Origin of the sequence: Suilimivivens sp. (assembly GCF_037359455.1) — a bacterium.
GTDB classification, from domain to species: domain Bacteria; phylum Bacillota; class Clostridia; order Lachnospirales; family Lachnospiraceae; genus Suilimivivens; species Suilimivivens aceti.
Map to the genome: position 1 here is coordinate 1 of NZ_JAXXXI010000044.1, position 57,671 is coordinate 57,671.

Here is a 57,671-nt window from a genome sequence, read left to right on the forward strand (position 1 = left end):
AGCACGAAGCAATCCGTAGGTATCAAAGTCGGGGGCTTTTGACCCCGACATCATTTTATTCTTCTACAATGGCAATTCCGTCTTTTACGGTCACCCTGCCATGTGCGATCAGATCAATTGTCCTTGGAAGGATCTGCCACTCTGCCTCTTCCATTACCCTGTGCTGCAGTACCTCCGGTGTATCACCGTTCTGTACATACACAGCCTTCTGCATGATGATGGCACCATGGTCATAAACCTCATCCACAAAATGAACCGTAGCACCTGTCACCTTGACACCGCTCTTAAGCACTGCCTCGTGAGGCTTCAGTCCATAAAATCCCTTTCCACAGAAGGCCGGGATCAGTGCTGGATGTACATTGATGATCCTGTTATGATATTTCCTTACAAGCTCTGCAGGCATCATGATCATCATGCCTGCCAGTACGATCAGATCCGGGTTCTCCGCATCGATCGTTTCGCTCAGCTTCTGATTAAAGTCTTCCCTGTCTGCAAAGGACTTCATGTCTACAACAATATCCTTGATCCCATGCGCCCTTGCACGCTCCAGTGCCCTGACACCAGGCTTGTTGCTCAGTACAAAGGAAAGCTCCACATCAGTGATCTTCCCACTCTCCACTGCATCAATGATGGCCTGCAGATTGGTACCACCGCCTGCGGCAAGGATTCCTACTCTCAGCATAAATCTACACCCTTCTCACCGGCAATGACCTTTCCTACCACATAGCCCTTTTCACCGGCTGCTTCAATAGCGGAAAGAACCTTATCCTTATCTGCCGGATCAATGGCAAGTACCATGCCAAGTCCCATATTAAATGTATTATACATCATTTTCTCTGCAATGTTTCCTGTTTTCTGCAGCAGTTTAAAGATAGGAAGAACCGGATAGCTGTCCTTCTCTACCACTGCACGCACCCCTTCCGGAAGCATACGGGGAATATTTTCATAAAAGCCGCCGCCGGTAATATGACTGCAGCCCTTAACGGTCACACCGGCTTTCTTAATGGCCTGTAATGTCTTTACATAAATCTTGGTCGGAGCGATCAGTGCCTCGCCAAGTGTTGTTCCAAGTTCAACATAATAAGTATCAAGAGATTCCTTCGTCATCTCGAACACCTTACGTACCAGGGAAAATCCATTGCTGTGAACGCCTGAGGAAGCAATACCGACCAGCATATCGCCATCCTTGATATGTTCTCCGGTGATCAGATCCTTTCTGTCCACCACGCCAACTGCAAAGCCTGCAAGATCATATTCATCCTCCGGCATCAGTCCTGGGTGCTCTGCTGTCTCTCCTCCGACAAGGGCTGCCCCTGCCTGCTTACAGCCCTCTGCAACACCCTTTACGATCGTTGCGATCTTCTCCGGATAGTTCTTGCCACAGGCAATATAATCAAGGAAAAATAAAGACTCTCCACCGGCACAGGCTACATCATTGACACACATGGCTACCGCATCAATACCGATCGTATCATGCTTATCCATCAAAAATGCCAGCTTCACCTTCGTCCCACAGCCGTCTGTTCCGGACAGCAGCACCGGATCCTCCATGTCCTTAATGTTCTTTAAGGAAAATGCTCCTGAGAAACCACCGATCCCGCCAAGAACCTCTGGTCTCATAGTCTCTTTCACATACTTCTTCATTAACTCCACAGATTCATAACCTGCTTCAATATCCACACCGGCCGTCTTATAGTCCATTTCTTTCTCCTTTTCTCTTTGCTTATCGTATTCTTACTGATTCAGGTAATTCTCATATCCAATCTGCTGCAGCTTTTGATCCTTTGCCTCTACCTGCTCCTTCAGATTCTCCGTGTAAGCTTCCAACCTTGCCAGCAGCTTGTCATCGCCGGTTGCCAGCATCTTTGCTGCAAGGATTGCTGCATTCTTTGCCCCGTCAATGGCAACTGTTGCAACAGGAACTCCGGGCGGCATCTGCATAATGGAGAACACTGCATCCATGCCATCCAGCTTCTTCCCGGAAAGAGGAACCCCTATAACAGGCAGGGAAAAGAGTGCTGCGCACATTCCAGGCAGTGCTGCTGCCATTCCTGCTCCTGCAATGATCACCTTTAATCCGCGCTCCTTCGCCGATCTGGTCCATTCGATCAGAAGATCCGGCTCTCTGTGTGCGGAAATAATTCTCATCTCATAATCAATTCCCAGTTCCTTCAGCATCGCTGCAGCACCGCTCATCACCTTAAGATCTGAGTCACTGCCCATGACGATTCCTACCTTTGGCATAATTCTCTCCTCCTGTTTGCGTAGTCCCGAACATTTACATCATACTATATCCAACTTCTTGATTGCAACTCCAAATATAACAATTTATTGTTTCTTAAGGGAAACAAGCAATGGCTCATTCAATTCTTCACAGCCGGGCAGCACAAACATTCCGTCTTCGATCACTGTAATCACCTGTTCCTCTTCCGTTACCACACTGATCTCTCCCAGTTCATCAAAAGGGATCGTGATATCCGTATGGCAGTTAAAATAGGCTTTCTCCGGCTCCGTCCTGCGAAGGAGCGAGCACTCGTTATCTCTGGCAATGATCTCTTTTCCGTCCGGGTTATAAACAGCAACATCCTCCGCATGGGAATAGCAGGTATCTCCCACTGCAAAATGCGGTCCTGTCTTTTCTGCGATCAAAATCGGCAGCTTATCTTCGATCTGATACTTTCTGGCCACCACATAAGCTGTGGTATTGGTGCCAATAGCAAATTCTCCGATTGGCAGCATATCATGATGGAACAGAATATTGTCCCGGATATATTTCCTGTTCTTTTCTTCTTCCTCAAAATTGCTGCAGGTATAATCCTTTACCTTTCCATCTTCAAACTGCAGGGAAAGATCCCTGAATTCCAGTCCGTTTAAAAAAACTCTCGTCACATGAAGTATTCCTTCAGTACCGGTCAGTACAGGAGAAGTAAATACCTCCCCCACCGGAATATTCACATCTGCCACACAGTTTTCAAAGTTCGTCTGATGTGCTGTATCTGTCAGATGGTGCAGCATGATCTTCATGCCTGTCCTGTTCTCTCCTCTGCCCTTTACGATCACATATTTTCCAAGGTCAAGGGTATCTATGATCTTCTGCTGGATCTTCTGATATTTCTGATAATTCAGGGTATTGATCCGGATCACCTCATCGAAGATCTCCGGATAGTTCTCACCGATCTCCGGTGTCGGGAAAGCAATGATGGTAAAGCTTCTTTCTTCTCCCTTAATATAACGGTTCTGAATTTCACCGGCCTGTGTCATATACTCTACAGTAAGCTTCTGCTGGCTTTCTGATAAGTGTACCGCTTCTTCCTTTTCTTTCAGATCCTCCGGTGCTTCCCCGAAAACCTCTACCACTGCAGGTCCTCCAAAATAACCGGCCTGCTCCTTAAACTCTTCAAAGCATTCCTGCCATGCCTCCAGTCTGATCTGTACAAGACGCTTGTCCAGAAACAGCCCGATATCATCCTTATGATCAAAATCATACTGCTTATTGGGGATCGCCCCAAAATAGCCATTCCGGTTCAGGCTCTTCCCCATCAGAAGACTTGCCGGTGCCCTGTAGATCACAGGCTCAAGTCCCATGGCCTCAAAATTCCTGATAGCCTTCAGGATCATTCTTTCAAAGCCAAGCGTGTATCTGATATTTACGATCTTTTTCTTACCGATATCCTTGTTTCCCATCAGGAAACCGATCCGGTACCCCTCTGTATAGGTATCTGCCATCAGATCTATTGTTTCCTGCGGCAGCTCCTTCAGATGCTCCCATGTCCTTAACTCATTTTCTGTAATATATTCTCCAAAAGCGTACAGGTATGCCGGTGTATCAAGGCTGTTTTCCCGTAGTATTTTCCAAGCAAAATCCTGTTCCGGAAGGAACATGCCCTCTAACTTTTTCCTGAAGGAATCTCTGGTATAATCACTGACGAAATAGTAAATATCCTCCCGGACAGACTCGTAGGATGGAAGCTTCTCTTCCTCCAGCAGGCTTCCCTCAAAAGCACTGTATACCTGCAAAAAAAGCTCCAGCCTGATCAGGATTTCTTCCTCCTGCCGTTCATGGCAGAAGGGGATCAGACTTCGCATCTCCGCATACAAAAAGGAAAGCAGCCTGCCATACTCTTCTCCCAGTCTCTTCACACAGTATGCTGGATTTCCATAGCTTTCCTCATAATGTGCCGGCAGGATATCCTCATACAGGCTGTGATTTCTTCTCTGCAGTTCGGAAAGCTCTGCCTTTTGCAGGCCTCCCTCTTCCACAAAGTTCTCATGCTCCAGTACCAGCTTCAGAAACTCTGCCACCTTCCGGAAATAATCTGCAAATACCTCCGGCATATCTGCCGACATATCTTTTCCTTCTGCAATTTCATAAATTCTGGTCTTCGCCAGCAAAAATCTCTCTTCCATCAACTCACATACGCTCCTGCATATAGAATTAAACTCAACGCAAAAAAGGCAAGTACATTGACAATCATGCCAAGTACCGGAAACAGTTTAAAGGTTTCCTTTTCACGTAAGGACATGATCCCAAGGATCAGTCCGACTGTCATGAAAACACTGGCCAGAACACCAGCCGCCCCATATCTTGCCGATGATACCCCTTTTCCCTGATAGGACAGATAAACTGCCATGATATAGGTTCCAAGGGAAAGGATCCCCAGGATAAAGGACATGATCCCCTTTTCCGGGTGTTTTTTATTTGTAAAAATGTAACCTCGAAATCCCATATGTGTTCCTTTCTGCAGCATCAGTTCCTCATGGGTGTCCTGCGACAAAAGGCATTCCTGCCATCAGGAATGCCCTCTCTTGTTAAAATAATATTTTGGATTTTCCAAGAAGGAGCTTTGCTCCGCTTACAATCATCAGGATGCCGCAGACAAGTCCGGTTACCAGTGTAACTACTCCAACAGCAATACTTGTAGCTCCGCTGCCACTCATAATCTTATACGTTTTTTCTTCCATGCTAAGTCCTCGCCTTTCTACATCAGTTTACTGCTTTGCTCCATAAACAGCATAATAATCATCAATCTGTTTCTTACGTTCCTCATCAATATAAACAGTTCCCTTGTATTCCTTCTGATAGAGATATTCTACCACATCTGCCATCGTTACGATAGCGTTGGCATCAAATCCGTATTTCTCCTTGATCTCACAGAGGGCACTCTTTTCTCCCTGACCCTTTTCCATACGGTTTAAGGATACCATCAGTCCCTTGATCTCCACATCGGCCTGTGCCTTAATGATCGGGAAGGTCTCTTCAATAGACTTGCCGGAGGTTGTCACATCCTCGATGATAACGACTCTGTCCCCGTCCTTCAGCTTGCTGCCAAGAAGGATTCCAGTGTCACCGTGATCCTTGACTTCCTTTCTGTTGGAACAATAGCGGACATCCTTTCCATATAATTCACTGATCGCCATAGTTGTTGCTACGGAAAGCGGGATTCCCTTATAGGCAGGTCCAAAGAGGACGTCAAAGTCAAGTCCATAGTGGTCATGGATCGCCTTCGCATAATACTCACCAAGCCTTCTGAGCTGGGTACCTGTCACATAAGCCCCTGCGTTCATAAAAAAGGGGGATTTCCGTCCGCTCTTCAAAGTAAAGTCGCCAAATTTCAAAACCTGGCTGTCTATCATAAACTCAATGAATTCCTGCTTGTACTGTTCCATCTTATTATTTTCTCCTTATTTTAAGCCATCTTCCTTACGCTGGCTTATGCCCTTTCCTGGCTCTTTGCCATTTAATGATTTACCCATGTATATCAATCCTTTCTGATTTGTTTAGCAAACCAAAAAGTCAAGCATAGATATACTTGTCCAGTATATCATTTCATGCTTGTTTTTTCAACTAACAAATCATCTCATTCAAGCTCATTAAGGGCTGGGGAAATCTGGATGATGAAGATAAAAAGACAAATGAAGAAGCGTTGAAATATCCAGATGATTTATATGTAATGGGTACTTATGATATCTCAAAGGGAAAATATGGATCATCACAAATAGAATTTCTGAAAAGGCAGAGGGCAAGGAACGCAAAGAAACAGGATAGTTAAATTAAAAAGGGTACTTGATTTCTCAAGCACCCCATTGTATAATCTACTTAGAAAGTGAATCGGATGTGATTCCGATTTGCCCTCAGTAGTATAAAATGTATTGAAATAGCATCTTACTTTCTCAGGGTAGGGATGCTATTTCTTTTTATTATGATCGTCTATATATGACAGAGCCGCAAAAATTACTAGCACTAAGGTTAAAACTTCAAGCGTGTCCATAGGGCATCACCCTCCTTTGTAAACTAGAGGGCATCTAATAATCGGAAAATCACATCCTACTTTCTTTTCAATTACACAATAACAGTATAACATAAAGGGAACAGATGTTCAAACAAAAAAGAGGTAAATCTACTATAGCTGTTGCAAGTCAGATCAGGGTAGCAGACGGAAAAGGCGAAAAATGATTCACACCAGCCATTCCTTTGTCATTATCCTCTGAAATCAATATGCTGTCCGATCTGTTTCTCTTCCTCGGACTGCATGGAATACATTCTTTCATTCTGCGAATAATCATCGATCTTCTGCAGCAGTTCTTCAAGACTGGATGCCGAGATCATAACTGTTTCTTCCTCATCCCCTGATGCTTTATCTGTTCTGCTTTCCTTCAGCTTTTCTTCCTTTTGCTTCTTTTCTGCTTTCTTTTCTGCAGCCTTCTTCTCTGACTTTGTTTTCTCCTTCTGCTTATCGATCCTTGTCTTCTGATCTGCCGAAGACTTCTTCAGCACTGCAAAGAAGCTTGTCAGTCCACCGTCATTCACCTGCATGCCATAGCCTTTGACCTGTGCACCGGAAGCTGTCAGGGAACTCTTCATCTGTAACAGCTTACTGCCTGCTCCGCTGATCACGCCTTCATACTGCTTTCTGTAGGCTTCATCCTCTGCCATACGCTCGATCTTGGCTTCATCGATCAGAACAACCATCCTACTGGCATTGGCATAGCTTGCTGCCTGTGCCTTAGCTGCCTCCTTCTGATCCTCACTGACAAGAATGAAATCCATGTTAGAAAACTTTTTCTTAAGCTGCTCATAATACCTGGCTGCTTTTTCACTGAGCTTTGGATTTCCAATGGTCTTTCCACTGACCTCTTTTTTCTCCGCCGCTGTACTGGTATAATCCGCTGCAGCTGCTGCAGCTTCTGTAGCTGCTCCATAGCCTGATACTGTATTGCTCATTATGATCTCCTCCGTGATTGTCTTGCGCCAGAATCCGTTCCGGCTCGTTTCCAGGTTTCTATTATGTATATCGTCAGAAATATCCCTGACTTTAACCATCACCCCAGGATCACTTTCCAGCTCTGAAGCAGTCTTTCCATCTGATATGCTGCATTCGCCGGACTGGTAGAGGGAAGCCTGCCCGCCTCCATTCCTGTTTTTTCATACGAATATTTCATGTACAGGTCATAGGCCTTATTTCCGTTTGCAAAGATCTTCCTGACCGGTGCCTGTTTCAGGATTACAGACAGATCCGTTGGGACAACATTTCTGATCGTGCTGTCACTTGACCCTGCAATATCACATTCAGCGATCACATCAAAAAGAGCTATATGATGTCTCAGCAGGATTTTCTTCTTTTCCTCTATGGTAACAGGAACCGCTTCTCCATAAAGCGTTGCTATCACTTTCCAGAATCTGTTCTGCTTGTGCCCATAATAAAAGCGCTGCTCCCGTGATTTCACAGAGGGCAGCGTTCCCAGGATCAATATTTCACTGTTCCGGTCAAATACCGGATCAAATTCATGTCGTATGTGCTGGTATTCCATCAAAAACTCTTTCTGATCGTCAGACAGTTCTGACCATCTTTATATTCATATTTCATGTCATCCATTGTTTTACGGACAAGAAAGATTCCAAGTCCGCCCTCTTTCCGCTCTTCGATCTCTGCAGAAATATCCGGATCCTGCCTTTTCAGCGGGTCATAGGGGAATCCGCTATCCAGAAACATCAGCTGTACGCCATTTTCTTCCTGAAGTGCCTCTATCCTTACTGTAACCGTTCCCGTTTTTTCCCCATAGGCATAATAGGCAATATTACTTACTATTTCATCAATAGCAATATCAAGCTGTATCCGTGCCTTCATAGGACAATCCAGTTTTTCCAGCTCTGCATTGGCAAATTCCGTCACAGTTTCTATCTGCTCAACTATAGCCTCCACTGTTAATTCTTTCATCTACTGTTTTGTTCCTTTCCTTCCTGCATACAATCTGCCTGTCAGCATACAGGAAAAAACCGCACACAATGTTCCGATACAGATTCCTGCAAGTACATCTGTAGGAAAATGTACAAACAGATAGAGCCTGGAAAAAGCAACCAAAAAGGCAAGTATCAATGCTGCGATCCCCGCTTTTCTGTAATAAAAAAGGATGGATACCGCCGCTGCAAAGCTGCACACACTATGACCGGAAGGAAATGAACGCAACAGCTCCCTTTCCTTCATTTCTATCAGCAGTCTGATATGATTCCCGTCCATATATTCCGTATAATAATAAGGTCTTGGTCTCGCGCAGATTCCCTTTAAGGTCAGATCTGTGATCAGTGTTCCAAAGAGCATAGCCAATAATACAGAAATTCCGCACTTTCTCGTTTTGGGTATAATCGTCAGGATCAGACCTGTCAGGATCCAGAATTCTCCATGATTATTAATCCATGAAAGGAAAACCAGCACAGGTGTCAAAAGCTGTGTATGAAGCTCCTGTATCACGCGCAAAAGTTCCATTTCCCATCCAAAATATGTCATACGCATCTCCATGAATTTTCCTGCACTGTCAAAAAAGGGAACCGACGGTTCCCCTTTCTTTATCTGTTATTTAATGCCTGTTCAATATCTGCCTTCATATCTTCGACAGCTTTTCTGGAAGCTTCCGCAAAGTTTGCTTCCCCATATGCTTCATACTTTTCCTGCTGATAAGCCGCAATGATACCTCTTGAGGAATTAATAATCGCCCCAAGACCGTCCTCATTAAAGAAGTGCACCAGATCAGCCCCTTTTCCTCCCTGTGCTCCATAACCTGGCACAAGGATATAGCTCTTAGGCATGATCTTCCGCAGAGTCTTCCCCATTTCAGGGTAAGTTGCTCCGACGACTGCCCCGATATAGCTGTAGTCATCTCCCATATGCTCTTCTCCCCATCTGGCTACCTGCTCTCCAACGATCTCATATAGCGGCCTGTTATCTGCATCTGCAAGCTTTCTGTCCTGAAACTCTCCACTGCTTGGATTAGACGTCTTGACCAGAATGAAAAGGCCTTTCTTTTCTTCCTGACATACTTTGATAAAAGGCTTGATACCATCTGATCCAAGATAGGGATTGACTGTTGCAAAATCCTCATCAAATCCATAATAGGAATGACTGCCTACCTGTACCTTCCCTAGATGTCCTACTGCATAGGCTTCTGACGTGGAGCCGATATCGCCTCTCTTCACATCTCCGATCACAACCAGTCCCTTTTCCTTACAGTAATCTACTGTCCTTTTGAAAGCCACAAGTCCCGGGATTCCAAACTGTTCATACATGGCGATCTGTGGCTTTACAGCCGGAACCAGATCGTAAATATGGTCTACGATCTCTTTATTATACTGGAATACTGCTTCTGCGGCGCCTTCCAGTGTTTCCCCATATTCTGCAAAAGCCTTTTTCTTAATCTGCTCAGGGATATACTTCATCATGGGATCCAGTCCTACCACAATAGGAGCCCCGGTTTCTTTAATTTTTGCTATCAGTTTATTGATCATTGTCATCCTCCTATATATGCTCTGGCTGCTTCCTCATAACCAGCCTGCAAAAGTACTCTTCTTACACTTTCCTGGATATCTGATGCCAGAACCCCTTCCTCTGTAATCCGCTCCTGGAAATCTGCTGTTACCCTGAGTGCCAGAAGATCTGCTTCATCATGTCCATCTCTTCTGTCAGTTGCCAGAAAAGCCCTCATAATCGCATCACTGATCTTTGTCAGCGTAAAATCTGTTATTTCCCCATCTCTCTGAATTACCTGGATCATTGCTGCTACACCCCGTTTTTTGATATCTTTTGCAGGAAAATACGTTCATTCTTCCTGCCTGTCCTGATAGAAAAAGTGTATCATCGCACCTGTAAAAAGTCAACAGGATACACAAGATATTGGGTGTACGAAAATAGTCTCTCAAAGATATTGTATTCTGTCAATTATCGGGTTTTCAGAAATTCATATTCCCTTTTGGCTGTCTCGTCATCCGGGTAAGACTTCAAATAACTGCTCATAAGGGTGGCCGCCTGTTTATACTGCAAAAGCCTTTCATATGCCACAATTTCGTTCATCTTCAGTGTCTGCATCATGCCATTATCTTCAATGTTCATGGCCTGCTGAAAAGCCGTAAGAGCACCTTCATAATCCTTCATCTGCAGCTTGCACAGCCCCATCTGGTTCAGGATCTCCGGACTCTGCTCGCCGCTTTCTGTCAGGAAGGTATTATAAACACTGACCGCATAGTTATAATCACCAAGAACCTCATGCGTCTTCCCAAGGAACAGCACCGCATCACTGCCTTCCTCTTCCTTCGCCTTGTCAAGGTAGGTTCTGGCATTCTCATAGTCCTCCAGATAATAGCTGATCCTTCCCTTTTCAAAGTTGGTCATATATCTGGTACCGCTTTCCATTGCATTCTGAAGGTAAGTCTTTCCGGACTCTCCATATCCGTTCGTGTTCAATACACAATAAATATCGATCAGTCTGTCATAATCCCTTTCATTTAAAGAGATCGTTCTGTCAAAGTCAGCAAGAGCTGCATCAGTTTTTCCTGTTTCTGTCTCAATCACACCTCTGAGGTAATAAGCGTCCCTCTCCTCCGGTTTCATGGCAATGATCGCATTATACACTCCAAGAGCTTCCTCTGCCATTCCCTGCTTATAGTAGGCAGTGGCCAGATAATAGTTCATATCATAATCCATACTGCCAACTCTGCCATCACTTAAGGAAAGTGCTGTCACAAAGGAGTTTATTGCAGCCTCATATTCCGTCTTCCCCATATAGGCGATCCCTTCGCCTCTTACAAGAAGCCTTTCATCCTCGCCCGCTTCTCTTGCCGCAGCAAAGCTTTCAAGCGCGCCGTCATAGTCTAGTGCTTCTATGGCTGTCATGCCGGCTTTTATATTTTCATTCTTATCCTGCAGTCCGCAGCCCGAAAGCATAAGCATAACGGGGAGGACTGCTGTCAGAAATCGTATGCTTTTTTTCATTTATCCCCCTATTTCAAACATATTTACCAGTTTTTGCGAAGCCCCTTGGGATAATGATTCTTCATGATCCCGTTTGCATTTTTCCCAAATCCGAGGCTGTAGCCTTCTATCGTGATCAGATTCCAGGAAGGTGCTCCTTTCGTCTCAAAGGTTTCTCCCCGCAGATACTTTTCTGCAAGTCCTTCTCCAACTGTAAGATCAAAGACCGGTTCAAATTCATCCTTCTTCAGGGAAAGTGCCAGTGCATGTCCCGGTTCGAACCGGTTCTTCTTCAGTGTTCCCAGATGCAGTCCTGCCCGGAGAACCCGAAGCCCCTTAAGTGCCGGTGCCCCTTTCGGGAGCAGATAAAGCTGATCCCCAAACAATACCGGGATTCCCTCTCTGTTTCTGCGAAGATGTTCCTTCTGAAAGGCCAGATATGCTTCATAATCCTTCTCCCTTGCAGGAGTGGCATATCCATACCGGGAAGGACGCTCTTCTTTTTCATTATACCCTTCTTTTTGGAGGACAGCAAGAAAATGTCCTTCTCCCATAAGCTTGTGCGGCCAGAGTCTTATCGTTTTTGAAAGCTCATCACTGCCGCCTTCTGCCCATTCTTTTCTGCCTGGCTCCATGCCCTCCGGCACTTTTACGGAAAGCAGGGAAAATTCCGGATGTCTGTCAAGGAAACGCTGTACACTGCCCTCATCCTCTGCCGGTGCAAAGGTACAGGTAGAATATACAAGCCTTCCTCCGTCATGAAGCATGATGGCCGCCTGATCCAGGATCTCATCCTGTCTCTCTGCACAAAGCTCCACATTTTCAGGACTCCATTCCGTCACTGCTTCTTCATTCTTCCGGAACATCCCTTCTCCTGAGCATGGTGCATCTACAAGGATCCTGTCAAAATATCCAGGGAACAGCTCTGACAACTGCGCCGAATCATGGTTTACTACAATGGCATTTGCCACACCCATCCGCTCTATGTTCTCAGCAAGGATCTCTGCACGCTTTCTGTTGTATTCATTGCAGACCAGAATTCCTTCGCCCTGCATTGCTGCTGCGATCTGGGTACTCTTACCACCAGGCGCCGCACACAGATCCAGGATCCTCTCCCCCGGCTTTGCTGCAAGAAACGGTACCGGTGCCATGGCACTTGCCTCCTGGATATAATAAACTCCTGCCTCATGGAAAGGATGTTTACCAGGTCTGTCTTCGCTGTCAAAATAGTAACCATTTTCTTCCCATGGAACCCTTGTCAGGGAAAAGGGGCATAACTCCAAAAAGCGCCCGCTATCCCCCTTCAGGGGGTTTAGCCGCAGCGCCTGTTTTTTTGGTTCTCCATAGCTTTTCAGAAATGCCTGATATTCTTCTGCCGAAAGCATTTCCTGCATCCGGTCTGTAAATGCCTCTGGCAGCATAGATTATACCTCTTTTTCAGGAATATCGATCTTGATATGCACATCCCTAAGCTGTTTTTCATCTACTTCGGAAGGTGCACCCATCATAACATCCTGTGCTGTCTTGTTCATCGGGAATGGAATGATCTCACGGATACTCTCTTCTCCTGCGATCAGCATTACCATACGGTCTACACCGGGTGCGATTCCGGCATGCGGAGGTGCTCCGTAGCAGAATGCATTGTACATGGCAGGGAATTTGGCCTTTACATGCTCCTCATCCAGTCCCACAATCTGGAATGCCTTCACCATGATCTCCGGATCATGATTTCTGACTGCACCGGAAGAAAGCTCCACACCATTGCAGACAAGGTCATACTGGTATGCGTAAATATCCAGCGGATCCTTGGTCATCAGCGCTTCCATGCCGCCCTGAGGCATAGAGAAGGGATTATGGCAGAATTCCAGCTCTCCACTCTCTTCACCGATCTCATACATCGGAAAATCCACAATCCAGCAGAATTCATAGCAGTCTGTCTTTCTGTGCTTCTCACTGGCGATGCCGAGGAATTTACGAAGGACTCCGGCTGTCTTCTGGGCATCCAGAAGCTTACCTGCAGTAAGTCCTACAAAGTCACCAGGTTTTAAGGAAAGGGCTTCCATCACCTTTTCCTTCCGATCCTGCAGGAATTTGGCAATACCGCCTGCCAGCTCTCCGCTCTCATCCACCTTAAACCAGTATGCTTTATTTCCACTCTGTACTTCCACATCCGCACAGATCTTGTCGATCACCTTTCTGGTGGCTGTAAAATCATCTACTACGATTGCCTTGATCTTCTGTCCTTCAAAAGGTCCAAATCCACAGTCTGCCATCACATCTGTAACATCCTGCAGTTCAAGATCAATCCTGAGATCTGGCTTGTCCGAGCCATACCTTTCCATGGCATCCTTATAGGAAATTCTCTTAAACGGTGCTTTGGAAGCTGTCTTATAAGTTCCATATTTGGCGAAAACAGGAGGCAGTACATCTTCGATGACAGAGAAAACATCTTCCTGGGTTGCAAACGCCATTTCCATATCAAGCTGATAGAACTCTCCGGGAGATCTGTCTGCTCTTGCATCCTCATCACGGAAGCAGGGTGCGATCTGGAAATATCTGTCAAATCCTGAGGTCATCAGAAGCTGCTTGAACTGCTGCGGTGCCTGAGGCAGTGCATAAAACTTGCCTGGATGGTTTCTGGACGGTACCAGATAGTCTCTTGCACCCTCCGGAGAAGAACAGGTCAGGATCGGTGTTGTGATCTCCAGAAAATCATGCTCTGTCATTCTGCTTCTCAGTTCAGAAACGATCTTGCTTCTTAAAACGATCCTGCTCTTTACTTCCGGATTTCTCAGATCCAGATATCTGTATTTCAGTCTGGTTGCCTCATCAGCTTCCTTAGAGCGGTTGATCTCGAAAGGAAGTTCATTATAAATACATTTACCAAGAACCTTGATCTCTTCCGGTACTACTTCAATTTCTCCGGTAGGAAGGGAAGCATTCTTGCTTGAACGTTCTCTCACTATACCGGTGATAGAAAGAGTTGATTCATTATTGACTCCATTTAACTTCGCCATCATTTCCTCTGTCTCGATGACGATCTGGGTTACTCCATAAAAATCACGCAGGATCAGAAATCCCAGATTCCTGCTGACCTTACGCATATTGTCATAAAATCCGACCAGTGTTACCTTTTCTCCTACTTCTGAGATTCTGAGCTGGCCGCAGTTATGTGTTCTTGACTGTATCATAACAAGCTCCTTTTGTTTTTAATCAATATCTGCACAGTATTATACATTTTTTAGTATCGGTGTGCAAGTGCTCCCATGCAACCGTTTCTTTTTTCTGTATATCTTTCACCTGCTTTCACAGGATCTCTCCTCCCGAAATTTCTTTTTCTGCTGATAGGCTGCGATCTTTACATACACAGGCACCGGAAGAAATCTGCCAAGTGTCATGGCTGTCTGCATCAGATGAGTGGGCACGATCACTACCTGTCTCCTTTCCATCTGCTTCAGCGCATAGTCCACACATTTTTCTGCGCTGATCCCCGGCAGTGCGAATTTCACATTGGCTCTTTCGTTGAACTCCGTATTTACAGGTCCGGGACAGAGACATCCCACGTAAACCCGGCTCTTTTTCTCTGAAAGCTCCTCTGCAACCGCTCTTGTAAGGCTGGTTACATAGGCCTTGGAGGCGTAATAGGTCGCCATATAAGGTCCCCCCGGCATCAGACCTGCGCTTGAAGCCACATTCAGGATATACCCGTGATGCTCCTTTTCCATCTTCTGCAGCATCAGCTTCATCAGGATATGAACCGCCTTCACATTGACCCGGATCATATCAAGATCCTTCTGGAGTCTTGTTTCCTCAAACAGGCCGCAGTCACCAAAGCCTGCATTATTGATAAGGAAAGCCACCGGCTTTTCCTTCAGTTCATAGAATACCCGGTAGCATTCCTCCTCCCTGGACAGATCTGCCACAATAATCTCACAATCTGTCCGAAGCTCACCGGCAAGACTTCTCAGCCTCTCTTCCCTTCTGGCGATCAATACCAGTGGGTACCCTTTTCTTGCAAATCTTCTGGCAAACTCCATACCGATCCCGGAGCTTGCCCCTGTGATCACAACGTATTTCTTTCTCTGCAGCTTCCGCATTCCGAAATCCCCCTTTTCCCTATACTACATATCTGTTAAAGAAAGCACATTCCTCATCATTGCACTGATCTGCTTCCGGCAGACGGCAGTTCACATGAAAGACATGACCTACTTCTTCTTTTTCCTTGCTTCCATAAATATGAACTTCACTGTCAATCCCAAGAGACTGCAGCTTTTCATACATGGGCTGCGCATTTTTCAGAATATAATCATGAACAGCACTGGTCACAAATGCCGGTGGGAAATCCCCTGTCATGTATTTCAGGGTATTCAGTTCCTCTCTCATGTTTCTGGCTTTTTCTGTATCTTCCAGTATCTCTTTACCCGTATATTCCAGAAAAACATCATTCGGACTTGTATGCTCCGGATCACTGGTATCATAAACGCCGCAGTTCAGTCCCACTGCCCGTACCTTTATACCTGATGGGATAAAGGTAAAGTGCTTCGCATATTCCGGATTGGTACAGATGATCAGATACTGGGTAGCAAGCTGTGCCCCGGCAGAATCCCCCACCACAAAAATATTATTGGTATCAATAGCATATTCCTCTGCATGATCCCTGATAAAAAGGAATACCTGGTTGATGTCCTCAAGAGCCGTCGGGTATTTATACTCAGGAGCCAGTCTGTAGTTGAAATTGACAAAGGTAAATCCACGCTGTGCAAGGCGCATGCCGTAGAACTGATACTGCTCCTTGCTTCCATAAACCCAGCCGCCTCCATGGATACTGATGATCGTCTTCTGTGGCTTCGTTACCTTTTTCTGATGATAAATATCGAGCAGATTGGCATCTCCGTATGGTCCATAGGAAATATTATCAAATCTTATGATATCCTCCGGTGTTGTCAGGCCCTCATCTCTTTTGTCATCACTGATCTTCCAGTTTATCCTGATATCTCTTACTACTTCACTAATCATGTTTTTCCTCCAGTATAGATGTGCAGTGTGCACATTTTGTCGCATCAATGGGAATCTCGCTCTTACAGTAAGGACAGAGCTTTGTCGTCGGTGCTGCCGGCTCTTCCTTTTTCTTTCCAAAGCTCATCAGTTTATTGATAGCTTTCACCAGACAGAACAGAATAAATGCCATGATGATAAAATTCACAACAGAAGAAAGAAAGGCTGATACAAATCCAAGAACCTCTGTTTTCGTATACACAGCATTTCCCGTAAGTTCATTCAGGATAGGATTGATAAAATTATCTGTCAGGGAAGTTACAATTCCGGAGAATGCACCACCAATGATAATACCAACTGCCATATCCATCACATTGCCTCTTAAGGCAAACTCTTTAAATTCCTTCAAAAACCTTTTCATTCTGTACCTCTTCTCCTTATCCGCCGCTTTACTGGGTGCTCTGCAGATAATCAACAAACTGCTGGGCTGTTCTGCCGGAAATGCCGCCATGGCTCAGCTCCCACTTGTTGGCTTCCCTCGTCAGCTCTTCTTCAGACATGGTGATGCCGGCACGTTTTGCCAGATTGACCACGATATTGAAATACTCCTTCTGATTCGGCTTTTCATAGCTGATAGTCACACCGAAGCGGTTTACCAGTGACAGCTTTTCTTCTACAGTATCAGAATGATGCTTGTCATTATTGTTATCCTGGTCATTTCTGTCATTCCAATTTTCCTTGATCAGATGGCGCCTGTTGGATGTCGCATAGATCAGGATATTGTCCGGTCTTGTTTCCACACCGCCCTCAATCACAGCCTTCAGATATTTGTACTCAATTTCAAATTCCTCAAAGGAAAGGTCATCCATATAAATGATAAACTTATAGTTTCGGTTCTTGATATCTGCGATCACCGTAGAAAGATACTGGAACTGGTGCTTGTAAATCTCGATCATGCGAAGGCCGTCATCATAATACTGATTGACGATCGCTTTGATACTGGTAGACTTGCCGGTACCGCTGTCACCAAAGAGCAGCACATTGTTGGCTCTTTTTCCCTTTACAAAGGCTTCGGTATTCTCCACAAGCTTCTTTTTCTGGATCTCATAGCCCACAAGATCAGAAAGCATGACCGTATCCATATTGTTGATCGGACGGAAAAGAATACCGCCCTGCGGCTTTTCCTCAATACGGAATGCCTTGTTCAGACCAAACATGCCAACTCCATAATCCTTATAAAAGCCGGTGATCACATCGAAAAATTCCTTCTCATCACTGGTCTGCTCCAGCTTCCTGCTTAGGGAACGTACCTTTTCACTGACATTTTTGTTGTACATCAACTCCTTCTTATGTACTGCCTGATAGTGGGAAAGCCTGGAAAAGCACTGTATCCCAAGATCCCTTTCAATGGGATCGAAATCATAGTCAAAAAGAGCCCTGAAAATACGGAAATCATTTTCAACCAGCTCGTTGACAGTTCCTTCATTGGCCCCCACCTTTTCACAGGTAAGACTGAAAGGATTCTCGCTCATCATCAGAAAAAAAGTCAGATAATTGTGCCAGAGGTTATCGTCAAAGCCATAGTCTGTTGCCACCTTCAGGATGTGCTTTACCTGGGTATTGATATCCCTCACAAGCTCCATCCGGTCATAGACGCCCTTCTCATAACGTCCAAACAGCTCTCCAAGCTGATACAGTATCCCCTCCCTGTCCAGATCTCCATACATTAATAACTGTGAAACTTCCTGATACATATTTTTCTCCTGTCTAATCCTGTTTTTCATGGTCATAGATGATCAGCGCCATGACCTGAAGCTCATCCTCCTCCAGATTGGTCAGGCTGTGTCCCTTGCCGGAGGGGGTAAAATAATGCTCTCCCGGCTTTAAGGTCAGAGTTCTTTCATGGTTGTCATCTATGGTTGCGGTGCCTTTAAGCACATAATAGTCTTCCCCGTCTCCCTGATGCACATGATAACCTACGGAGCATCCCTTCTGCAGTGTCACCTTTGCATATACACGGTTCATGCCGTGCATTTCGTCTGCCTCCAGTATATGGTCAAAATGGACCGTTCCCTGTCCGCCTAAAAATTCCTTCTGATCTACACTTTTCATCCTGTTGTCCATACCTTTCCTTCATTAATTGCAGTCCTGTCCTGCTTACTGATATATTTTACTCTATTATTCAGCTTCTGAAAAGTCAAAAAATCTTTTCAGAAAAGCCATCAGATGTTATACTTTCCCTGGAGCATACTACTGACAGAAAGGACTTTTATTATGTACATTTCAGATGATATTTTTTATATTGGTGTGAATGACCACAGAATCGATCTCTTCGAGGGGCAATATCCGGTTCCTCACGGCATGTCCTACAATTCCTATGTTATCATGGATGAAAAGATTGCCGTCATGGATACCGTAGATGCTGGCTTTACAGAAGAATGGCTGTTAAAGCTCTCTTCTGTACTTTCCGGCAGAAAGCCTGATTATCTGGTCATCCAGCACATGGAGCCTGATCACTCTGCAGGCATTGCTATTTTCATGGAAGCCTATCCGGATACCTGTGTGGTTTCCTCTGCGCCGGCCTTCACCATGATGAAGCAGTTCTTTGGCAGTGATTTTAACACAAACCGTATGGTGATCAAGGAAGGAGATACCTTAGGTCTTGGCAGGCATGAGCTTACCTTTGTGGCAGCTCCCATGGTTCACTGGCCAGAAGTCATGGTGACCTATGATGCCTGCGATCAGATTCTGTTCTCTGCAGATGGCTTTGGTAAATTCGGTGCCCTTGATGAAGAGGAAGCCTGGACAGATGGTGCCCGCCGCTATTACTTTGGTATTGTAGGCCGTTTTGGCATGCAGGTACAGAATCTTCTGAAAAAGGCTTCCGGGCTGACCATCCAGAAGATCTGTCCGCTTCATGGTCCTGTACTTTCTGAAAACCTTGCCTGCTATTTATCCTTATATAATACCTGGTCTTCCTACCAGCCGGAGGAAAAGGGCATCACCATCGCCTATGCCTCTGTTTACGGCAACACGAGAAAAGCTGCTGAGCTTCTTGCCGATATTCTTGAGAAAAAGGGCTGCAAAAATGTTGTCCTGATGGATCTTGCAAGAACAGACCTTTCCTTCTGCCTTGAAAATGCCTTCCGCTATGATAAGCTGGTTCTGGCTTCCATCACCTACAATGCCGGCATCTTCCCTTATATGGACAATTTCCTCCGTCTCTTAAAGGAGCATAATTATCAGAACCGCACCATTGCCTTTATAGAAAATGGATGCTGGGCTCCCACTGCTGCGAAGGGCATGATGGAGGTTCTGAAGGACTGCAAGAATCTGACCTTTGTCGAAAATACGGTGACGATCCGTTCTGCAGTCAATGAAGATACCATGAAGAAGATCGAAGCTTTAGCCGAGGAACTGGCTGAATAGAATAAAAAGATGGCTGTGCATCTCTGAACAGATCAGAAAACACAGCCATCTTATACTGATATCCTCATGGTATTCTCTTCTTTCACTTCTGTGGCAGCTGCGCTCTGGCAGCCTGTACATACCTGTCAGCATTTCCCTTATTATCGGCAATTTCCTCTTCCGTCAGCTTCCGTATGATCTTTGCCGGGTTGCCAAAGGCAAGACTGCCGTCAGGTATGTTACTGTTCTGGGTGACCAGTGCCCCGGCACCAATGATGCAGTTATCTCCGATCACTGCCCCATTCAGAATAATAGCTCCCATTCCAACAAGTGTATTATTTCCAACCGTGCATCCATGGACAATGGCACTGTGGCCGATCGTCACTCCGTTTCCAATGCTGACCGGATAGTTCCGGGAGGTATGGATCACAGCATTGTCCTGTACATTGGTTCTGCTGCCAATCGTAATCTGATCAGAATCTGCCCGTATCGTTGCATGATACCAGATCCCTGCTTCCTCCCCGATCGTCACTTTACCTTTGACTACTGCTTCATCAGCCACATAATATGCCATTTTTTCACGCTTTCTGTTATTGTTTTATGCTTTGTTTGCCATCTGATAGATTCGGATCATATCCTGCAGATCCAGCTTCTTTGCAGAACCTGTAGAACTTCCGCTTGCTTTCAGGCATCCCTCTGCCATTTCCCGGATCTGTTCCTCTGTCGGGTGGATGCCCAGCTCTTTTAAATTAACCGGCATGCCAATACTGTGATAAAACTCCTCCATGGCTTTTATACCAAGAAGTGCTGTTTCTTCATCACTGCCACCTGCCGTAACGCCCATTACATTCTTTGCATATTTCACAAATCGGGGCAGGCAATACTTATAAACATATCTCGCCCAGCTTGGCCAGATGGCTGCCAGTCCGGCGCCATGAGTCACATCAAACATACCACCCAGTTCATGCTCCAACTTATGGGACATAAAGTCACCACCGTCATTGCCACAGCCTGTCAGGTCATTATGTGCCAGGCTTCCAGCCCACATAATCTCCGCACGGGCATCATAGTTATCCGGCTCGGTATGCAGAATTTTTGCATTTTCCATTACGGTACGAAGAAGACCTTCTGCCAGGGCATCTGTGATCTCCATATTGCCACCATTGGTAAAATAACGTTCCATGGTATGCATCATAATATCGGTACATCCGGATTCCGTCTGGTAATCCGGCAGGGTTTTGGTAAATTCCGGATTCATAATCGCAAACTTAGGTCTTGCCAGGTTATCATCATAAGCTCTCTTTTCCAGTGTCTTCTCATTGGTGATCACACTGCTCCTTGAAGTTTCACTTCCTGCTGCGGCGATTGTCAGTACACTGGCAACCGGCAGGCACTTTCTGGCTTTTCTTGTATGCTCATATAATTCCCAGACATCCTTTTCCGGCTCGCCAAGTCCATAAGCGATCGCCTTAGCTGTATCAATAACACTTCCGCCGCCAACGGCCAGCAGGAAATCAATACCCTCATTTTTACCGATCTCAATACCCTCATATACCTTGTCCAGATGAGGATTTGGAACAATTCCACCAAGCTCCTGGAAATAAAGCTCCTCTTCCTTCAGGGATTCCTTTACCAGGTCAAGAAGACCTGAGCGAACCGCACTCTTTCCTCCATACAGAACAAGGACTCTGGATCCCCCGTATTCCCGGATCAGTTTTCCTGTCTGCTTCTCTGTTTCCTTTCCAAAAATAACACGTGTGGGTGAAAAATACTCAAAACTGTTTGCCATATTCTGTGTCCTCCTTTTTCTATACCCGTATATGCCTATTATAAAATAAGTTTGGAAAAATCAAAATATTAAATATTCCGCTTTTTATCAAAAAACATCCTTGATATGATATGAATATCCCTGTCTTATTTCCATAAACACCCTTTTCTTTATGATAAAATTCCCCATCATCAAACACTGATGGGGAACATTTCTTATCCTTCCTGATTCATCCGGGCGAGTTTCGCTGTCTGATCTGCCAAAATGCACCCGTCTATGATTTCTCCGATATCTCCATTCATTATTTTGTCAAGTTTATACAGTGTCAGGCCAATCCGGTGGTCGGTTACTCTTCCCTGTGGGAAGTTGTAGGTTCTGATCTTCTCAGAACGGTCTCCGGTACCGATCTGGCTTCTTCTCATTTCTGCTTCTGCGTCATGACGCTGCTGCTGCTCCAGATCATACAGTTTAGCTTTCAACAGAGCAAATGCCTTGGCCTTATTCTGCAGCTGGGATTTCTCGGTCTGACTGTAAACTACAATACCTGTGGGATAATGGGTCAGACGCACTGCAGAGTCTGTGGTATTAACACATTGCCCACCGTTTCCAGATGCTCTCATCACGTCGATCCTGATATCCTTATCATCAATAACAATATCAATATCATCATCTACCTCCGGCATAACTGCCACGCTGACTGTGGAGGTATGGATACGTCCGCCAGATTCTGTCTCAGGCACACGCTGTACACGGTGTACACCGCTTTCATATTTCAGCTTGGAATATGCACCCTGTCCGGTAATTGTGAAGCTGACTTCCTTCATGCCACCGATTCCGATCTCATCTACATTCAAAAGCTCTGTCTTCCATCGCTGGCTCTCTGCATAATGGACATAAAGCCGGTACATTTCCGCTGCAAACAGGGCAGCTTCATCTCCGCCGGCGCCGGCACGGATTTCCATGATAACATTCTTATCATCATTGGGATCCTTGGGAAGCAGAAGGATCTTCAGTTCCTTTTCCAGCTCCTCGATTCTTTTCTTGGCTGCCGAAAGCTCCTCCTTCAGCATCTCCTTCATATCCTCATCGGACTCAGAATCGAGTAATGCCAGGGAATCCTCCTCATCCTGCTTACATTTCTTATATTCCTTATATGCCTCTACGATCGGTGTCAGATCACTCTGTTCCTTCATCAGCTTACGGAAGCGATCCTGATTGTTTGTCACCGTAGGCTCATTCAGCTCATTCATGATCTCCTCATATCTGGCAAGCAGATCGTCTAATTTATCAAACATGACTATTTCCTCCCGTTAAATGTTCCATACACCACTCTGTCAAGTCCGGCAAGATCCTGACTGACAGTCACCTCTTCGTATCCTTCCTCTTCCATCAGCAGCTTTACTGCTTCTCCCTGATCGTAACCGATCTCAAAGAAAAGCATGCCTCCGGAATAAAGATGTTCTGTCGCTTCCCTGGTAATCTTCCGGTAAAAGTCAAGACCGTCTTCGCCGCCATCCAGTGCGATCAGCGGCTCATGATCCCTCACCTCTTCCATCAGAGTCGGAATCATATCCTTTCGGATGTATGGTGGATTGGATACAATATATTCAAACCTTCCTTCTATGCTTTCAAACAGATCACTCTGGATAAACTGCGCAGATATTCCAAGCTCTTTTGCATTTTGCCCTGCAACAGCAAGTGCTTTTTCCGAAATATCACAGCCAACACCCCTGCAGCCATTAGAATACCGCAGGAGACTTAAAAGAATACATCCACTGCCTGTACACACATCCAGGATCTCCATGCCATCCCTGAGATACCTCATCACTTCTTCTACAAGAGTTTCTGTATCCTGTCTTGGCACCAGTACATCCTCCGTAACAGAAAAACGCAGTCCCATAAACTCCTGCCAGCCTGTAATCTGCTGCAGTGGCTCATGTGTGCTTCTTCTTTCTATGAAAATACGAAACTGTGTTTCTTCTTCCTCTGTTACCGCTCTGTCTCCATGCACCAGCAGCGTATTCCGGTCTGTCCTACAGACCTCCTCCAGCAGAAGCCTCGCATCAAGCGCTGCTTCCTGTATGCCAGCCTTCTCCAGTCTGTCTTTTCCTGTTTCATAAAGCTTCCGGTAATTCATGGATCATTCTTCTTCCTCTCCCGGCTCATCCTGAAGCCAGGAATCATCCACTTCATATCCGAACTCATCTTTCAGATATGATTTCCAGTCAAATACCGCCTCCACAGATCTGATGGCAACCTCTGCCATTTCTCTGTCAGGCTCCTTGGTCGTCAGTTTCTGCAGCCACATACCGGGCGCAGAAATGATCTTTACGAAAATATTGTCACTTCTGCCCGCCAGCCGGATGATCTCATAGGAAATACCCGCGATCACAGGTACCAGTGCAATTCGCAGTACTACACGGAGAGCAGGATTCTGTACCCTGATAAAAAAGAACAGGATGATGCTCACAAAAACTACAAGAAACATAAAGCTCGTCCCACAGCGTTTGTGGATCCTGGAGCTTCTCATTACATTGTGGATAGTCAGAGGTCTTCCGTTCTCCACACAGTTGATGCACTTATGCTCTGCCCCATGATACTGGTACAGTCTGTGAATATCCTTCATCAGACTGATTGCGACAATATAGATCACAAAGATCAGTATCCTGATGATTCCTTCTATGATCGCAAGCAGGGAATCATTTCTGATATACTGTACAAGCAGCGTTGACAGAAAATAGGGAAGCAGCATAAATACAGCAATCGCAATCACAATGGAAGCCACCGTTGTCACTCCCATCAGGATCTTCTCTGCCCGTCCCCCTGACACCTTGTTCAGTGCCTTGTCAAGCTTCGTTTCCTCCGCTTCCTCGTCCTCATAGAAGGACGCTGAATAATTGATGGTCTTCATTCCAAGGATCATGGAATCCAGAAAATTAAAAATGCCTCTGATAAAAGGGATCTTTTTCAAAGCACTGTCATGCAGGATACCCCTGTACACATCTACTTCCACTTCGATCTCACCATTTGGCTTACGGATAGCCACTGCATAATCATCTTTATTTTTCATCATCACGCCTTCCAGAACAGCCTGTCCGCCGATCCCGGAATAGTGCGTTGTTTTTTTCTTTTTACCCATGCAAGATACTCCTGTAATAAAAATAATAAGGTTGAGGATGTAACCCTCAACCTTATTGTACATAACCTAATTGTTTCCAACACCATATTTCTTGTTGAACTTCTCGATACGTCCATCAGCTCTGGCTGCCTTCTGCTGACCAGTGTAGAATGAATGGCACTTGGAACAAACTTCAACGTGAATATCCTTCTTGGTTGATCCGGTCACAAATGTGTTTCCACAGTTGCAGGTAACGGTTGCCTGATAGTACTCAGGATGAATTCCTTCTTTCATGTTTTCACCTCTCTATTTATTAACTATATTACAATTAACGTTCTCATGTTTTTCCCGAAACAGCTTTTTAATTGTAACACAGGTTAATATACTATGCAAGTCCTTTTTCTCAGATCCACTTCATTTTTTTGACCATATTGACAAATTCATTATTATTCCTTGTCTTGGCAAAAAGATCCAGGATCCTGTCTACAGCCTCTTCCGGCTTCAGACCATTTAATGCCTTACGGATAATATTGATCGCTTCCAGTTCATCCTGTGAGAGAAGAAGGTCTTCTCTTCTGGTTCCGGACTTCGGAATATCAATAGCGGGGAATACTCTTTTCTCAGACAGCTTTCTGTCAAGCACCAGCTCCATATTACCGGTTCCCTTGAATTCCTCGTATACTACATCATCCATTTTGCTTCCGGTATCTACCAGCGCGGTTGCAAGAATAGTGAGGGATCCGCCCTCTCTCATATTTCTCGCCGCACCGAAGAATCTCTTTGGCATATGCAAAGCTGCCGGATCAAGACCACCTGACAGGGTACGTCCACTCGGGGGTACTGTCTGATTGTACGCACGTGTCAGTCTGGTAATACTGTCGATCAGGATAATAACGTCCTTCTGATGCTCTACCAGCCTCTTACCTCTCTCGATCACCATTTCTGATACACGCTTGTGATGCTCAGGCAGCTCATCAAAGGTTGAATAGATGACCTCGACATTTGGTCCCTCGATAGCCTCCTTGATATCTGTTACTTCCTCAGGTCTTTCATCGATCAGCAGAATGATCAGATGCACCTCCGGATTATTTTTCTTAACAGATTTGGCTACTTCCTTTAACAGGGTTGTCTTACCTGCCTTCGGAGGGGATACGATCATGCCACGCTGTCCCTTACCAACCGGGCTGATCAGATCCATGATCCTCATTGCCACACTGGCTCCCGGCTTCTCAAGGTGCAGTCTCTCATTTGGGAATATAGGCGTCATATCTTCGAAATTGCGTCTCTTTGCTGCCTCTTCCGGTGTATAACCGTTAATACTCTTTACATATAACAGAGCTGCAAACTTCTCTCCCTGTGTCTTAACTCTGGTATTGCCCTCCAGGATATCACCCGTTTTAAGGCCAAACCGTCTGATCTGACTGGGAGCCACATAAACGTCCCTTTCACCCGGAAGATAATTATCACTTCTGATAAATCCATATCCATCCGGCATTACCTCAAGGATACCATTGACAGCGATCCCACTGTCAAGCTCAGCCGGGAACTTTTCCTCATCGTCTGTCTTATTCTCGTCTGTCTTATTCTCGCTCTCTTCCCTTGCTTCCTGACGATAGCTGCTTTCTCTCAGTTCCTTCTTTTCTGCACTTCTGGCATACATACCCTTACCAGATGTCTTGTCCTTCTCATCCTCGGCAAGCATCAGCTCAATAATCTCGCTCTTCTTCATGGTTGATGTACCCTTTAAGCCCCTTGCCTTTGCAATCGCCTTCAGATCCACAAGCGCAAGAGATTCATATTTTTCTCTCATAAATTCCTCCATTCACTTTTTCTTACAGTCCTGTTGTTTCATTGTCTCTGTGCTTTTTCATACACCTGATCGTGAATAAACCGTTCCTCAAACCTTCACTATCATCTTCTTCAATGGGATTTAAATCTCGACTTGTCATTTGAAATGTCTCTAAATGAACTCTATGGGGATATTATACAACACATTTTCAAAAAGGAAAAGCACTTTTTTATAAAAATAATACAAAAAATACAGCCGGCATGCATGCACTGCTGCCAGCTGTTTCTTTATCAGTTACATCCACTTATACGTTGATCTCTGCTTTCACTCCAAGAAGGTCTTTATTTTCTTCCAGGATCGGTCTGATCACCTTTGAAAGGAAATTATCAACCTGCTCTCTGGATCTTCCAATATATCTGGATGGTTCCATGGATTTCTGCAGATCCTCCAGGGATAACGGAAAAGCCGGGTCTGCTGCGATCAGCTCAAGAAGATTATTATCCTTGCCTTCCACCTTTACAGTCCTTCCTGCCTCCATGGAAAGCTCACGGATCTTCTCATGCAGCTCCTGTCTGTTGCCGCCAAGCTTTACTGCATCCATCATGATATTCTCTGTGGCCATGAAAGGCAGTTCACTCATCAGGTGCTTCTCTATTACCTTCGGATAAACCACAAGACCATCCACTACATTCAGGCACAGATCCAAAATACCATCAATAGCCAGAAACCCTTCAGGGATAGAAAGACGCTTGTTTGCAGAATCATCCAGTGTTCTCTCAAACCACTGTGTGGCAGAGGTGATCGCCGGATTCAGGGCATCGATCATCACATAGCGGGAAAGAGATGCAATTCTCTCACTCCGCATGGGATTTCTCTTGTATGCCATGGCAGAAGATCCGATCTGGGTCTTCTCAAAAGGCTCCTCCACTTCCTTCAGATGCTGGAGAAGTCTGATGTCATTACTCATCTTGTGAGCACTTGCTGCGATACCGGCCAGTACATTGGCTACCCTGGTATCCACCTTACGGGAATAGGTCTGTCCGGATACCGGATAGCATTCCTTAAAGCCCATTTTAGCTGCGATCATAGGATCGATCTTATCAATCGTTTCCTGATCCCCGTCAAACAGTTCAAGGAAAGAAGCCTGTGTACCTGTCGTTCCCTTGGATCCAAGCAGCTTCATACCGGACAGCACATGCTCAAGATCCTCCAAATCCAGACAGAATTCCTGCATCCAGAGTGTTGCCCTTTTTCCTACGGTAGTAGGCTGTGCCGGCTGAAAATGGGTAAAGGCAAGGGTCGGCTGAGCCTTGTATTTATCAGCGAAGGCTGAAAGCTCCGAGAGAACATTGACCAGCTTTTTCTTTACTAATTTCAGTGCCTCTGTCATCACGATAATATCGGTATTATCACCTACATAGCAGCTTGTAGCACCAAGATGGATAATACCGGCTGCCTTCGGGCACTGCTGTCCATAGGCATATACATGACTCATGACATCATGACGGACTACCTTTTCCCTGGCCTTCGCCACATCATAGTTGATATCTTCTGCATGAGCCTTCAGCTCATCGATCTGCTCCTGTGAGATAACAGGTTTCCCATTTTGGGATAATCCCAGCTCCATCTCTGTCTCTGCAAGTGCGATCCAGAGCTTTCTCCACGTCCGGAACTTCATGTCCGGAGAAAAGATATATTGCATTTCCTTACTGGCATAGCGCTCCGATAACGGGCTTACATATCTGTCAGTTTCCATAAGTCCTCCCTCTAATGATCAAATTCTCCCCGGATATCATCTTCCGGTGGATCAAGTGGATATTTTCCAGTGAAGCAGCCACTGCAGATTTCTCTTCCTTCTACGATCTGCGACAGTCTCTCTTCCTTCAGATAGCCAAGCGAGTCAGCTCCGATTATCTTACAGATCTCATCCACAGAACGGTTATATGCGATCAGCTGATCTCTCGCCGGTATATCCGTACCAAAATAACAGGGCCATAAGAAGGGAGGAGAGCTTACCCTCATATGCACTTCCTTTGCTCCTGCTTCCCGCAGCATACGGACAATACGGTCAGAAGTGGTTCCTCTTACGATGGAATCATCAATCATGATGACACGCCTGCCTTCCACTGCATCCCGCAGTGCGTTCAGCTTGACCTGTACACTGCTCTCTCTGTTTTTCTGTCCGGGCTTGATAAAGGTTCTTCCTACATAGCTGTTCTTCACAAATGCCTGTCCATAGGGGATCCCTGACTCCATGGCATAACCAAGAGCCGCACAGTTTCCGGACTCCGGTACACCGACTACAAGGTCTGCGTCTACCGGTGAATCTATGGCAAGATATCTTCCTGCCAGGATTCTGGAATTATAAACACTCATGCCGTCCACAAAGCTGTCCGGACGGGCAAAATAAATATACTCAAATACACATCTGGCATGCTGCTCCTTCGGAATACACATGCTCTTGTCGGATTCAATCCCCTTTTCCGGAGAAATGGTTACAATCTCTCCCGGCTCCACATCACGGACAAAGGTTGCTCCGATGGTATCAAGGGCACAGGTCTCGGATGCCAGCACATAGGAATTATCTCTCTTACCGATACAAAGCGGCCTGAAGCCAAAAGGATCTCTTGCACCGATCAGCTTACGGGGAGACATAATGATCAGGGAGTAGGCTCCCTTGATCTTCTTCATGGCACGTCCTACCGCTTCCTCGACCGTTTTGGAATTCAGCCGCTCCCTTGCAATAAAATAAGCGATCACCTCTGAATCGATAGTCGTCTGGAAGATAGCTCCTGTATATTCCAGTTCTTTTCTCAGCTCCGGAGCATTGATCAGATTTCCATTGTGGGCAAGTGCCAGTGTACCCTTCACATAATTTAATACCAGAGGCTGAGCATTTTCTCTGGTAGAGCTGCCTGCTGTAGAATATCTGACATGTCCGACACCAATATCCCCTTTCAGCTTCTTAAGGATCTCCGTGGTAAATGCCTCATTGACAAGTCCCATGTCCTTGGAGCTGAGTACCTTTCCCTTGGGTCCACTGGTATCACTGACTGCGATACCGCAGCTTTCCTGTCCTCTGTGCTGAAGCGCAAGTAAACCGTAATAAATGGTGGAGGCTACATCCCCTCCATCAAAATCATAGATGCCAAATACGCCACATTCCTCTTTAATCATTTCCATACCTCTGTATCTGTTTATGCAAGTCCAAGACGCTTAAATACTTCGTTATAAGCCTCTTCTACATTGCCAAGATCTCTTCTGAAACGATCCTTGTCCAGCTTTTCATTGGTATTTACATCCCACAGACGGCAGGTATCCGGAGATACTTCATCTGCAAGCAGGATCTGACCATGGAAACGTCCAAATTCGATCTTGAAGTCGATCAGCTTGATATCCGCCTGAAGGAAATATGCCTTTAATACTTCATTTACCTTAAATGCATACTTCTTGATGGTATCGATCTCTTCCCAGGTAGCAAGTCCCAGTGCAACCGCAAAATAGCTGTTGATCAGAGGATCACCCAGCTCGTCATTTTTATAGCTGAATTCAATGGTGGGCTCTGCAAAAGGTGTTCCTTCCGGTACACCAAGCCTCTTGGAAAAGCTGCCTGCTGCCACATTTCTGATGATAACCTCAAGTGGCACGATCTGCACCTTTTTAACTGCAGTTTCTCTGTCACTTAATTCTTCGATCAGATGTGTCGGTACTCCCTCTTTCTCCAGAAGCTTGAAAACATGATTGGTCATACGGTTATTGATAGCACCCTTTCCTACGATCGTGCCCTTCTTTTCCCCGTTGAAAGCAGTTGCATCATCCTTGTAATCTACGATAACAACATCAGGATCCTCTGTTGCAAATACCTTCTTTGCTTTTCCTTCGTAAAGCTGTTCCATTTTTTTCATTTTGGTTTCCTTGCCTTTCGTAAAGTTTTAGTAAATAACCTCTATTGTGGAGTATATACTACCTCCTGTCATAAATCAACACGTCTTATGACTGAAACTTTCCAATAAATTCCCTGACACGTTCATTTTCACAGTGGAAAATCTCCTCCGGTGTTCCTTCTGCCTGTATGATCCCCTGCTCCATAAAAATGATCCTGTCCGACAGCTCCCTTGCAAACTGCATCTCGTGAGTGACGATGATCATAGTCATATGTTCCCTTGCCAGTTCCTTGATAACCTTTAACACCTCCCCGGTCAGCTCCGGATCGAGTGCAGAAGTTGGCTCATCAAAAAACAGGATCTTCGGCTGCAGCGCCAGTGCCCTTGCGATCGATACCCTCTGCTGCTGGCCCCCGGAAAGCTGGCACGGATAAGCATCCGCCTTATCAGAAAGGCCAAGCTGTGCAAGAAGCTTTTCCGCCCTCTCTTCTGCTTCCTTCTTTGGAACCTTATCCACCACAACAGGCGCATCTATGATATTTTTCATGACACTGTAATGGGGAAAGAGGTTAAAGTTCTGGAACACCAGTCCAAAATTCTTATGAATCTCCTTCAGCTTTGCCTTTGGTGCATAAATGCATCTGCCATTTTCCTCATATGCCGCTTTTTCAGAAAGATAGGAAAGTGTCCCTCCATCCATGGTCTCCAGCATCGTTGCACACCGGAGCAGTGTTGACTTGCCGGAGCCAGAAGGTCCTATGATGGAGACCACCTCTCCTTCTCTGACAGAAAGAGAAATATCCTTCAGGATCTCCACCCCGTCAAAGCTTTTTTTCATATGCTCTATCTGCAGCAGAATCTTGCCTTCTTCGCTCATTGTCTTCCTCCATCTCTTACTTATAGTAATTCAGACTCTTCTCGATCCGTTCCATCACCGTTGCCACGATCAGGTTGAACAGATAATAAAACACGCCTGCGATCATGAGCGGCATGATACTTGTCTCCTTGGCTGCGATCTGCTTTGCCATAGTAAACATTTCTGCCTGAGCCAGCACAAAGGCAAGTGAAGTATCCTTTACAAGCGTGATCGTTTCATTCGTTACCGGTGGCAGGATCCTCTTGATCACCTGTGGAAGAATGATCCTTACAAAGGTCTGGATCCTGCTGTAGCCAAGAACTTTGGCCGCTTCATATTGTCCAACCGGCATGGATTCAATGCCTGCCCTGTATATCTCTGCAAAATATGCCGCATAATTCAGCGCAAATGCTATGATGATAGCCGGGAATCTGTAATTGCCGACCTTCAGGTGAAACACATAAAAGGGGGCAAAATACACCACGATGAGCTGGAGCATAAGCGGTGTTCCCCTCAGCACAGAAATATAGATCTTACTGATCATCCGGATAATGCCATTCTTTGACATCCGTCCAAAGGCTACCAGTAAACCAAGAGGCAAAGAAAAAAGAAGCGTCAGAAAAAAGATTTCTGCCGTCACTCCCATGCCTTTCATAAGCTGTAACAATATGATCGATAATGTCATGTATACCCTCACATTCTGCCTGTTTCTGACAGTGGGAGAGATGATACTGTCATCTCTCCCGTCTTATCCAGTGCAACTTTTTTTATTTACCAAGACATACGCTGTCTGATAAGCCATACTTTTCTGCAATCTTTCCAAAGGTACCGTCATCTGCCATTTCAAGCAGTGTCTTTTCTACCTGATCCTTCAGTTCCACATTGCCAAGCTTAAAGCCTATTCCATACTGTTCGCTTGCCAGATTCTCGGAAAGCTTGACAAAGCCCTCTCCCCTGGATGCGATCTGATAATCAGCAACGCCCACATCGATTGCAAGTGCATCAATCGCACCCTGCTCCAGATCCATGAATGCTGTATTATAATCAGAATACTGTGTCAGATTACCAAAGGTTGCCGCAAGCTCAGCTGCATCACCCTCGAGAGCTGCCAGTGCGGAGGAATCCTTCTGCACACCCACATTCTTGCCTGCAAGATCATCAAAGACTGTAATACCGGAATCAGCGGCTACTACAAATACCTGACTGTTATCTACATAGGGAACACTGAAGGTATAAGCATCTTCACGTCCGTTCATGGTAAAGCCATTCCAGATACAGTCAATAGCTCCTGAGGATAATTCCATATCCTTGGAATCCCAGTCAATAGGCTGCTTTACAAGCTCCCAGCCGTTCCTGTCACATACCTCCTGTGCCAGCTCCAGATCAAATCCGGTGTACTCTCCATTTTCATCCATATAGCCGTAGGGTGGAAATTCTGCATCAAATCCAACAGTAAAGGTTGTTCTCTCTGCAGTATCCTCCGATGCCGCATCAGCTGTACCGGCTGTCTCTTCGTCAGCAGCTTCTGTTTCTGTTTCCTGTGTTGTTTCCTGTGCTGACGCATCTGTTGTTTCTGCACTCTGTCCGCATCCGGCCAGCATGCTTACCGTAAATGCGGCTGTTACTGCCATTGCCAATAATTTTTTCATAATGTTCTCCTCTTCCAATTTAGTGATTTATTAGTTTATTAGACTAAAGTATTTGTTCGATAATCACTCTATCATGCAGGAGTAGATTCGTCAAGAAAAATCCTTTTCGTATTCATCCACGGTATCCATGATCTCCCTTGCATATCTTGGGTATTTCTTTGCCAGATCCTTGATCTCATCCTGTGCCTTTCCGGCAACCACTTCTTTATTATAATCCATTCTCCGGCGCAGGGACTGCCGTCTGATGATCAGGCTGTGGCGGATCTCCACCATTTCCTTTTTGTCAAGAAGTCCTCTGGTCTGATGGATCCAGATCATGGGATCCTGTATCTGAAATCTTCTCAGCTCATGGATCAGATCCTTCTGACATTCATCCAGATCCTTCTCTGCACTGTAATAGCGCTCCCTCTCTTCTCTTTCCTGCTGATAATCCTGATAATCCTTCTGCAGCTCCCTGGCACTGCTGACCTGATATTTCATATAAAGATAATCCAGCAGGTGCGTATTGTTCACGTACCGGATCTTTACTGTATTCTGAAGTCTTATGATCCTTCCAATCCCGTTTTCCACTCTGGAAAGTTCCTCGGAAGCATTGTTGTACTTGAGAAAAACTGCTGTGATCGCTGCCGCCCCGAGTGCTGCCGCTGCCACATAGCCGATCCCTGTATTCATGGAAAAGCCATACTGCAGGATCAGCAGTACCAAAATACAGATGATCACAGCTATGGTACAGATAATGGCCATGCTTCTGGAATCCTCCAGAATGTGCTGCAGCTCTGCCTTTCTGTACTGGTAGGCCTGCTTTTCTCCATCCAGTCTTTTCAGATCCCTTTTGATCAGTTCCTGATATTCTTCTGCTTTCAGAAGCTTCTCACAGCCCTCCTGGACTTCGTCCTCCATCCGCTCCATCTGACGGTATTTTGCCTCATCCAGCTTCCGTTCTCTTCTGGTATAGTCTGACTGCTTATCGGAAAGCTCCTCGATCCTTCGGGCATAGCTCTGCAGAAGAAGCATCTCTTCCTCCGGCAGTGATTCGATCTCCTCCATGTCCTTCAGATAGGAGGTGACCATGTTATACTCGTGCTTCAGGTTTTCCAGCTCAGTAGATGCCTCTGCGATCTGTTCGAGACACCCTTTGATATAATCCTCTCTCTGCTGCTTATCGTTGATCTGAAGATCATCCCGGTCGTAGACGATCTCATTCCAGTCATCGATCTCATACATGGGGTCTTCCTGGTTCTTTCTCCAGGGAAATATCTTATCAAAAAAGCTCATATACTCTCCTTGTCTACTGTGCCACGCTTGCCCGGTAATCATCCTTAAGCCTTGCTATGATCTTGTCGATCTCTTCATAATAGGAGCCTGTGTTTCCCTCATCCCTGTAGATCTTCAGTGCTGACAGCATACGGTTTTCCCTTGTTGCCTCAAACTGTCCTCTTGCCATCTCATAGAGCTTTTCCACCTTCATGGACAATTCATAATATTCTCTATGGTCTGCAATAAAGGAAACATAATCTGCCTCTGTCAGCTGCTCACGCAGTGCTTCCAGATACTGGATCCCGGACTCCTCCCTCAAAGAAAGCTCATATGCCTTCTTCAGATAAGAGGCTCCACTTTCAAACCGGAACAGTCTGCAGCAGGCCACGCCAAGATTATGATACACCGATGGGATCAGCTCCTTTTCAGCCTCCGGCAGAATGGAAAGCAGCTTTTCATATTCATGCACTGCCAGCTGGTACCTTCCATTTTTCATCAGATAATCTCCCTGGCGTTTCTGCTTCTCATACTGATCAAGTCCTGCGCTTCCCTTTAATACCTCATCGATCCGTTCCTTATCTTCCCTGCTGCAGTAACCAGTATAATCCAGGATCGTATCCACGAATACACCCGGCTGGCACCCGCGCTGGAAAAGCTGCAGCAGCTGATGGGAAAGCTCCTTCAGCTCACATTCTTCATACAGCCACTGTACCAGCTGCTTATCCATGATCCCCGCATCTATCATAAAAGGGTTGCTGGCCAGCAGATAGCAAAGCTCCTCCACACAGTATACATTCATACCTGCATGTTCAAAATAATATGGTTTTTCTGCATATTTACCTGTGCATAATAATACGTTCTCCATGAACCTGCTCCCTTTCCCTCAGACGGTAATAGTCTTGCGCCAGCCCTTGCCGCTGGATGGAAAAAATTCTCCAAATCCCATATCTTCTATGGTCGCTGTTACCTGATTTACAGATTCCATTTCCACATGGATCTTCAGTCTGGTGGTACAAGGTGGTCTCTCCGGCAGTCCTTCCAGTTCGATCTTTTTATCTGTGATATTTTCACCTGTCAGTGGTGTGATATGAAAGAAAAGACTGTTTCCTTTCCTCAGGATCACTTCAAAATCTGCGGCTGCCTCATACCAGTTCTGTCCGGCATCCAGAATGGCAAAGTAAGAATCCTCCCCTCTTCTCTCCACCTTCATGCCTACATTGGATTTCAGCTTATCTGCCCCGAGATATACATACTTTTTTCCTTCCCCACTTGGGCTTACCCTCTCAATGGCTCCATAGCAGGCGCCTTTACTGTACAGGTTATTTCCCTGAAATACTCTTCTGTTCCTGCAGAGATACCGCAGGGACTCCCTTGCCCAGCCTTCTTTGAATCCGTCACCCAGAAGATATACCGTAGAGAATATGCTGCCCTCCATCTCCGCTCTAGCTATCTGCAGAAATTTTTCATCCAGTTCCTTCTCCTGCTGCTCCCGTTCTTCCTCTGCCTCCGGTGACTCTCCCCTGACAAAGGTAACCCTCTCCATATCCGGATATATATTGCTGTTGATCAGCACCACCTGTGGTGTTGTCATAGGATTGCATTCAAGACAGATGCTTTTCATCTCTCTGCTGTAATCAAAGATCATGACCTGGTTCTGCCACAGCTCCTTTGGCTGATACAGCATATAATAATAGAAGCTTTCCGCCCTGCTCTGAAACAGGACTTTTTTCGTCTGCAGGGAGAGTCCTGCCACTACCTTGGAAAGAACATCGACCATCTCCGGTGTCAGTTCCTCTACCGTAAACATCATCACTTCGATCTGGCTTAAAGAAACATGAAGAGAGAGCAGGGAAAGACTACGTTTGACATACAGTGTCAGCAGGGCTGCCGGATCGTAGCTTTCTGTTTCCACGACTACCTCTTCTCCCCTTTTAGCAAGCTCCACCAGATCCCCTACCAGAATGCCATCTTCCTCTCTTTCGTATTTCAGTGCCTCCTTACCATAAAACCACTGGTTTACCCCTCTCCGTTTGCAGAGTACAGTAGGAATATTGTACTGTTCTGTACCTGCCACACTGGATACCGTTTCCACCCTCTGTTCCTCCAGTGTGCAGTAGCTGATCTGGGAAGCCACACTGCCAAGATCATATCCGACTGCTATTTTTTTACCGTTTTTCTTTTCTGTCTGTTCCTTTACCCCTGCGAACATGACTTTTCTCCTTTATACAATATGGAAGAGCTTTTCTACCATAAATTCCCTCTCAAAATATTCATGGAGCAGATCTCCCATGGTATTTTCATCGTCCAGGGCTCTGCCTATGGCAATATCATTGATCAGACTGTATTTGCTTTCCTTCTGTTCCCTGTCTGTATCACTACGGCTTAAGGTACCACTCTCTGTCAGGTGCTCCTTATCCTCTTCCGTTTCTGTAATGTAATACTGCAGCTTCTCTCCAAAGAACAGAATAAACTGTTTCACGCAGATACCGCCAAACATTTCCTTCATTTCCTGCATGACATATTCTCCATCGCTTCCCTCCAGAAGGTAATGGATCACTGCCCTGCCGCCATTTTCCAGCCTGTAACGGATCATGGTCTTATCTGCGAACTGCCTCATAAAAGAGATCTTATCCGCATACTCCTTATAATAAGGGAACAGCAGATCTGCAGCAATCAGCTCCCGCAGGTAAGGGATCAGATTCTCTATCACATGCTTATCCAGAAGCTCCTTGTTTTCGGCATAATAACGGGTATAAGCCAGCTTGCATACAAGCGGCACCTCCTCCCGCCTGTCTATGATCTTCTGCAGCTCCTTCATCAGATAATCATCTGTGATCTTATCATCCACAAAATAGTCATAACAGCTCTGTGAAAGGAATGCCATCTCCACATCCGTCCCTGCTCCGCCTGCTACATAATACCGGAATATCTCCGTCTTTTCACTGATATAAGCTCCTGTGTAAAGAAGCTGGATCAGTATCCTTTCACTGATTGCATAGGCATCCACACCAAAGGCTGTAGCTGCCTTGTAAACATCTCTCATGTTTCTGACACAGCCATTATAGTAACTATTCAGATATTTCAGCAGATTTTCATCATATTTTCCACTCTGGAATGCCAGATAGACGAGAGCTGTCAACACAGGATCCGGATCAGCCAGTTCCATCTGGATCAGTCTGCTGCAGAGTCTCATCAGATTTTTGGCATCGATCCCTTCTCCACCTCTCTTACGGATCCATTCATAAGCCTTTTCATACATACCACGCATGATAAGGAAGCTGAGAATCTCTGCATAACAGGAATTATCTGCCATTTCATAGGTTATTTCAGAAAGGAAGCTGTCAAGCTCCTGCATTTTATCTTTTTCATAGAAATACCGTATCAGATTCATACGGATATCCCGCCGCATATTATCTTCCAGAACCCTGTAGCCGCATATACGCATCATGAGCTGCACATTCTCTTCATTGATCACAGCCAGTACGCGTCCTCTTTCACACATCCAGATATCAAGGTTCACATCATCTGTGATATAAACTGCTGCCATTCTGGCAAGCTTGTCCGGGATCAGCATTCTTTCCAGTTCATAATCTTCTTCCCGGCAGTATCGACAGCCACCGCTATCCTCCAGGAAGATACGACAGTCACTTCCATAAACCGGCAGATAAACTTCCCTGCCACCTGCCTTAAACGCCACCTCGCCCTTCTGCTTCTCATATACGATGACAACCCGATGGATATCCGCTCTTCTGATCTGAAGTCTGTGAATAAAGACTGCCTCAGCCAGCCCCCCTGCCGTTTCTTCTGTAATCATGCTTTCTGTCACGATATTCCGGTACAGATAGGAAAGCCATTTGTTATTCTTTCCTTTCATCATCTGAAAGACCACAAAGCGCTCTATCTGCTCCTTGTAGTTCTCATAAATCTCCGGATAGGTTTCTTTGTTTTTATGTACATAAGCATACAGAAACGCATTGTGCAGATTGTCAAGACTGCTGTCAAAGGCAAAATACATCAGTACGATCTTTGGCAATACCGTCCTGTCAGAAAGCTTTACCGACATCATATAATACTCATACAGTCTGGTGATTCTAAGCTGCTTCTCAATCCCCTTTGCATACCATTCAAAGGCTTCCTCATCCATTTTACAGCCCTTGATCAGAAGTGTGCAGACCGCACGCAGTGGTTCATCTGAAGGTACAAGCTCACAGCACTTCTTCAGAAGCTGATATACCTGTTCCTGATATTGTTTTTCCTTAAAGGACAGAAATACGATCTGCTCAGCAATCTGCGGATTCAGCAGCCCTTTCTTCAGCGCATAGGTCAGTACCTGCAGTTCAAAGCCACTCAGCTTCATCAGAAGCGTAGGTGACGCATTCATCAGATTATATGCTTCTATGTAAAGCACCGGACTGATACAGCCCAATTTATACTGATCCTCCAGTACCATCCATTTGGCAGACGGGCTCTTGCCATATTCCTCTGAAAGATATAAAAGCAGCCAGGCGATCCGCCAGTTATCCGGATTCTGCGCATAGATCCTCTCCACCTGCAGAGCCACCTCGTCTATGTAGGACTCTTCTCTGTTGATCAGGGTGGTCAGATACAGATCGTAACAATAAAGTGCCGGATCAAAGCTCCCTGCCATGGCTTCCTCTGTTTTGGACAGAAGCCAGTTTGCTTCACTGTAACGCTCCTGGGTTACCATGAGCTGCACCTGCATCAGTCTGGAAGCATAATCCTTCTCATCTGCACTGACCAGTGTCTCCAGGATCTTTTCTGTTTCCTGCATCCAGGATGCTGCACTGATCTTTTTGGTACGAAAGGCTTCATAATACTGCATCAGACTTAAGATGGCATGTTTTTTCTGCAGCCGCAGGTTCGGTATCCTTCCTGTTCCTGACGATGTACAGACCTGTACTGTGACTGCCAGATCTGTATAGGCATTCTTCAGATGGATGATCCCATAATTTCTGCCTCCGTGAAGCCTGTCCTCAGCCAGGTAAAAGGGTAATCTGTAACAATTCCCAAGGAAGTCTTCCTCTCTGATATAATCCTTTTCCAGTACCAGGAAATCCCCCTCTGCTGTCACGGAAAGGTCGCTGCAGCCCCAGCCATTCCGATTGATCACTACTTTGTATTCTGTATTTTCTTTCGGTGAATCGATACGGATTTCAGGCTCTTCCAAAAGAAACTGGACCTTCTGTTTCTTCTTGATTGCAAGCAGAAATTCCTCTACATTCTGTTCTCTTCTTTCTCCTGCACAAAGACCTCTGTATATGGTGTAATACTGTCTGTCCACTCCCTGAAAGATCGCTTTGAACTGTGCAGAATAAAAGAGCCTGACAGCTTCCTCAAAATTAGTTTTAGCCAGATTGGTAAAATGAAACAGATTCCGGATCGTGCCAAGACTGGATTCCATATAGACTGGCACAATATTAACTTCATAAGGGATCGTATACTCTCCCTGATTGGAGATAATGGAAAATTCTCCCCTGATGCACTCGCCTTCTTCCAGATCTGCAGCATCAAACTGGTAACTGATCTCTTCCTCATAACCGGTAAAATTCTCTGTCAGGCATTTCATCCTGAGTCTCGAGGATGACACCCTGCCCTCAGTAAGCTGATTCTTTGGTCCATATATGGTAAAGGAGCCTTCGCAGATCTCTCCGCTATGCACCGACAATTCAATTCTCGGCGTGGAAAAATCCAGAAAACGGTTTTCTTTATTAAATTCACCTGCCAATATCCTGTCAACTGCACTCAGCACCTTTGTAGCTCCTTTTCCTTATCCGCCAGAAGACAGACAGTCCTTCCGCCCTGAAAAAAATCCGGGCACAGGGCTGCTGCCTAAAGGCAAAAATGTCCATGATTAATTAATAGTATACCATTAGAAAGCACTCTTCTGCAATGGCAAAACACTCCTATGGTTCTGCAATTCTGGTAACTCCGACATAGATATTTGAAATACTGTACCAGGTTGGATAATCTGTCACACCAGTCTGCTCCAGATTGAAAATTTTCTGAAATGCCCTGACTGCCTTTGCTGTTTCCGGTCCATAGATCCCATCTGCAGCAATTATCGGAATTGCAGGATAGTTCTGTGCGATCCTGTTAAGCTGATTCTGAAGCTGACGCACCTTTTCACCGGATGAGCCTATTGACAGAGCATAGCCCGGATAGGAGGACGGCACACCAGAAATACTCTCTGCCGTATTGATATACATATCATTTCCATAATAATAACGAAGGATCTCAATAGGCGTATAGCCTTCCCCTGCCAGATACTGTGATCCCCACTGGCTTAAGCCATTGCAGGTCACTCTCCTTCCATCACAGTAAGAAGTAAAGATTGGCTGCCTCACACCCGGTCTTGACAGATAATTGGCAAAAATACTGTCTATGATCCTGTCTATGTTGGAATAAATATTTCTGCCATAGATCCAGTTCTGATCATAGGCCGTAGAAGAAGTAATGGTAAAAGGATAACCCTTTCCTCTGTACCACTCCGTATAGACCCGGTTTAAGGTAAATGACATGATTGCCAGCGCATTGGCATAAATGGCATTTTCTTCCCAGGTGGCATACACTTCGGAGGAAACCACGTTTTTGATATAATCCCTGTATTTCACATAATAGTTCTGTGCACTGGCATCATCCGGCACACCATCATGTACCACAATATATTCCGGAATCACGACCCTGCTTAAAACAATCTCTCCCGTTTCCTCTATCGGCTTGATCTCAGCCTCCGGAATCTTTGGCGGATAATCTCCATAGAGGGTATGATCAGGAATAATCACACTTTCCATATCCCCTTCTGCTGTTTCCAGTGGCTTTAAAGAAACCGGCTGCAGTGCCAGGGTGTCCGGCAGGATCTCTGTTCCTGAAACCATGGCAGACTCATACCCGGGAGCCTCCACAAGAACTGTATATTCACTGTATGGTCTCTGCTCAGAGGGTTCAACACTGTAATCCAGCGGCGGTGCTGCAAGCTCTATCCGTTCTGTCTGTCCGGAGGAATCCGTACTCAGCTTTTCTATCGGAGCATTTGGCTCTCCTGAATATGATATGGTAACGGCAGCATCCTTCACCGGGATCAGTCCAAGAGAAGACGTGACATTGATCTGCAGCCTTCCCCTGGCACTCCCTGTCTGTAAACTTTCCTCAGGCATAAAAATACCCCTGCATAGTCTTTCTTTATTCTATGCAGGGGTTATCTGTCTTGTTACTTTTCTTATTTAGTCAGAAGCAGCATGATATCATTGCTTCTTGTGATAAACTTGCTCATGGCTTCCGGCTCAAGGGGTGCCTGCTGAAGCAGCGCCAGATCATATAGCTGTTCGCAGATCATGGAAACATTACTGTCATCCGTATGATCAAGTACATACTGTACCAGCGGATGGTTGGCATTCAGCACCAGTGTCTCGCCTTCCTTTCCATAATCTCCCATATCCATACCGGGCATTGCATACATTTTCATCATGTCCTGCATTCTCCGGCTCTCCTCGGAAAGTGTCATCATGGAAGCGATCTTCTTATTCTTCAGCTTCTCCACCTTGATCTCGATCTTGTCCTTCTTAAGGGCCTTCTTCATCACCTTGCCAATGGTCTCAGCAGCCTTTGTAAGCTCTTCTTCTGCCTTCTTGCTGGTCTTTGACTTCAGGGAATCTGTAAGGTCTGCATCGATCCTCTTGAATTTAATGCCCTCGTTCTTGGCCTCAAGCTGGGAAATAAACGGCTGGTCAATATTGTGGTTCAGGATCACAGCATCCATTTTGGCAGCCTTGAACATGTTGATATACTGGCTCTGCTGCTTCTCATCCGTTACATAATAGATGACTTTTTCTTTCTTCTCTTCTGCCTCTGCATCCTTGTCAGCAGCTTCTGTTTCGGCAGCTTCTGCGCTCTCATCTGTACTCTTCTCTTCTGTCTCTTCCTTATTCTCTGCCTCATCCGGGTCGATCTTATTGACCTCAAGACATTCAGGAAGCGTCAGATATTTGCCGTCCAGATTCTTGAACAGAATGTAATCTGTCATCTTTTCGCAGAATTTGTCATCCTTCAGACAGCCAAACTTGATGAAAGGACTGATATCATCCCAGTACTTGTCATACTCTTCCTTCTCGGTCTTGCACATACCAGCCAGTTTATCGGCAACCTTCTTGGAAATATAATCGGAGATCTTCTTTACAAAGCCGTCATTCTGCAGTGCGCTTCTGGATACATTCAGCGGCAGATCAGGACAGTCGATCACACCCTTTAACAGCATCAGGAACTCAGGGATGACCTCCTTGATATTGTCAGCGATAAATACCTGGTTATTGTACAGCTTGATGGTTCCTTCGATGGACTCATACTCCATATTGATCCTTGGGAAGTACAGGATACCCTTCAGGTTAAAAGGATAATCCATGTTCAGGTGGATCCAGAATAAAGGCTCCTTATAGTCCTTAAATACATTTCTGTAAAATTCCAGATACTCTTCCTTCGTACATTCACTGGGATTCTTCATCCAGAGAGGATTGGTATCATTCAGAAGCTCAGGTCTCTTTACGATCTTAAGCTTCTCCTCATCGCCTTCCTTCTCCGGCTTGATCTCCTCTACAACCACATCATCAGGGCGCTTCTCATCTGCCTTGATGGTTTCTGTCTCCTTGGTATTTGCCTTGGAAAGGTATATTTCGGTAGGCATGAAGGAACAGTATTTCTTAATAACCTCTCTTGCCTTGTATTCATTGCAGAACTCCAGTACATCTTCATTAACAAACAGGGTGATCTTCGTTCCCACCTCTGCCTTGTCACCTTCTGTCATGGTAAATTCTGTACCGCCATCACATTCCCAGTGAACAGCCTTCGCACCTTCTTTGTAGGAAAGGGTATCAATGTGTACCTCATCAGCTACCATAAATGCCGAATAAAAGCCAAGTCCGAAATGGCCAATGATCTGGTCATTATCTGTCTTGTCCTTATATTTACTGATGAAGTCTGTCGCTCCGGAAAAAGCGATCTGGTTGATATATTCCTCTACCTCATCTGCGGTCATACCGATACCATTATCGGTGAAGGACAGTGTCTTTGCTTCCGGATCCACTACAACATCAATCCTTGCCTTATAATTCTCCGGCAGCTCATACTCTCCCATCATATCCAGCTTCTTCAGCTTCGTGATCGCATCACAGCCGTTAGAGATCAGTTCTCTGTAAAAGATATCGTGATCTGAATACAGCCACTTCTTTATAATCGGGAATATGTTTTCACTGTTAATTGATAAGCTTCCATGCTTTTCTGCCATGGTAATCACTCCTTTTCTTTCCTGTATCAATGCTTATATTCCATTTCAGTTTATTACATCTAGGAAATAGTGTAGTTCTGTCAATCCGAAAAGTCAAGGCAAAATTAGCACTCATTATTAATGAGTGCTAACAAATCATGTGAAACATCAGGAAACATCAGGGTTTCCGGCAATTATTAACTTTTTATAAAATTCCGTCAAAGAATTTATTAAAGACATCAAAGAAATCGGATGTCGTAATATTCTCTGTCCCAGCAAGAGACACACTCTGCCATAGATCTTCATTAAGATTCCGGGTCAGGGCTGCAACAAAGTCCTCATACTCCTGCCCAAATACCTCTTCCCGCCTTTTCTCCACGATCTTGACCTTATTGGCATCGGTCTCGGTACGGTTAAAGGTACTGATACATTTGATCAGATAATAACCATCCGGTGTCTCTACAATATCACTGATCTCATCCGTCTCCAGATTAAAGGCGGCATCCTCAAAGGCCTGATCCTTCTCACCTTTTCCAAAGGAGCAGGTTCCTTCCTCGCTGTCACTGTATTTCAGGATCAGCTCCTCAAAATCTGCCTCTTCGTTTTTCAGCAGTGAACGAACCTCCTCCGCTTTTTTTAGGATCTCCCGCTTCTCTTCTGCAGAATATTCGATCTTCTTTCCGCTGCCATCAAGGATACAGGTTCTGAAATAAATATACTGGACTGTTATGGTTCTTGCTTCATCATCACTGATCTCCGGATTGATATCCTTGATGATATACTGGTAGACCTTTCTTGCCAGTGCATATTCCCGGTACAGCTCCTCTACATCCTTTACTGTGATCTGCAGCGCGCTCTTTTCCTCCTCGCTCAAGGACTGGAAATAAGTTTCTGCCGCCTGCATGACCCTGGCCTCCTCCTCTTCACTCAAAGCCACTCCGTTCTGTCTTGCCAGAAGGTTCATGGTTTTCTGCTGTGCGAGCTGTGCAAGGACAGTTTCCTTAATATTTTCCTCCAGTGTCACACCATCCAGGCTGACATTCCATATTTCCCTGCCGTATACACTTTCATACCGGTTCTTGGTATTGATCAGATAAACCATGGCTTCCGGGAGTGTACAGGACATATCCTCGATCCGGAACACCTCATTTTTCTCAAATCCGGTCGTCAGCACAACTTTGGAGCCTTTCAGCGAATCCATACAGCCTGAAAGAAGCAGGAGCAGCACTGTAAGGAGTGCTGCTGCCATGCGCCTGTTTCTGTTTCTCATGCATTCATTCCCTTTAAGATACTTCTTGCCACACTGATACCGTTAGCTGATGCCTGCTGGAGTCCTCTTGTCACACCGGCACCGTCCCCAATAGCACGAAGTCCCTTAATGCTCGTTTCAAAATCACTGTTTACGATTACTCTGTTGGAATAAAACTTTACTTCCACACCATAAAGAAGAGTCTCATCACTGGCAATACCCGGTGTGATCTTATCAAGTGCTTCCAGCATCTCCTCTATATCCACCATGATCCTGTGAGGGAATACCAGGGAAAGATCTCCGGGTACTGCATCCTTCAGGGTAGGGATCAGGTTATTCCTGCAGAGTCTTTCTTCTGTAGTTCTTCTGCCTCTCTTAAAATCACCAAAGGTCTGTACCAGGATCCTGCCGCCACAGAGCATATTGGAAAGCTGTGCGATCTGCTTGCCATATTCGATCGGTGTCTTGAACGGCTTCGTAAAATTCTTGCTGACAAGGATCGCAAAATTGGTATTGTGTGTCTTATGATCCTTTGCCTTATAGGCATGCCCATTGACAACAGCAAGGCCGCCCTCATAATATTCTGTTGCCACTTCTCCGGAAGGATTGGTACAGAAGGTTCTTACCTTATCATCAAAAGTCGGCGTATGATAGATCAGCTTGGCTTCATACAGATTATCATTCAGATACTGCATGACCTCATCTCTGACCTCAACACGCACACCAACATCTACGGTGCCAGGCGTGGTCTCGATCCCAACCTCTTCGCATTTATCCTTAAACCAGTCAGCACCTTCCCTTCCTACTGCGGATACCACTTCACTGCCGTAGTAAACATCTCCCTTATCGGTTCTGACGCCAACTGCCTTTCCATCCTCTACCAGGATCTCTTCCACCATAGTATTAAAGATCAGCTCTGCTCCCTCATCCATCAGATGCTTCTGAAGCTTTGCATAGATCTTGTAGCCTTCCTCTGTTCCAAGGTGCCTGATCGGGCACTCGACAAGCTTTAAATTTGCACCAATAGCCCTTCTTCTGATCTCGCGGATCACATCCTGCTTATCTATACCATAAACATTTCTGTCTGCTCCAAATTTCAGATAGATCTCATCTGATTCATGGATCAGCTCTGCTGTCTTTTCATAGCCGAGAATTTCCGGCAGATTGCCGCCTACATCCGGGGAAAGGGAAAGCTTTCCATCTGAGAATGCGCCGGCGCCGGCAAATCCTGTTGTAATGGAACAGGGCTTGCAGCCTACACACTGCAGAGTTGTTCTCTTTGGGCACACTCTTTTCTCTATGGAACGTCCTTTTTCAATGACGATCACCTTCAGATCCGGCTTCTGACGAAGCAGCTCATAGGCACAGAATATGCCTCCGGGTCCTGCTCCTATAATAATGACATCTGCTCTTTTTTCCATTTAACTAAGCTTCCTCCTTCGCTGACACGCAATGCGGGTCGGACTCACTCTGCGGTTTTACCGCATACTCTTTTAGAATACCACAAGTTGATACGTACTTCCAGTACTGGTTTTCTTAACCTGGATCTGATTTTCGATTTTTTCAGAAAGAAGCGGTACATGGGAAATGATCCCGATCATCCGGTCGCTCTCTGCAAGACTCATCAGCGTCTGACATGCCTGTTCTAGAGATTCCTGATCCAGGGATCCAAACCCCTCATCGATGAACAGTGCATCTACCTGTATTCCACCGCAATATGCCTGTACTACATCACTCATTCCAAGTGCAAGGGATAAGGACACCTTAAAGGTTTCGCCTCCCGAAAGTGTTTTCACGGATCTGTACCTTCCGGTATAATAGTCCAGCACCTCCATATCCAGACTATCCTTACTCCTTCCGTCAGTCACCTCTTTGGTACGATACAGGGTATACCGGCCGCCGCTCATCATGGCAAGGCGCAGATTTGCCGCCTTCAGGATTTCCTCAAAATAAGCAGCAAGTACATACTGCTCCAGCACAAGACGTTTCTTGTTATTTCCATTTACGGCATCATCCAGATCCTTGATGATACCGTACTTTTCAGAAAGAGCCGTGCTCTTTTCCTTCTTTTCTTTTAAAGAATGGTACAGCTTTTCCGTTTCATTCCTGTTTTTCCAGAGACGGCTGCCTGCTTCTGTAAGACTGTCTTTCTTTTTCCGGATCTCTGCAAGCTTCTGCTGCTCCTCTGCCGGGTTTCTCTGCTCCCGCACCTTAAGCTCTTCCTCAAGATGATGGATCAGGTGCTCCTTAGCATGGCACCGCTGTCTGTAATCCCTTACTGCTTCCTGCTCTTCCTTCCGTTTCTGTTCCGGAAGAAAAGCAGCCCGGTATTCTTCTTCCCCTATAAAGCCAGCCTTTTGCAGCTCATCCCGGAAGTTTCCCCTGGCAAGCCCTTCTTTTTCCAAAAGCACCTGTCTTTCCTGCCTAAGTGCCTCTTTTGTTTTTTTCTTTTCTGAAATACGAAGACAGATCTCCTCTGCTTCCTTCCTCTGCTTTTCGAAATCTGATCTTTTATGAAAATCAGGATATTCCCTGATCTCTGCTGGCAGCTCCTGCATTTTCTCTATCAGCTCCTGCTGCATCCTCCGGCTTTTCTCTGCCTCCCTATCCAGCAGATCCCTGGCCTCCCTGCAGGCTCTCGTTTCTCCATGGATCTTCAAAAGCTCCTGCCTTTTCTTCTCTGAAAACAGCTTCTTTTCTTTTAATTCTTCTTCCGTTGGCACACCCTGTTCTCTTTCCTGTCTGCAGGGATGTGACAGGGCTCCGCAGACCGGGCAGGGCTCTCCTTCCTTCAGATCCTGTGCCAGTATGCCGGCAATACCATGCCGGTATCTCCTCTCTGCATTTTCATAGTCATGGATGCTCGCTTCTGCCTCTTTCTCTGCTTTCTCATACCTGACCTGCAAAGCACCAAATTCCTGCTTCTTTTCCCTGAGTGCCGTTTCTTTTTCCTGCCGGAGCCTTTCTGCTTCTTCACACCTTTCCTTCATGTCAAAGGCCTCTGCTATCTGCCCTGCCAGTTCCACAAGGGTACGCTGTTCCTCCTGCTTCTGTAAGAGGCCTTCCAGCTCCCTTTCAGAAAGCTGCAGTTTCTTTTCACAGGTCTTCCTCTGCTCTTCCCGGTTCTGCAAAAGCAGCTCATATTCCCGCACAGCTGCTGCCTCTCCTGCCCTCTGCAGACGTTCTTCCATCTGCCGGTAATCAGGCTCCCTTTCTACAAGGCTCTTCTGCTTTTCCCGTTCTTTTGCAAGCTGTTCCATAAGCGCCTTTGTCTGCTCTGCTTCCTTCACGATACCTGCAAGCTCTTCGATCTCTTCTTCCGCTTTCTTTTCCTCTGAATGCAGCCTCTTTTCTTCGCTGAGGAAAACGCTTATCTTCTCCTTAAGAAAGGGAAGCAGACGTTCCGAGTAGATACCTGCCTCCGCCACAAGTGCCTCTACTTCCGCTTTCAGTTCCTCATCAGGTGAAAATACAGAAACCTCTTCTTCCATACGATGGCGGTATTCCATTACCTGCCTGTAAAGTTCTGCAGAGCTGTTCTTCAGCTTTGCCTCCAGCCTCTCATAAAGCTTTGTATCAAAAATTTCCCGGAAGATCTTTGACTTTTCCGAAGATGGTGCAGTAAGAAGTCTTGTGAATTCTCCCTGTGCGATCATGGAAAGCTGTCTGAACTGATTGATGTCTACCTTAAGGAGCTCCCTGATCCTGGCTGTCACCTCACTGCTTCCTTCGATGCAGCTTCCATCAGGCATAGTCAGATATGCGTTTTCCTTCTCTTTCGTCAGCTCACCATTTTTTGACTGCCGTTTTCTTGGCCGCATATATTCCGGATTTCTCCGGATACGATACCGCTTTCCCCCATGCTCCATTACAAGCTCTACATAGGTTTTGGTAGAAGGAGCAGCAAAATCACTTCTGACACTGCCCTTTTCTCTCGTTTTTCCGCTCAGATCCCCGTACAGTGCATATGTGACCGCGTCAAAAATAGTGGTCTTTCCGGCTCCTGTTGCACCTGTGATCAAAAACAGTCCTCTGCTCCCAAGTACCTCAAAATCAATAGGTGGCTGCTCATCCCGGTATGGCCCCCACCCGCAGATGGTCAGTGTGATCGGCTTCATTCCTCTGTCTCCTTTATCATCTGTACCAGAAGCGCTTTCTTTTCTTCCGTCAGCGCCTCTTCTCTGACAAATCCGTAAAAATCTTCAAGAATCGTCAACGGATCCCTTCTTTTCAGCTTCAGTTCTTCTCCCGTATACTGCAGACTGCCAGCCGTTTCTTTCCTGACTACCTGCATCACATTGGGATACACGCTTCTTAAGACTCCCATAGGATCAACCAGCTCCTTCTGATCTGTCAGAATGGCCTGCACATAATCTTCTCTGTTCTGATCCTCTTCTCCCTGCCTCAGAAGCTCCTCCATACTGCCCTCAAGCTTTCTCATTTCCCTTGGAGGGGTAAGCGGCAGCTCTGTCACCTGACAGTTTCCCTTTTCCTTAAGCTCGATCAGTAATACCTTCTTTTTCTGTCCTGCTTCTGAAAAGGAATAAGAAAGTGGGGAACCCGCATAATATACCTGTCTGTTTCCGATCTGCTGCGGTCTGTGGATATGACCAAGAGCCACATAATCCATCCCGTCAAATACAGAGGCATCCACATTGTCAATGCCGCCCACATGGATTGTCGTTTCGCTGTCTGAAAGCAGTGGTTCCTTTCCGGCATCCGTCACAAAGAAATGTGTCACAAGTATCCGTCGTTTGGTATCCTGCCTGCTTTGTCCGGCTGGCAGCTTAGATCTTTCCGCAGCTTCCTTCTCCCAGTATTTCCCAAGTGCCTTCGCCACGGCCTCCTCACTTGTTCCTGCAGCCTCTGCTGAAGGTTTGATAAAAGGCAGCAGCAAAATGTCCACGTCTCCATAAGCATCCTTCGTATGGATCACAGTGATCTCATTATGATACACCCCTGCGATCATGATCCCCTGCTCCCGCAGGAGCTCTTCTCCGTAGCTTATCCGTTCTGGAGAATCATGATTGCCACTGATCATATATACAGTGATCCCCTCTCTGGCAAGGGCAGTCAGAAAATCATTGAACACAAGAACCGCATCTCCGGAAGGTACTGCCCTGTCATAAATGTCTCCCGCAAGGATCACGCCATTTACCTGATTTTCCTTGGCAAGTAACAGGATCTGTGAAAGAATTTCCTTCTGATCCTCCAGCATGGAAAAATCATTTACTGTTTTACCAATATGCAGATCTCCTGTATGCAGTAATTTCATCCTGTTTCCTGTTCCTTTTCTCTTCTTTTATCTGAAGCATCTCTTCCCGCTATTGTAAATCAAATCATCCTCTCCCGCAATCCCAGCAAAATCTTTTTTTCCATCCTGCTCACCTGGACCTGACTGATCCCGAGCAGTCCCGCTACCTCCGTCTGGGTCTTGTCCCTGAAGTACCGGAGCGTGATCAGTGTCCGTTCCATTTCCGGCAGGCTTTTTAAGAGCTGCTTCACCAACAGCCGGTCCAGCAGCTTTTCCTGCTCATCTCCTTTTTCATCTGCCAGCTGGTCTACCAGATAGATCTCATTTCCATCACTCTGATATACAGACTGATAAATAGATTCCACCCTGGCGCCTGCCTCCATTGCCAGGATCACTTCTTCAGTCGTCAGTGCCGCCTCAAGGGCTACCTCTTCAAGTGTTGGTTCTCTTCCGAGGCTTTTGAGCAGTCTCTCCCTGGCATATTTCACCCGGCTGCCATTTTCCTTCAATGTTCTTGACACCTTAACAAGCCCGTCATCCCTGATAAACCGTTTGATCTCTCCGGTGATCAACGGAACCGCATAGGTGGAAAATTTCACCTCATATCCTGTGTCAAATTTATCGATCGCCTTGATCAGGCCGATCACCCCGATCTGAAACAGATCCTCTGCTTCATAGCCTCTGTTCAGAAACCGTTTTACAATATGGTGTACCAGTCCGAGATTCTGTTCTATCAGTACTTCTCTCGATTCTCTTTCTCCTGCCTGTGCCCGCCTGATCAGTACTGTATTTTCCATGTCAGATCACTCCTCACGGTCAATAAATGGCAGTGTCCCCAGCTTTTTGCTCATCAGCACCGTAGTTCCCTGTCCAGGCTCCGATATCACTTCCAGTTCATCCATAAAAGCCTCCATAAAAGCAAAGCCCATACCGGATCTGTCCATATCAGGTTTGGTGGTATACATGGGCTCCATGGCCTTTTCCACATCTTCAATGCCCTTTCCTTCATCTATGACCTCTACCTGCAGTACATCCCTGTTCAGCAGACAGTGTATGTATACCTGATTCTGTTCTTTTCCCGTCATGCCATCATAACCATGGATAATTGCATTCGTCACAGCCTCAGATACCGCTGTCTTGATATCTGCGATCTCCTCCAGTGTCGGATTTAATGGTGTTACAAAAGCAGCCACTGCGATCCTTGCAAATGCCTCATTTTCTGACACAGCAGTGAACTGTATCTGCATTTCATTTTTCGTCATTTCCGATCCTGCATGTTTGTTTTCCAGACGTCTTCCCGTTTCCATCGTTTTCCCCTTATGCCTTTCTTTTTCTTTGTTTTCTGATTCTATTCCATGATCTCAATCACCTTATGCAATCCGCAGAGCATCAGTGTCTTTTTGATCCTTGCATCCGCATTGACTGCAAAAACCCTGCCTCCAAAACAAGTGATCTTCTTATATCGTCCTATGATGATCCCGATCCCGGAGCTGTCCATAAACCTGGTCTTCTCAAAATCGAACACTACATTTCCTACTCCTTCCTTCAGAATATATCTGTCCGCAGTCCGTCCGATATATTCTGATGCATGATGATCCACCTCTGCCGGCATCCTGACCATCAGATAATTGTCAATTACCTTGAATTCCTCTTCCATTTTTCCCTCCTTATTCTGTCTTTCCCTGGTCTTTTCCACTTTTACAGCTGTAAAGACGTAAAAAAAAGAGAACATGCTTATCATGTTCTCTTTTGTAAACGATATTGCTCCTGCAATCCTGATCCTTCTGCCTAGAGCTGCTGCAGGTTATTTCATTTAATTCTGATTATTGATCTCTGCCAGATAGGTTTCTGCCTTGGATGCCCTGTCTGTTCCCGCAAAGTCATCCATTACCTGTGCATAAATCTCCTTGGCCTTATCATCGTCTCCGTTCTCCCGGTAGCAGTTACCCAGATAGAACAGGGCATCAGCATTCGTATTGTCATAAGTAAAGGCTCGCTTCAGATTCGGGATCGCTGCTCCGTAATCTCCATTTCTGTAGCTGTCATTACCAAGTCCGTAATAGTAAGCTGCAAGCTTTTCAGAAACCTGTGTCAGGAACTGCTTGCGGAGTGTTTCATAGGAGTTCGAGTGCTTTACCTCTTCCTCCCCATTTTCATCCGGCTCCATGGCCTCCATGTAACCTGCGATTGTTTCAATGTCCTCCGGATCTGTCAGATATGCGTTCACAGCCATCATCAGCCCGTCTGTTGCCTGCAGGGCACCATCCGTTCCCTCCAGTGCTGCCAGCTGGCTTGTCAGCTGTGTATTTTCATCTGTCAGGCTCCTGATCTTCTGTTCCTGCTCATCTATGGTCGCTGTCTTGGCATCCGACTGTTCACTGACTGCCCTCAGATCATTGTTAATATCTGCCTTGGCTTTCTGGATCCTTGCCGGAAGGATCAGGAAGCAGGCGATCCCGATACCGATCACAAGTCCTATCCCCAGATTCAGAAGGGAGGATACCCCTTTCTTCTCCGCTGCATTGACAGGCTGGATGATCGTTTCATTTCCGCTCTGATAACGGATGATCTCATCAGAAGAAGCCTTTTTCCTCGTACTGCCCTTCTGGCTTTCCTCAGGAACCAGCATATGCGTGACTTCCTTCAGATAACGCTGTGTTGTGGTATTGCCTGTATCGATCTGCTCACATTTCTCCAGCTCTCTTCTGGCCTTCTCCCATTCCTCTGTGTTCATGTAAAGCAGCGCCAGAAGCTGGTGTGCCCTGACATACTTCGGATTATTGGAAAGCACCTTCTTAAGCTGGATCACAGCCAGATCCTGACTGTCCTGCCAGCAGTACGCAAGTGCCTGATTGTACTTCTTGATCGTCTGGTTGATGCCATCGAGTCTCGCCTGATTATTCTGGATCATGTCAATATAATCATTGGCGATATTTTTCTTCGGGCGGAGATTCTGGCTGATGACCCACTCACCAAGGGCGGATACCGCTTCTCCCATTTCAAAATAAACAAGTCCCAGAAGATTTCTCGCATCAATATTGTTCTTGTTCAGTTTAATACTTTCTTTCAGACTGGCGATCGCTCCTGACAGATCTCTTACCGACGCCTTATCCAGTCCGTCATTATAAAGACGGTTGGAAAGGTATATCACCTTCTTATAAAGTGATACATCAGCGCCGCATCCGGTACAGAAGTCCTGCTCTGATAAACGACAGCCGCAATTATAACAGATCATGCCGTTACTCCTCTTCTGCTTCCGTCTTTTCTTTTGCCTTTTCTACCATCTGTATCAATATATCTGCCACATCCGTCAGATCCTGTCCGTAGATCGCTTCTGCAGCATCCTCAACCTCAAGACTTGGGTGAAACTTCTTTAATTCTTCTTCAAAATCTATCATCCGGTGTTCTCCTCTTAAGGCTCTTTATCTGCCCTATCAAATATAACGAACCGGCAACATAAATCACGTCAGCCTCTTTTCTGCCTGCAAGCAGCCATCCAAAGGCCTCTCCTGCATCTTCATAAAAGCGGCAGGGTAATTCATACTGCCTCCATAGCTTCGAAAGCTCTGTAAGAGACGCACTTCGGTCAGAGGAAAGTGTCGTGACCGCAATCTCTGTAAAGAGACCGCTCTCTGCTATCCTCCTGATCATCTTTTCATACTGCTTGTCCGCAACTACCCCAAACAGAAGCTTTCTCTCTCCCCTGCAGGGTATTGCTTTTACTGTTGCAAGCAACGCCTCTATCCCATCTTCATTGTGGGCACCATCCAAAAAAATGCCGGGCTGTACCTCTTCCATCCGCCCCGGCCAGTATGCACCCAGAAGTCCCTTCCTTATGGCTTCTTCCTCGATCAGATATCCTTCCCTGTTCAGTTCTTCTGCTGCAAGAACTGCAAGAGAGGCATTTTCCACCTGGTAAAGTGCAACCATATGAAGTGACAGCCCAATATAATTATAATAACCAGTATGCAATGAAAAATCAATGTTTTTATTCCCTGTATTTATATCCAAAATATTGCTTTTTTCGAGCAGAACCGCCCGGCTTCCTATTTCTTTTGCACGATTCACCAGCACCCTTGTCGTCTCAGGCCGTCTGTCCGGGAATATAACAGGTACTCCCTTTTTGATAATACCGGCCTTTTCTCCCGCAATTTCCTCCAGCGTATTACCAAGGTACTGCATATGGTCAAATCCAATCTCCGTGATCACACAGAGTGCCGGATGCTTTATACTGTTTGTTGCATCCAGTCTGCCTCCCAGACCGGTTTCCAGTATCACAGCATCCGGCTTTTCATCCCTGAAATAGATCATTGCCATCAGAAACAGATATTCAAAGAAGGAAGGATGTGACAATCCCTCCTTCTTCCCTTCTTCTGCCAGTATCTGAACCTCCCGGAATACCTCAGCGAACCGGTTCTCTGATATCATCTCATCATCGATACGGATCCGCTCCCTGATATCCACAAGATGGGGAGACGTAAAGATCCCGACTCTCCTTCCGCTCTCCTTCAGAATAGACGCAAGGCAGGCACATACACTGCCCTTCCCATTGGTACCGGCTACATGGATCACAGGAAAAGGGAGCCTGTCACAGCCGGCGATCGTAAGCAGGCGGGACGTATCCTCTACTGTATTTTTCCCGGCAAATCTCGGTATCTCGTTGATATATTGTTCTGCCTGCTCAAACGCCGTCACGTAACTGGCTCCCTTCTTCCGTTTGCTTTATTTTATTTGCTTAGCTGTGCAAGTCTTTCCTTTACCTGCTCCATCATCTGGGTATATTTCTCAAGCTTTGCCTTTTCTTCATCAATCTTGGCCTGTGGTGCCTTGCCCATAAACTTCTCATTGCTCAGCATACCATTGACTCTGGCAAGCTCGCCGGTCAGACGTTTCTCTTCCTTCTTCAGTCTCTCGATCTCCTGTGCGATATCCACAAGCTCCGCGAAAGGAATGTAAAGAGTCGCACCATGGATCACAACAGAAACCGCATCCTCTGCAATACCGTTCTTATCCTCCTGGATCACAACCTCGGAAGCTCCGGCAAGAGATGTGAAGAACAGCTTTCCCTCTGTAAAGGCTCTGCGGACCTCTTCCTTTTCGCTGACTACATAGATCATGGCCTTGCGGCTTGGTGCTACATTCATTTCGGTACGGATATTACGCACACCTCTGACTGCATCCTTGATCGTCTCGATATCCTGTTCTTCCTTTGCAAAGCTCCAGTCATCCTGATATACCGGCCAGCTTGAGATCATGATCGATTCCTCTTCTGACTGCAGGGTACAGAAAATTTCTTCTGTGATAAACGGCATATAAGGATGGAGCAGCTTCAGCGCATTTAACAGGACTGTCTTTAAGGTCCAGAGTGCTGCATTCTTGCTTTCCTGATCATCTGTATTGTAAAGACGGGGTTTTACCATCTCGATATACCAGTCACAGAACTCATCCCAGATAAAGTCATATACCTTCTGTACCGCGATTCCCAGTTCAAAATGATCCATATTCTCGGTAGCATCCTTGATCAGGGCATTCAGCTTGGAAAGAATCCACTTATCTACCGGCTGCAGAACAGGCTCTGTAACCTGAAGTCCTTCCTCCGGCATGTTCATCATGATGAAACGGGATGCGTTCCAGATCTTGTTTGCAAAGTTTCTGCTCGCCTCTACTCTTTCATAGTAGAAACGCATGTCGTTACCCGGTGCATTACCGGTGATCAGGGTAAGACGCAGGGCATCTGCACCATACTGATCGATAATCTCCAGAGGATCGATCCCATTGCCAAGGCTCTTACTCATCTTACGTCCCTTAGAATCTCTGACAAGTCCATGGAACAGAACTGTCTTAAACGGTCTTTCTCCCATCTGCTCATAGCCGGAGAAGATCATCCGGATAACCCAGAAGAAGATAATATCATAGCCGGTTACCAGTACATCTGTCGGATAAAAATATTTCAGATCCTCTGTCTGCTCCGGCCAGCCAAGTGTGGAGAACGGCCAGAGTGCTGATGAGAACCAGGTGTCCAGGGTATCCGGATCCTGTGTAAAGTGAGTGCCGCCGCACTTAGGGCACTTCTCAGGCGTCTGCTTTGCTACTACGGTTTCTCCGCAGTCATCACAGTAATATGCCGGGATCCTGTGACCCCACCAGAGCTGTCTGGAAATACACCAGTCTCTGATATTGTCTGTCCAGTTGAAGTAGGTCTTTTCCATTCTCTTCGGGATCAGCTGGATGTCCCCGTCCTTTACAGCCTTTACTGCGGGCTTGATCAGTTCATCCATCCTGACAAACCACTGCTTCTTTATCATGGGCTCGATGGTTGTCTTACATCTGTCATGGGTACCTACATTATGAGTATAATCTTCAATCCTTACAAGGAGTCCCATCTCATCCAGTTCCTTTACAATGGCCTCTCTTGCTGCATAACGATCCATACCGCAGAACTTGCCGCCGTTTTCATTGATGGTGGCATCATCATTCAGAATATTGATCTCCGGCAGATTGTGACGCTTTCCAACCTCAAAGTCATTCGGGTCATGGGCAGGTGTGATCTTAACTACACCGGTACCAAACTCTCTGTCAACATAAGCATCTGCAATGATCGGGATCTCTCTGTTGATAATAGGGAGCATCAGCTTCTTTCCAACGATATCCTTATATCTGTCATCATCGGGATGGACTGCTACTGCAGTATCACCAAGCATAGTCTCCGGTCTTGTAGTCGCAAACTCAAGGAATCTTGTGGTACTTACAGTTCCGTCATCCTCGATCAGCGGGTACTTGATATGCCAGAAATGGCCTGCCTGCTCTTCATATTCTACCTCGGCATCAGAAATGGAGGTATTACATACCGGACACCAGTTGATGATCCTGCTGCCCTTGTAGATCCAGCCTTTTTCGTGCATCTTGCAGAATACTTCGGTAACTGCCTTATTGCAGCCCTCGTCCATGGTAAAACGCTCTCTGTCCCAGTCACAGGAGGAGCCAAGCTTTTTCAGCTGTTCAATGATCCTTCCGCCGTACTCAGCCTTCCACTCCCAGGCTCTCTTAAGGAACCCTTCTCTGCCAAGATCTTCCTTGCTGATGCCTTCTTCCTTCAGCTTTTCAATGATCTTAACCTCTGTAGCGATGCTGGCATGGTCTGTTCCTGGCTGCCAGAGTGCATTATAGCCCTGCATCCTCTTATAACGGATCAGGATATCCTGCATGGTATTGTCAAGGGCATGTCCCATATGGAGCTGTCCTGTGATATTCGGAGGGGGAATTACGATCGTAAACGGTGTTTTGGAATGATCCACCTCTGCATGGAAGTATTTCTTCGCAAGCCATTTGTCATAGATTCTGTCCTCAATCCCCTTGGGATCGTAGGTCTTTGCAAGTTCTCTGCTCATCATCTTCTCCTTTTCTGTTTAAAAAAGAATCCTGCTTGCAGGATTCTCCGCCTGCGGCGGGTCGCTTTAAGCGACATCTACCCTTCCGCCGCAGTGCGATCCTGCCAGGAGGTTTTTTTATGTCATTGGAACATTACAGAGTAATTTCCTATGACATAAAAAACCCTTTACAGAATCTCTTCTGTAAAGGGCGTCATTTCTACGCGGTACCACCTTTGCTTGTCACTCACTGCCGCCGGCATCTGCCGAAAGCACTATCCGTTAACGGGGATCAGCCGTGAGAACCTACCTGGATTCCTTCAACCTGCAAAAACCTCTGCAGCTGCCAGAACGCTGTTCAGCTCTCCGGTTCCAAAGCTACCTTCCCTGTATCCACTGCCAGATATTCTTTCAGCCGATGGAATATCCTCTCTGATGCCTGAATAAACAGGTACTCCTCTTTGTCACTACCTTTTCATAACTCATTAAATCTATCTTAGTAGGCAGACGCCTGCTTGTCAAGTCCATTTCTGCCCCTTGAAGGTTCTGTTTCTAAAATACTTCTC

The 57,671-nt window shown here is 45.9% G+C and carries 53 protein-coding genes (1 of these 53 running past the window's edge); 1 reads left to right on the forward strand and 52 read right to left on the reverse strand.

What is annotated here, in order from left to right:
• Positions 1 to 55: 55 nt before the first annotated feature.
• The 21 genes from purN to WJQ40_RS08910 form a co-directional block, all read right to left on the reverse strand.
• Positions 56 to 682, reverse strand: a complete 627-nt coding sequence (gene purN / locus WJQ40_RS08810; RefSeq protein WP_262574652.1) for a phosphoribosylglycinamide formyltransferase — start codon at positions 680 to 682, stop codon at positions 56 to 58.
• A complete protein-coding gene (gene purM / locus WJQ40_RS08815) occupies positions 676 to 1,701 on the reverse strand; it encodes a phosphoribosylformylglycinamidine cyclo-ligase (protein WP_118798174.1) in 1,026 nt (341 codons plus the stop codon). The genes purN and purM overlap by 7 nt, the downstream gene beginning before the upstream one ends.
• A 33-nt stretch (positions 1,702 to 1,734) precedes the next feature.
• A complete protein-coding gene (purE, locus tag WJQ40_RS08820; protein WP_337539397.1) occupies positions 1,735 to 2,244 on the reverse strand; it encodes a 5-(carboxyamino)imidazole ribonucleotide mutase in 510 nt (169 codons plus the stop codon).
• A gap of 84 nt (positions 2,245 to 2,328) precedes the next feature.
• The gene (locus tag WJQ40_RS08825) at positions 2,329 to 4,407 is read right to left on the reverse strand and encodes an aminopeptidase (protein ID WP_337539400.1); all 2,079 of its coding nucleotides are present in this window, start codon (positions 4,405 to 4,407) and stop codon (positions 2,329 to 2,331) included.
• Entirely contained in the window at positions 4,407 to 4,775 is a 369-nt protein-coding gene (locus tag WJQ40_RS08830) for a DUF6142 family protein (RefSeq protein WP_337539403.1), read from the reverse strand. The genes WJQ40_RS08825 and WJQ40_RS08830 overlap by 1 nt, the downstream gene beginning before the upstream one ends.
• A 34-nt stretch (positions 4,776 to 4,809) precedes the next feature.
• On the reverse strand, positions 4,810 to 4,962 hold the full coding sequence (locus WJQ40_RS08835; protein WP_262574646.1) for a hypothetical protein: 153 nt from the start codon (positions 4,960 to 4,962) through the stop codon (positions 4,810 to 4,812).
• 27 nt (positions 4,963 to 4,989) lie between these two features.
• Positions 4,990 to 5,667, reverse strand: coding sequence for an orotate phosphoribosyltransferase (gene pyrE / locus WJQ40_RS08840; RefSeq protein WP_262574645.1), 678 nt, complete (start codon positions 5,665 to 5,667; stop codon positions 4,990 to 4,992).
• An 811-nt stretch (positions 5,668 to 6,478) separates the two neighbouring features.
• The gene (locus WJQ40_RS08845) at positions 6,479 to 7,222 is read right to left on the reverse strand and encodes a DUF6033 family protein (protein WP_337539406.1); all 744 of its coding nucleotides are present in this window, start codon (positions 7,220 to 7,222) and stop codon (positions 6,479 to 6,481) included.
• A 98-nt stretch (positions 7,223 to 7,320) separates the two neighbouring features.
• On the reverse strand, positions 7,321 to 7,809 hold the full coding sequence (locus WJQ40_RS08850) for a DNA-deoxyinosine glycosylase (protein ID WP_337539409.1): 489 nt from the start codon (positions 7,807 to 7,809) through the stop codon (positions 7,321 to 7,323).
• On the reverse strand, positions 7,809 to 8,216 hold the full coding sequence (locus tag WJQ40_RS08855; protein WP_337539412.1) for an ATP-binding protein: 408 nt from the start codon (positions 8,214 to 8,216) through the stop codon (positions 7,809 to 7,811). The genes WJQ40_RS08850 and WJQ40_RS08855 overlap by 1 nt, the downstream gene beginning before the upstream one ends.
• Entirely contained in the window at positions 8,217 to 8,783 is a 567-nt protein-coding gene (locus WJQ40_RS08860; protein ID WP_337539415.1) for a phosphatase PAP2 family protein, read from the reverse strand. It abuts the gene before it with no gap.
• Positions 8,784 to 8,842: 59 nt separating this feature from the next.
• The gene (gene pyrF, locus WJQ40_RS08865) at positions 8,843 to 9,778 is read right to left on the reverse strand and encodes an orotidine-5'-phosphate decarboxylase (RefSeq protein ID WP_262574640.1); all 936 of its coding nucleotides are present in this window, start codon (positions 9,776 to 9,778) and stop codon (positions 8,843 to 8,845) included.
• A 2-nt stretch (positions 9,779 to 9,780) separates the two neighbouring features.
• Positions 9,781 to 10,044: an ATP cone domain-containing protein gene (locus WJQ40_RS08870; protein WP_118798165.1), complete on the reverse strand. Its 264-nt coding sequence runs from the start codon at positions 10,042 to 10,044 to the stop codon at positions 9,781 to 9,783.
• A gap of 164 nt (positions 10,045 to 10,208) precedes the next feature.
• Positions 10,209 to 11,258: a tetratricopeptide repeat protein gene (locus tag WJQ40_RS08875; protein WP_337539418.1), complete on the reverse strand. Its 1,050-nt coding sequence runs from the start codon at positions 11,256 to 11,258 to the stop codon at positions 10,209 to 10,211.
• Positions 11,259 to 11,281: 23 nt separating this feature from the next.
• Positions 11,282 to 12,658: an RsmF rRNA methyltransferase first C-terminal domain-containing protein gene (locus tag WJQ40_RS08880; protein WP_337539419.1), complete on the reverse strand. Its 1,377-nt coding sequence runs from the start codon at positions 12,656 to 12,658 to the stop codon at positions 11,282 to 11,284.
• 3 nt (positions 12,659 to 12,661) lie between these two features.
• The gene (aspS, locus tag WJQ40_RS08885; protein ID WP_118798162.1) at positions 12,662 to 14,428 is read right to left on the reverse strand and encodes an aspartate--tRNA ligase; all 1,767 of its coding nucleotides are present in this window, start codon (positions 14,426 to 14,428) and stop codon (positions 12,662 to 12,664) included.
• A gap of 105 nt (positions 14,429 to 14,533) precedes the next feature.
• On the reverse strand, positions 14,534 to 15,334 hold the full coding sequence (locus WJQ40_RS08890) for an SDR family oxidoreductase (RefSeq protein ID WP_262574632.1): 801 nt from the start codon (positions 15,332 to 15,334) through the stop codon (positions 14,534 to 14,536).
• Between the two features lie 19 nt (positions 15,335 to 15,353).
• Entirely contained in the window at positions 15,354 to 16,253 is a 900-nt protein-coding gene (locus WJQ40_RS08895) for an alpha/beta hydrolase (protein WP_337539421.1), read from the reverse strand.
• Entirely contained in the window at positions 16,246 to 16,653 is a 408-nt protein-coding gene (gene mscL, locus WJQ40_RS08900; protein WP_262574629.1) for a large conductance mechanosensitive channel protein MscL, read from the reverse strand. Before mscL ends, WJQ40_RS08895 begins: the two co-directional genes overlap by 8 nt.
• A 28-nt stretch (positions 16,654 to 16,681) precedes the next feature.
• The gene (locus tag WJQ40_RS08905; RefSeq protein ID WP_118798273.1) at positions 16,682 to 17,986 is read right to left on the reverse strand and encodes an ATP-binding protein; all 1,305 of its coding nucleotides are present in this window, start codon (positions 17,984 to 17,986) and stop codon (positions 16,682 to 16,684) included.
• A gap of 13 nt (positions 17,987 to 17,999) precedes the next feature.
• Entirely contained in the window at positions 18,000 to 18,356 is a 357-nt protein-coding gene (locus WJQ40_RS08910) for a cupin domain-containing protein (RefSeq protein ID WP_262574628.1), read from the reverse strand.
• A gap of 150 nt (positions 18,357 to 18,506) precedes the next feature.
• On the opposite strand from WJQ40_RS08910, the gene WJQ40_RS08915 reads away from it, so the two are divergent.
• Positions 18,507 to 19,661: an FprA family A-type flavoprotein gene (locus WJQ40_RS08915; RefSeq protein WP_337404522.1), complete on the forward strand. Its 1,155-nt coding sequence runs from the start codon at positions 18,507 to 18,509 to the stop codon at positions 19,659 to 19,661.
• Between the two features lie 82 nt (positions 19,662 to 19,743).
• Here WJQ40_RS08915 and WJQ40_RS08920 read toward each other — a convergent pair whose 3' ends face one another.
• The 31 genes from WJQ40_RS08920 to WJQ40_RS09070 form a co-directional block, all read right to left on the reverse strand.
• Positions 19,744 to 20,214, reverse strand: a complete 471-nt coding sequence (locus WJQ40_RS08920) for a gamma carbonic anhydrase family protein (RefSeq protein WP_337539427.1) — start codon at positions 20,212 to 20,214, stop codon at positions 19,744 to 19,746.
• 24 nt (positions 20,215 to 20,238) lie between these two features.
• A complete protein-coding gene (locus tag WJQ40_RS08925; RefSeq protein ID WP_337539428.1) occupies positions 20,239 to 21,429 on the reverse strand; it encodes an iron-containing alcohol dehydrogenase in 1,191 nt (396 codons plus the stop codon).
• 194 nt (positions 21,430 to 21,623) lie between these two features.
• A complete protein-coding gene (gene prfA / locus WJQ40_RS08930) occupies positions 21,624 to 22,703 on the reverse strand; it encodes a peptide chain release factor 1 (RefSeq protein ID WP_118798154.1) in 1,080 nt (359 codons plus the stop codon).
• A 2-nt stretch (positions 22,704 to 22,705) separates the two neighbouring features.
• Positions 22,706 to 23,545, reverse strand: a complete 840-nt coding sequence (gene prmC / locus WJQ40_RS08935) for a peptide chain release factor N(5)-glutamine methyltransferase (RefSeq protein WP_118798153.1) — start codon at positions 23,543 to 23,545, stop codon at positions 22,706 to 22,708.
• A 3-nt stretch (positions 23,546 to 23,548) separates the two neighbouring features.
• Positions 23,549 to 24,547: a DUF1385 domain-containing protein gene (locus WJQ40_RS08940; protein ID WP_337405883.1), complete on the reverse strand. Its 999-nt coding sequence runs from the start codon at positions 24,545 to 24,547 to the stop codon at positions 23,549 to 23,551.
• Positions 24,548 to 24,613: 66 nt separating this feature from the next.
• A complete protein-coding gene (rpmE, locus tag WJQ40_RS08945) occupies positions 24,614 to 24,820 on the reverse strand; it encodes a 50S ribosomal protein L31 (RefSeq protein ID WP_118798151.1) in 207 nt (68 codons plus the stop codon).
• Positions 24,821 to 24,929: 109 nt separating this feature from the next.
• Positions 24,930 to 26,336, reverse strand: a complete 1,407-nt coding sequence (gene rho / locus WJQ40_RS08950; protein ID WP_337539433.1) for a transcription termination factor Rho — start codon at positions 26,334 to 26,336, stop codon at positions 24,930 to 24,932.
• 283 nt (positions 26,337 to 26,619) lie between these two features.
• Positions 26,620 to 28,071, reverse strand: coding sequence for an adenylosuccinate lyase (gene purB / locus WJQ40_RS08955; protein WP_337539436.1), 1,452 nt, complete (start codon positions 28,069 to 28,071; stop codon positions 26,620 to 26,622).
• 11 nt (positions 28,072 to 28,082) lie between these two features.
• Positions 28,083 to 29,492, reverse strand: coding sequence for an amidophosphoribosyltransferase (gene purF, locus WJQ40_RS08960; RefSeq protein WP_262574617.1), 1,410 nt, complete (start codon positions 29,490 to 29,492; stop codon positions 28,083 to 28,085).
• Positions 29,493 to 29,512: 20 nt separating this feature from the next.
• Positions 29,513 to 30,220 (reverse strand): phosphoribosylaminoimidazolesuccinocarboxamide synthase, encoded by a 708-nt coding sequence (gene purC / locus WJQ40_RS08965; RefSeq protein WP_118798147.1) that lies wholly within the window; start codon positions 30,218 to 30,220, stop codon positions 29,513 to 29,515.
• Between the two features lie 85 nt (positions 30,221 to 30,305).
• Entirely contained in the window at positions 30,306 to 31,076 is a 771-nt protein-coding gene (locus tag WJQ40_RS08970) for an amino acid ABC transporter ATP-binding protein (protein WP_337539442.1), read from the reverse strand.
• Between the two features lie 16 nt (positions 31,077 to 31,092).
• A complete protein-coding gene (locus WJQ40_RS08975; RefSeq protein ID WP_337539444.1) occupies positions 31,093 to 31,740 on the reverse strand; it encodes an amino acid ABC transporter permease in 648 nt (215 codons plus the stop codon).
• 82 nt (positions 31,741 to 31,822) lie between these two features.
• Positions 31,823 to 32,704: an amino acid ABC transporter substrate-binding protein gene (locus WJQ40_RS08980; protein WP_337539446.1), complete on the reverse strand. Its 882-nt coding sequence runs from the start codon at positions 32,702 to 32,704 to the stop codon at positions 31,823 to 31,825.
• A 90-nt stretch (positions 32,705 to 32,794) separates the two neighbouring features.
• The gene (locus WJQ40_RS08985) at positions 32,795 to 33,979 is read right to left on the reverse strand and encodes a hypothetical protein (RefSeq protein WP_337539449.1); all 1,185 of its coding nucleotides are present in this window, start codon (positions 33,977 to 33,979) and stop codon (positions 32,795 to 32,797) included.
• A gap of 13 nt (positions 33,980 to 33,992) precedes the next feature.
• Positions 33,993 to 34,826 (reverse strand): tetratricopeptide repeat protein, encoded by an 834-nt coding sequence (locus tag WJQ40_RS08990; protein ID WP_262574612.1) that lies wholly within the window; start codon positions 34,824 to 34,826, stop codon positions 33,993 to 33,995.
• A gap of 18 nt (positions 34,827 to 34,844) precedes the next feature.
• The gene (locus tag WJQ40_RS08995; protein WP_337539452.1) at positions 34,845 to 36,170 is read right to left on the reverse strand and encodes a DUF5716 family protein; all 1,326 of its coding nucleotides are present in this window, start codon (positions 36,168 to 36,170) and stop codon (positions 34,845 to 34,847) included.
• 12 nt (positions 36,171 to 36,182) lie between these two features.
• The gene (locus WJQ40_RS09000; RefSeq protein ID WP_337539454.1) at positions 36,183 to 39,731 is read right to left on the reverse strand and encodes a DUF5717 family protein; all 3,549 of its coding nucleotides are present in this window, start codon (positions 39,729 to 39,731) and stop codon (positions 36,183 to 36,185) included.
• A 154-nt stretch (positions 39,732 to 39,885) separates the two neighbouring features.
• Positions 39,886 to 41,136, reverse strand: coding sequence for a peptidoglycan-binding protein (locus WJQ40_RS09005; protein ID WP_337539455.1), 1,251 nt, complete (start codon positions 41,134 to 41,136; stop codon positions 39,886 to 39,888).
• Between the two features lie 62 nt (positions 41,137 to 41,198).
• On the reverse strand, positions 41,199 to 43,256 hold the full coding sequence (gene htpG / locus WJQ40_RS09010; protein WP_337539457.1) for a molecular chaperone HtpG: 2,058 nt from the start codon (positions 43,254 to 43,256) through the stop codon (positions 41,199 to 41,201).
• Positions 43,257 to 43,440: 184 nt separating this feature from the next.
• Positions 43,441 to 44,505 (reverse strand): peptidylprolyl isomerase, encoded by a 1,065-nt coding sequence (locus tag WJQ40_RS09015; protein ID WP_337539458.1) that lies wholly within the window; start codon positions 44,503 to 44,505, stop codon positions 43,441 to 43,443.
• Complete coding sequence (locus WJQ40_RS09020; RefSeq protein ID WP_337539461.1) at positions 44,502 to 45,905, reverse strand: FAD-dependent protein; 1,404 nt, start codon at positions 45,903 to 45,905, stop codon at positions 44,502 to 44,504. The genes WJQ40_RS09015 and WJQ40_RS09020 overlap by 4 nt, the downstream gene beginning before the upstream one ends.
• A gap of 72 nt (positions 45,906 to 45,977) precedes the next feature.
• Entirely contained in the window at positions 45,978 to 48,602 is a 2,625-nt protein-coding gene (locus WJQ40_RS09025) for an SMC family ATPase (protein WP_337539464.1), read from the reverse strand.
• Positions 48,599 to 49,759, reverse strand: a complete 1,161-nt coding sequence (locus WJQ40_RS09030) for an exonuclease SbcCD subunit D (protein WP_337539466.1) — start codon at positions 49,757 to 49,759, stop codon at positions 48,599 to 48,601. The genes WJQ40_RS09025 and WJQ40_RS09030 overlap by 4 nt, the downstream gene beginning before the upstream one ends.
• 59 nt (positions 49,760 to 49,818) lie before the next feature.
• Entirely contained in the window at positions 49,819 to 50,535 is a 717-nt protein-coding gene (gene sigF, locus WJQ40_RS09035) for an RNA polymerase sporulation sigma factor SigF (protein WP_118798133.1), read from the reverse strand.
• 6 nt (positions 50,536 to 50,541) lie between these two features.
• Positions 50,542 to 51,045, reverse strand: coding sequence for an anti-sigma F factor (gene spoIIAB, locus WJQ40_RS09040; RefSeq protein WP_331488824.1), 504 nt, complete (start codon positions 51,043 to 51,045; stop codon positions 50,542 to 50,544).
• A 41-nt stretch (positions 51,046 to 51,086) separates the two neighbouring features.
• On the reverse strand, positions 51,087 to 51,395 hold the full coding sequence (locus tag WJQ40_RS09045) for an anti-sigma factor antagonist (RefSeq protein WP_118798132.1): 309 nt from the start codon (positions 51,393 to 51,395) through the stop codon (positions 51,087 to 51,089).
• Between the two features lie 156 nt (positions 51,396 to 51,551).
• Positions 51,552 to 52,973, reverse strand: coding sequence for a tetratricopeptide repeat protein (locus WJQ40_RS09050; RefSeq protein ID WP_337539468.1), 1,422 nt, complete (start codon positions 52,971 to 52,973; stop codon positions 51,552 to 51,554).
• 4 nt (positions 52,974 to 52,977) lie between these two features.
• Entirely contained in the window at positions 52,978 to 53,136 is a 159-nt protein-coding gene (locus tag WJQ40_RS09055; RefSeq protein ID WP_262574597.1) for a hypothetical protein, read from the reverse strand.
• Positions 53,123 to 54,433, reverse strand: a complete 1,311-nt coding sequence (locus WJQ40_RS09060) for a folylpolyglutamate synthase/dihydrofolate synthase family protein (protein WP_337539469.1) — start codon at positions 54,431 to 54,433, stop codon at positions 53,123 to 53,125. The genes WJQ40_RS09055 and WJQ40_RS09060 overlap by 14 nt, the downstream gene beginning before the upstream one ends.
• A gap of 32 nt (positions 54,434 to 54,465) precedes the next feature.
• A complete protein-coding gene (locus tag WJQ40_RS09065) occupies positions 54,466 to 57,126 on the reverse strand; it encodes a valine--tRNA ligase (protein WP_337539512.1) in 2,661 nt (886 codons plus the stop codon).
• Between the two features lie 531 nt (positions 57,127 to 57,657).
• Positions 57,658 to 57,671 carry the 3' end of an HAD family hydrolase gene (locus WJQ40_RS09070; RefSeq protein ID WP_118798129.1) on the reverse strand. 715 nt of this gene lie beyond the right edge of the window, so the window shows 14 of its 729 coding nt (coding positions 716–729); its start codon lies beyond the right edge, outside the window; the stop codon is at positions 57,658 to 57,660.

Bases quoted from the DNA above. Each gene is read 5' to 3' on its own strand.
- purM (WP_118798174.1), bottom strand. From the start codon at position 1,701: ATGGACTATAAGACGGCCGGTGTGGATATTGAAGCAGGTTATGAATCT.
- purF (WP_262574617.1), bottom strand. From the start codon at position 29,492: ATGATTAAAGAGGAATGTGGCGTATTTGGCATCTATGATTTTGATGGA.
- WJQ40_RS08870 (WP_118798165.1), bottom strand. From the start codon at position 10,044: ATGATCCAGGTAATTCAGAGAGATGGGGAAATAACAGATTTTACGCTG.
- pyrF (WP_262574640.1), bottom strand. From the start codon at position 9,778: ATGATCAATAAACTGATAGCAAAAATTAAAGAAACCGGGGCTCCTATT.
- WJQ40_RS08920 (WP_337539427.1), bottom strand. From the start codon at position 20,214: ATGGCATATTATGTGGCTGATGAAGCAGTAGTCAAAGGTAAAGTGACG.
- spoIIAB (WP_331488824.1), bottom strand. From the start codon at position 51,045: ATGGAAACGGGAAGACGTCTGGAAAACAAACATGCAGGATCGGAAATG.
- WJQ40_RS08860 (WP_337539415.1), bottom strand. From the start codon at position 8,783: ATGACATATTTTGGATGGGAAATGGAACTTTTGCGCGTGATACAGGAG.
- pyrE (WP_262574645.1), bottom strand. From the start codon at position 5,667: ATGGAACAGTACAAGCAGGAATTCATTGAGTTTATGATAGACAGCCAG.
- rho (WP_337539433.1), bottom strand. From the start codon at position 26,336: ATGAGAGAAAAATATGAATCTCTTGCGCTTGTGGATCTGAAGGCGATT.
- WJQ40_RS08875 (WP_337539418.1), bottom strand. From the start codon at position 11,258: ATGAAAAAAAGCATACGATTTCTGACAGCAGTCCTCCCCGTTATGCTT.
- WJQ40_RS08855 (WP_337539412.1), bottom strand. From the start codon at position 8,216: ATGAAAGAATTAACAGTGGAGGCTATAGTTGAGCAGATAGAAACTGTG.
- WJQ40_RS08985 (WP_337539449.1), bottom strand. From the start codon at position 33,979: ATGAGCTTTTTTGATAAGATATTTCCCTGGAGAAAGAACCAGGAAGAC.
- WJQ40_RS08925 (WP_337539428.1), bottom strand. From the start codon at position 21,429: ATGGCAAACAGTTTTGAGTATTTTTCACCCACACGTGTTATTTTTGGA.
- WJQ40_RS08850 (WP_337539409.1), bottom strand. From the start codon at position 7,809: ATGGAATACCAGCACATACGACATGAATTTGATCCGGTATTTGACCGG.
- WJQ40_RS08980 (WP_337539446.1), bottom strand. From the start codon at position 32,704: ATGAAAAAATTATTGGCAATGGCAGTAACAGCCGCATTTACGGTAAGC.
- WJQ40_RS08995 (WP_337539452.1), bottom strand. From the start codon at position 36,170: ATGTTCGCAGGGGTAAAGGAACAGACAGAAAAGAAAAACGGTAAAAAA.
- WJQ40_RS08895 (WP_337539421.1), bottom strand. From the start codon at position 16,253: ATGATTAGTGAAGTAGTAAGAGATATCAGGATAAACTGGAAGATCAGT.
- WJQ40_RS09050 (WP_337539468.1), bottom strand. From the start codon at position 52,973: ATGATCTGTTATAATTGCGGCTGTCGTTTATCAGAGCAGGACTTCTGT.
- mscL (WP_262574629.1), bottom strand. From the start codon at position 16,653: ATGAAAAGGTTTTTGAAGGAATTTAAAGAGTTTGCCTTAAGAGGCAAT.
- aspS (WP_118798162.1), bottom strand. From the start codon at position 14,428: ATGATACAGTCAAGAACACATAACTGCGGCCAGCTCAGAATCTCAGAA.
- htpG (WP_337539457.1), bottom strand. From the start codon at position 43,256: ATGGCAGAAAAGCATGGAAGCTTATCAATTAACAGTGAAAACATATTC.
- purN (WP_262574652.1), bottom strand. From the start codon at position 682: ATGCTGAGAGTAGGAATCCTTGCCGCAGGCGGTGGTACCAATCTGCAG.
- WJQ40_RS08845 (WP_337539406.1), bottom strand. From the start codon at position 7,222: ATGAGCAATACAGTATCAGGCTATGGAGCAGCTACAGAAGCTGCAGCA.
- WJQ40_RS08975 (WP_337539444.1), bottom strand. From the start codon at position 31,740: ATGACATTATCGATCATATTGTTACAGCTTATGAAAGGCATGGGAGTG.
- WJQ40_RS08915 (WP_337404522.1), top strand. From the start codon at position 18,507: ATGTACATTTCAGATGATATTTTTTATATTGGTGTGAATGACCACAGA.
- WJQ40_RS08890 (WP_262574632.1), bottom strand. From the start codon at position 15,334: ATGCGGAAGCTGCAGAGAAAGAAATACGTTGTGATCACAGGGGCAAGC.
- WJQ40_RS09030 (WP_337539466.1), bottom strand. From the start codon at position 49,759: ATGAAATTACTGCATACAGGAGATCTGCATATTGGTAAAACAGTAAAT.
- prfA (WP_118798154.1), bottom strand. From the start codon at position 22,703: ATGTTTGATAAATTAGACGATCTGCTTGCCAGATATGAGGAGATCATG.
- WJQ40_RS08835 (WP_262574646.1), bottom strand. From the start codon at position 4,962: ATGGAAGAAAAAACGTATAAGATTATGAGTGGCAGCGGAGCTACAAGT.
- WJQ40_RS09045 (WP_118798132.1), bottom strand. From the start codon at position 51,395: ATGGAAGAGGAATTCAAGGTAATTGACAATTATCTGATGGTCAGGATG.
- WJQ40_RS08825 (WP_337539400.1), bottom strand. From the start codon at position 4,407: ATGGAAGAGAGATTTTTGCTGGCGAAGACCAGAATTTATGAAATTGCA.
- WJQ40_RS08970 (WP_337539442.1), bottom strand. From the start codon at position 31,076: ATGAGCGAAGAAGGCAAGATTCTGCTGCAGATAGAGCATATGAAAAAA.
- WJQ40_RS08905 (WP_118798273.1), bottom strand. From the start codon at position 17,986: ATGTATCAGGAAGTTTCACAGTTATTAATGTATGGAGATCTGGACAGG.
- WJQ40_RS08940 (WP_337405883.1), bottom strand. From the start codon at position 24,547: ATGGGTAAAAAGAAAAAAACAACGCACTATTCCGGGATCGGCGGACAG.
- purB (WP_337539436.1), bottom strand. From the start codon at position 28,071: ATGGAAACTGACAGATATGTAAGCCCGTTATCGGAGCGCTATGCCAGT.
- WJQ40_RS08910 (WP_262574628.1), bottom strand. From the start codon at position 18,356: ATGGACAACAGGATGAAAAGTGTAGATCAGAAGGAATTTTTAGGCGGA.
- WJQ40_RS09025 (WP_337539464.1), bottom strand. From the start codon at position 48,602: ATGAAGCCGATCACACTGACCATCTGCGGGTGGGGGCCATACCGGGAT.
- rpmE (WP_118798151.1), bottom strand. From the start codon at position 24,820: ATGAAAGAAGGAATTCATCCTGAGTACTATCAGGCAACCGTTACCTGC.
- WJQ40_RS09005 (WP_337539455.1), bottom strand. From the start codon at position 41,136: ATGCCTGAGGAAAGTTTACAGACAGGGAGTGCCAGGGGAAGGCTGCAG.
- WJQ40_RS09015 (WP_337539458.1), bottom strand. From the start codon at position 44,505: ATGAGAAACAGAAACAGGCGCATGGCAGCAGCACTCCTTACAGTGCTG.
- WJQ40_RS09055 (WP_262574597.1), bottom strand. From the start codon at position 53,136: ATGATAGATTTTGAAGAAGAATTAAAGAAGTTTCACCCAAGTCTTGAG.
- WJQ40_RS08990 (WP_262574612.1), bottom strand. From the start codon at position 34,826: ATGGAGAACGTATTATTATGCACAGGTAAATATGCAGAAAAACCATAT.
- purE (WP_337539397.1), bottom strand. From the start codon at position 2,244: ATGCCAAAGGTAGGAATCGTCATGGGCAGTGACTCAGATCTTAAGGTG.
- WJQ40_RS08880 (WP_337539419.1), bottom strand. From the start codon at position 12,658: ATGCTGCCAGAGGCATTTACAGACCGGATGCAGGAAATGCTTTCGGCA.
- WJQ40_RS09020 (WP_337539461.1), bottom strand. From the start codon at position 45,905: ATGGAAAAAAGAGCAGATGTCATTATTATAGGAGCAGGACCCGGAGGC.
- WJQ40_RS09065 (WP_337539512.1), bottom strand. From the start codon at position 57,126: ATGAGCAGAGAACTTGCAAAGACCTACGATCCCAAGGGGATTGAGGAC.
- purC (WP_118798147.1), bottom strand. From the start codon at position 30,220: ATGAAAAAAATGGAACAGCTTTACGAAGGAAAAGCAAAGAAGGTATTT.
- prmC (WP_118798153.1), bottom strand. From the start codon at position 23,545: ATGAATTACCGGAAGCTTTATGAAACAGGAAAAGACAGACTGGAGAAG.
- sigF (WP_118798133.1), bottom strand. From the start codon at position 50,535: ATGGAAAATACAGTACTGATCAGGCGGGCACAGGCAGGAGAAAGAGAA.